This window comes from Blautia sp. AM28-27, assembly GCF_003480905.1.
Classification (GTDB): Bacteria; Bacillota; Clostridia; order Lachnospirales; family Lachnospiraceae; genus Fusicatenibacter; species Fusicatenibacter saccharivorans.
Genome location: NZ_QUJK01000015.1, coordinates 456 through 58,126, shown reverse-complemented (window position 1 = coordinate 58,126; position 57,671 = coordinate 456). Strand labels below are relative to the sequence as shown.

Sequence of the window (57,671 nt, the reverse complement as noted above, 5' to 3'; positions counted from 1 at the left end):
TGCTGGGTCATGGCGTTTGTCCCGGGATACGGCATGCGGGCTGCCGGGGATGTAAAATTCTCCATGATCACGTCCTGCTGTACGATGTGGCTGTGCCGTGTGAGTCTCTGTATTTACCTGTGCCGCGTATGGGGATTCGGCCCGATTGCGGTCTGGATCGGTATGGCGGCAGACTGGAGCCTGCGGTCCATTCTCTTTACCATCCGGTTCAAATCAGGAAAATGGCTGAATCATCATTTGATAGAAGAAAAGAAACAGGAGAGCTAAACATCTTCTTCCGGTAAAAAGGAAAGCGTATATGCAAGAGAGTCGTTGAGATGAGATTTTTGACCGCGGCTGGAAGCCGTACCGGATCAATCACCTGAGCTGGTGGAAAGAGGAGCTTGCATCCGAAGAAGAGATGGAAGAGGGACGGAACAATCTTGCAGCACACGACAATCGGAATGTAGATGAAAAGAAAATCCTTTTGTACGAACAGATCATTCGGGTTGTGTAGAAACAGGAAGAAAAAACTGGATTTTTCCAGTACCGGATGATAAGATAAAACTGTGTTTCGGGATGGCTTAAACATATGGAGGTGCAGGATGGAACCAATTTATTTGTCAATCCGGCAGAAAGAAACTGGCAGCCGCATCAAATCCCTTCTTCGTGAAAGCGGATACACCGTGAGAGACATTCAGAATGCCATGGGTTTTGAAAATCCACAGGCGGTCTATAAATGGATTTCCGGCAAGTGCCTGCCAAGTCTGGACAACTTTCTCATTTTAAGCAGATTATTAAACACAAGCATCGAAGATATCCTCGTCATTGACGGGGATATTCCTCGCTTCAGGATAATTTTAAACTACACACAACGGTGGCAGGAAAGTCTCCACCGGCTCCGTTGACTTTATATGTGCAAACTGATAAGATACTCATAAGTATGTTCTTAGGGGTATCTTATTTTTGTATTTCAAAAAGAAAAGGGGAAATTAAATAATGACAAAAAAGAAAATCATTGGCCTTTGCATCGGCGCTGTCGTTCTTGCTGCGGCTGCGGCCGGTGTGAAGGAAGGCAGCTGGCTGATGAAGCATCGCCGGATGCAGAATGAGTTTACGCATGAGATGAATGCATTCACGACCAAAACAAACGCTGAGCTGATCCAGCCGACGATTGTTGCGGAGGATGATATCTACGGCTGGTTTTTCCATGAGGAAGATGACGGGCTGTACATGAATCTCTATTACCGGATCAAAAACGAGTCCAATCAGCACGAAATTGCATCCAGTGAATTTCCTGTGAAGATCAAAAAGGAGTTTCTTGCGGATGATAAAGTGTGGAGCAGAACGACGGGGACCGCGAAAAATCAGGTTCACGCGGAATACCTGGAAGGAGAAGATGACATGACGGTTTCGTTTGACGTCTATTACCAGTGTGAGGGTTCCTGCGGGGAATATTTTGCGGATATTACCGTGACGGACAGTGAGACCGGAAAGTTCTACTACAGCAGTGAAGCAGAAAATGAAGCGGCAGAATAGGAGGAGCGATGGCCGAAAAACAAAGCAAAAATAAATGGCACACACCGGCGGAGCGGATTATGATGCTGGGATTTGCGGCGGTAATCCTGCTGGGAACGATTCTTCTTTGCCTGCCGGTTTCTGCGGCGGACGGAAAAAGCGTTTACTGGCTCGACGCCCTGTTTACCGCAACGACATCTGTCTGCGTGACGGGCCTTGTCACCGTTCCGACGGCGACGACATGGAGTACCTTTGGAAAAATTGTGATCCTCGGGTTGATTCAGTTCGGAGGTCTTGGCATCATGGCGTGCCTGACGATGGTGTTTCTGATCCTGCGCCGGAAAATCAGTCTGCAGAGCCGTAAACTGATCCAGGACACTTACAATCTGCCGGTTTTAAAGGGCAGCGTCGGTATTGTGCGGAAGCTGCTGATCGGCACGGCGGCGGTGGAGCTGGCGGGAGCCTTTTTCTACAGCTTCTGGTTTGTGCCGGAATACGGTTTCTGGAAGGGAATCGGCTACAGCCTGTTCCACTCCGTATCCGCCTTCTGCAACGCCGGAATTGACCTCGTCGGGGAATCCTCGTTCGCCCCGTTTGTGACGAACCCTCTCATCAACTTTACGACGATGGGCCTGATTTTCTTAAGCGGCCTTGGCTTTCCGGTCTGGTGGGAAGTGCTGGAGCGCGTGCAGGATCTTGTAAAAGGAAAACGGACCCGGAAAAACTTCGTGCGCGGCTTCACGCTCCACACCAAACTGGTTCTGACGACAACCGTCATTCTTCTGTTCGGCGGGGCGCTTCTGATCCTCGCGCTGGACTGGAACAACGCATCCTCGCTTGGCAGCTTAAAACCGGCGCAGAAGGCTATGGCGGCCTTCTTCCAGTCCGTGACGACGCGAACTGCCGGCTTTGAGACGATCCCGCAGGCAAACTTCTCGGACGGCTCCGCGATGGTAAGTATGATCCTCATGTTCATCGGCGGCTCTCCGATGGGAACGGCGGGCGGTGTCAAGACGACGACTGTTGCGATTCTGCTCGTGGTCGTCGCATCCTACATCCGCGGCGATTCCGACACCGTGGTCTGGGGACGGAAGGTCATGGAAGAAAACATCCGCACCGCGGTCGTTATTTTCTTCTTCGCACTGACGATGGCATTCACCGCGACGGTGCTTCTGATCTCTGTCACCGGAAGTCCTCTGCTGGACTGCCTGTATGAGATCGTTTCCGCTGTGGCAACCGTGGGACTGACGCGGTCGCTTACGCCGACACTTCCGGCGGCGGGAAAAATCATCGTAATTCTGGTCATGTTCATGGGACGTCTTGGACCGGTTACGCTGGCCATTGCACTGCGGCGGAGAAGCGGAAGAAAAGATGTGGATATCCAGCGCCCGGAACAGAGGGTGCTGATTGGATAAAAGAGGAGAAAAAACATGAGTAAACAATACGCAGTCATCGGACTTGGAAAATTCGGCTTCGCCGTGGCGACGACGCTGGCGCAGGCAGGAAAAGAAGTGCTCGCGGTCGATAAAGACCCGGAGCTGGTACAGGAGATCGCCGATCTCGTCACATATGCGGCGCGCGCGGACATCACCGACAGCCGTGTTTTTGCATCGCTTGGCATCAGCAACATGGATGTCGTGATCGTCGGCATCTCTGAAAATATGGAGTCGAGCATCCTCGCCACCCTGCAGGCAAAAGAGGCGGGCGTGCCGCTCGTCATCGCAAAGGGCATGAGCCAGATGCATGCCAATATTTTGAAAAAAGTCGGCGCGGACCGCGTCGTGATGGCGGAGAGTGAGACGGGCATCCGCCTCGGAAAAAGCCTGATTTCCGGCGGCTTCCAGGACTTCTTCATGCTGTCGGATTCGTTCTCCATGGTAGAGCTTCCCGTGCCGGAAGAGTGGACGGGGCATAACCTCGAGGAGCTGGATCTGCGGAAGAAATACAGTATCAACGTAATCGCCGTCAAGGACGGGGAAGACATCCGTGTCACGGTCAATCCGAAGACGCTGCTCCGCGCAGAGGAAGTGCTGATTCTGATCGGCGAAAACAAAGAACTTGCCAAATTGATGAAAAACAGGAAATGAGGGGACCATTCATGATTACAAGCAGCAGCAATGCACAGGTAAAAAACATTATTGCGCTGAACAAAAAAGCAAAAGAACGCCGGGAGCAGGACGTTTTCGTGGCGGAGGGCTGGAAAATGTTCCAGGAAGCGCCGCGGGAATGGCTGAAAAAAGTATATGTGTCTGAGAGCGGCAGCAAAATGCATGAAATACCGTCCGACGGGACAGAATACGAAGTAGTGGACGACCGCGTGTTCCAGTCCATGTGCGACACGAAGACGCCGCAGGGTGTTTTAAGTGTGATCCGTATGCCGCACTACACCGAAGAGGAGGTGATGGACAACGGAAAGACACCGCTTCTGATGGTACTTGAGGATCTGCAGGACCCTGGAAATGTCGGAACAATCATCCGCACCGCAGAGGGCGCAGGAGTCACCGGCATCATCATGAGCCGCGGTACCGCGGATATCTTCAATCCGAAAACGATCCGCTCGACGATGGGCTCGATCTACCGTATGCCGTTTCTGATCGTCGACGATGCGGTCGGATTTGTAAAAGGCTTAAAAGCGCGGAAGATCTGTACGTACGCGGCACATCTGCACGGCGTGCATTCCTACCGCGAGGAGGATTACACAAAAGGAACGGCATTCCTGATCGGAAATGAGGGAAACGGCCTGACTGATGCAATGGCAGAGGCCGCCGAGTGCCTGATCCGTATTCCGATGGAAGGAAAAGTGGAATCGTTAAACGCAGCGATTGCATCCGCCGTTCTCATGTATGAGGCACACGGCCAGCGCGCATAAAAGAAAGAGCGTTACCGGTTTTCTTACATTTCTCTTAACCTGCCGGAAACCTACTCGACAGAACCGGTATTTTGAGCTAAAATAGAAAGAGCAGAGTCCGGGCTGAATTTCTGTCAGTCCGGTAAAACTGTAATATTTGCCAGAAAAGCAAAAGCTGTTTTGGGAGGAAGGAAAAATGAGTGAGAAAAAAAACATCAGTAAAAAGGAGCTCCGAAGAAGAAAGCGGAAGCGTGCGCTGATGATCAAAACAGGAATTCTATGTGTTCTGCTTGTCATCTTCGGCATTGGAATCTGGGCTTTGGCCGGAGGAACAGAAAAAATCCAGCAGAAAGCACAGGAAAAAGAGGATCAGAAAACAGCAGAGGTGGACGGTTCCGTATCGTCGGACAGCACGGGAAGTGCTGAAGCGCCGACAACGAAAGCACAGATTATGGCGGAAGCCGATGCACTTGCGCAGACATACGATTACGATGGAGCCATTGAAAAGCTCCAGAGCGTAGAGGGCGCAGCGACCGACGCGGATATCATCACAAAAGTAGCAGAGTACACCAGCACGAGAGATGCCTGTGTGCGCGTCAACGTCAACGAAGTAACCCACATTTTCTATCATTCTCTTGTAGTCGATCCGCAGAAAGCTTTCTATCAGGACAACGCACAGACCGCAGGCTTCTGCCAGTGGATGACCACCGTGGATGAGTTCAACGCGATCACCCAGCAGATGTACGACAGAGGATATGTCATGGTTTCGATCAACGATCTCGTGAAAAAGACCGTAGATGATGACGGAACCGTTCATTACGAGGAAGGGGACATTTACCTGCCGGAGGGCAAGAAAGCATTCGTTCTTTCTCTGGATGACCTTTCCTATTACCACTCTTACGACGGACGCGGCATTGCCAGCAAGATGGTAGTCGGCGACGACGGAAAACCGACCTGCGAATACATTCAGGATGACGGAACTGTTGTGACCGGTGCTTACGACTGCATCCCGCTGATGGATCAGTTTATCGAAGCGCATCCGGATGCCGTATACCATAATGCGCGCGGAACCGTAGCACTGACCGGCTACGACGGAATCCTCGGATACCGCACCGACGGTGATTACAAGACAAGAGAAGATCTGACGGATGATCAGGTAGCATGGCTTGATGCACACCCGGATTTCGACTGGGATAAAGAGTGCGAGGAGGCGAAAAAAGTAGCCGATGCGATCAAAGCAGACGGCTGGACATTCGCAAGCCATACCTGGGGCCATATCCGTGTCGGCGACAAACCGATCGAGACGATCCAGGCGGATACCGAGAAATGGCTGACGTATGTTGCACCGCTCATCGGCGGAAGCGATATCATCATCTTTGCACATGGACAGGATCTTTCCGACTGGCACGATTACACGATGGACAATGAGAAGTTTGCTTACTTAAAGAGTCAGGGCTTCAACATCTACTGCAACGTAGATTCCTCCCAGTATTTCGTTCAGGTAAGAGACAATTACCTGCGTATGGGACGAAGAAACCTGGATGGATACCGTCTGTACCAGAACCTCTACGGAGGCGGCGAGGATAGAACAAGCGATCTGTTTGATTCTGCCTCTGTTATTGATCCGCAGCGGCCGACAGATCCATCTCTTTACAATTTAGGTTAAAGAATTTTGAAAATGAAAAAGATCTCACAGAACTTTCTATTATTTATAGAAGAAAGTCTGTGGGATCTTTTTTTCAGCAGGGCGAACCGTTTACAGATATTTTTCTACGAGCGGAAACGGCAGAGGCCCGAGACGGAGCAGTTTTTCATGGAAACCGATCAATGAGAATGAGTCACCTTCCTGTTTCTGCACTTCCGAGAGGAGCTGCGAAAACGAGAGCGATCCGACACAGTATTTCAGATAGTTCGCCGGTGTCTCGAGAATATACTGATATAAAGAGGCAGCGGCCGACGCATCCGTGATGCCGAACTGCGCCAGAAAGGCTGACGCATCCGCGAGGAGCCATCCCTGGCTGTGGATTCCGAGATCCAGCAGCGAGCAGAGGATAAGATGCACCGAGCGGTTCAGATACCAGAGACGGCAGAGCGCCTGCGTGTTTGCATCGAGATTACGTGCGGCGTAGCGGCAGGCATATGATTCAACGTAGGTTGCCCATCCTTCCACATAACCCGACGGCGCGTAGAGATGGCGGATCAGAAGCGGGTCGGAGCGCGAGAACGAGACGGTCTGGTACAGATGGCCGGGAAAGCCCTCGTGGGCAAGTGTGGAATACAGCTCGATGCCGGTCATTTCATCCGCGGGATTCAGGTAAATGGAGTTGGGTGAATTGACATCGGCGGGCGGTGTGAGATAAAAGGCGGGGCTTAAAAAATCCTTGAGGGAGTCATCCACGGTCTTTACTTCGTATGCGATACCCGAAAGAACGGGAAAATCTTCAGAAACGGCATTCTGCAGATCGGCAAGCATTTCCTCCGGCGTGGAGAACGGCAGCACGAGCGCCTGCTCGGAGAGGGAGAGCGACGGATTCTGATCGAGAATGATCTGCATTTCGGCACACTGGTCCGCAAGCTGCTGTGTTAAAAGGCGGGTCAGCTCCTCTGGTGAAGCGTCAACACCGACGCGGCTGCGGAGAAGATACGCATAGTAGGAAAGTCCGCCTTCCTGCCGGGAAAGACCGCCGGCGTTCTGTGTTCCTTTGCCGCGGAGTGAAGAAAGAGCATCGGAAAGAGAGCGGTAGGCGGGAAAAACACAGGAGATAAGGAGTTTTTCATGCGTCTGCAGACAGAGATTCCTTTCCGCCTCAGAAAACAGTGAAGACGCCTGCAGTTTATTCTGAAAAACGGTGTGGAGCAGATGGCTTTCCGGTGTATCCGCGTCGGCGAGAAAAGCACTGCACTGGCGGATAATGCCATCGACCGCAAGGTCATTCTGAAACACGCCCTGCCGGGATTTTTCCTGCTCGAGTGCGATGAGATCGGAGAAATAGCGCGGGAGATCCTGCAGAAGATGGAGGTAGTCGGCGATATCCTGCTGTGTGCGGAACGGGTACTCCGCGAGCAGAATGGGAAGCTGTGCCTGAATCCCGAGCGACGGACCGAGCGGTTCCGCAAGAAGGCTGGTGCTGCCCGGCATTTTCTCGCAGTTCAGCTCGTAGAGCAGAAGATCGAGCGTGATCTGATTTTCCGCGGAGAGGCGGTTTCGATGAAAGGATGTGAGCGTTGTTTCCACACTCTGCAGCAGGGCATCATACGAGGTGCGGTCAGGGATGGAAACCGTGCCGAACGAGGCAGTGCCGGGGGCAATTCCGCGGGAAGCCGGATCGGCGAGGGTATAGTGGAGCGTGATGGCAGAAGAGGTTACCTCGGAGTGGAACCGTTCCTCCACATACGCGGAAAACCGGCGGTTCTCACCAGGGGAAAAGAACGGGGAAAAATACCAGAACAGCAGGGCGAAAAGAAGTCCGCCGCACAGAAGCAGAGGGAACAGGATGCGGCGGTGCAGAGAAGCTGGTTTCATAGAATAGGCTCCGGTGCGGACAGTTATCATAAAGTATGTAAAAAATGCTGATTTTATGCGCTTTTTCCGTGGCCTTTCATTTGACTTTCCAAAACGGCTTTGCTATAATCAGTAACGAATGAAATAAGGGACTTTTCAGTGCGGAACGGATTTGAAAAAGAATCCGCGAAGGTAAAAGGGAATCAGGTGGAAATCCTGAGCGATCCGGTCACTGTAAGCAGGGAGTGTTAGCTGCAGAAATGCCATTGTGCGAAACGCATGAGAAGGCGCGGCTGCCGTGAAGATCTGCGAGTCAGGAAACCTGCTGGAAAGGTTAGTGAATCGCTTCCGATAAAAGCATATATATTCATGGAAAGATGTACGAAGTAAAATCGGACATCTGCTTTTTTGTCGCCATGCGTCCGAAAAAGAGCTCCGGTGGAGAAACTCTTTTGCAGAAAAAGCAGATGTCTGTTTGTCTTTTCGCAGAAAAAATGTGTCCTCAAAAACAAGATTACTTGCAGGGAGACATCATTGACGGGGACAGGCACCGCCCAGCTGCCTGAAAAAGTCAGACGGAATCCGGAGCAGATGCGCGAAGGAGATCCGAAGAAAAGGAGAAGTTATGAAAGGAAATTCAAGCAAATTTCTGGCACTGCTGCTGTCGGCGTCCATGATCATGAGCCCGACTGCCAGCGTATTAGCAGATACGCAGGAAAAAGCAGCACAGACAGAAAGCAGCGCAGCCGCAGAGGAAGCGCCGCAGAGCGAAGAAACAGCAGAGACGGCAGAACCGGAAACAACACCGGCAGAAACCGAGAGCAGTGAAAGCACTGCAGAGACTCCGGCAGAAGAGCCGACGGAAACACCGGCCGCGCCTGCAGAGGATCAGACACCGGCAGGATCTGACGAGACCGAGACACCATCCGCAGATGAGGATGCTTCGGAAGATACTGCAGAGGACACTGCAAAAGACGGTGAAGAGACTGCCGATACCACAGAAAAAGAGCCGGAAGCAGCAGATGAGACTTCCCAAGATGCTGGAAAAGAAACACCGGCAAAAGAAGAAACCAAAGATGCTGTAAAAGAGAATACCAGTCCGGCGGCAGAACAGCCGAAAACGGAAGTAAAAGAAACAACCCAAAATGAGGCATCCAATACAGCCGAGAAGAAAGAAACAAAAGCAGCGGAAGCAGCAAAACCGGCAGATGGTGAGTATGAGACTTCTGCAGAAGCAACCGGAAGCATGTTCCGTGTGATTTCTTCCAGACTCATCGTAAAAGATGGAAAACTGAAAGCATCCATTCTGCTGAGTGGAACCGGCTATGATTACCTGTATACGGGAACAGCAGCAGAAGCTGCCGCAGCAGATGAAAAGAGCTGGATTGCTCCGACAGGAAGCGAAACCTATACGGATACGAAGACCGGTGCAGAAAAGACCGGATATCGTTTTGAAATTCCGGTGGAAGAGCTTGACAAACAGATGGATGTTGCCGTTCGCTCAGCCAAGAAAAAAACATGGGCTGATAAAACCGTTACGATCCACAGCACCGATGCAATCCCGACGGTAACACCGGAACCAACCGAGACTCCAAGCGAAAATCCAGGTGAGGATTCCTCGAATAAGCCAGCCAGTGTAGAAGCACCGGTTACCAAAGAGGACGGCAGCGTATTCAAAATGTTCGTCATCTCCGAGGCAACAATGATCAACAAGGGTGATAAACTCGTTCTTACACTGAAAACAAACAACGTATCATTTGATAAACTGTATCTTGGAAAGAACGATGACCTTGCAAAAACACCGGCTATCCAGGGAATGCAGGAAGCAAACGGCGGTTATTCCTTTACATTTGAAGTAGATGCGGACAAAGCCGGCACAACCGTTCCGATCGTTCTTGGAAAGAAAGACGGAACCTGGTACACCAAACAGCAGCTTTATCTTGCAGTTCCGGGAAGTAAAACACCGGAAGTAACTCCGATACCGGAGCCGACCGAGACTCCGGTCCCGACTGCAACCCCGACTCCGAGTGAGACTCCGGTTCCAACCGCAACTCCAACTCCGGAACCGGCGAAAGTAGAAAACGGTATCTACAGCGGAACCGCGGAGACCGGCGCAGCTATGTTCAAAGTAGTCGGCGTAGAGCTGACCGTAAAAGACGGCGACATGAAAGCACGCATCACGTTAAGTGGTGTTGCCTACGATTATCTGTACATGGGAACACCGGAAGAGGCAGCTGCCGCAGACAAGAGTGCATGGATTGCAGGTGTCGGCACCGTTGATTACACAACAGCAGACGGCGAGACGAAAACAGGAATGCAGTATGATATTCCGGTAGCAGCACTCGATCAGGCACTTGTTGTTTCTTCCCATTCTGCAAAACGGGATAAATGGTATGCAAGAACCATTACTATTGCATCTTCCAGTCTGAAAAAGACCGCAGATCTTCCGGCAGATGAGACCAATAAAGTAGCAGATGGTATTTACAGTGCAGAGGCAACAACTAATGCAGCAATGTTCAAGGTAGTCGGCGTAAAACTGACCGCGAAAAACGGAAAAATGACAGCAGTTATCACCTTAAGCGGAAGCGGCTATGATTATCTGTATATGGGAACCGGAAAAGATGCGGCAGCAGAGAGCGGCGCATGGATCGCTTCCACCGGAAAAGTGGACTACACCTTAGACGGTGAAACCAAAACAGGAATGCAGTTTGAAATCCCGGTAGAAGCACTGGATCAGGAACTTGCTGTAGCAGCTCATGCAGTAAAGAGCGGCAAATGGTACGACAGAGCCATCACGATTGCATCTTCCAGCCTGAAAAAGACCGGAGACCTTCCGTCGGATGACAACAAGGGCGATACTCCGAAACCAACCCTCGTTCCGACCAATACCCCAACCGTATCTCCATCTGAGACACCGGTTGTAAAACCCACCAGCACCCCGACTCCGGCACCGACCCAGAAACCGGCCGATACCAAACCGGAGCAGGAATCCAAATATGAGTCTGACTTAAGCGGCGGCACATCCAAAGTAGACAGTGCAACCACACTGGCAGACGGCGTTTACACACCAGACGGATTCTCCTTCTCCGGCGGATCCGGAAAGGTAACCATCTCCTGCAGCAAGATTACTGTAACGAACGGACAGGCTTATGCAACGATCGCATTCAGCAGTCCGTACTACGGATATGTAAAAGCAAACGGAAATAAATACATGGCAAATGTCAGCGGCGGAAGCAGCATCTTCACCATTCCGGTTGAGCTGAACAAGAACAATACCATTATCGGTATGACCACCAGAATGTCCGTTGCCCATGAGATTTCCTACAACATCTTCATCTCCCTGGCAGCAGCAAAGAAGGGCGGCAGCACTTCTTTCAGCACAGGATTTGTAAAAGCAGACGGAACAACCTCCACGATCAGCACCGATAACTCCAAGCTGGATACCACCGCTCCAGAGATCATGGGACTGGAATACAAAGCAGAGACAAAACTTGCTTACGCAGAGTACTTCAAGATGTATCATTACGACGAAGGCATCACCCTGCTGGAGATCGATATGACAAAAGATACCGAGCGTGATCCGGAGAAACGGACCGAGGACGACAAGAAAGCAGAAGATACCGATACCGCAGCAGCAGAGAATACCGCAGCAGCAACCGACGAGGAAGAAGCGGCAGCAGCATCCGATTCCAAAAAAACCAGCACTGAGAAAGCGAAAGATCTGACCGAAAAGACAAAAGAGCTGTACGAAGGCAATGTTGTCAAATATCTGATCGTTCCGAAAGATGTTGAGATTCCGGCAGGACTGGACAAAGATATGATCGTGATCCAGCTTCCGGTTGAGAAAACATACGTAGCATCTGAGGATGCCCTGAAACTTCTCGATGAGCAGTTAGACGCAGCAGAGAGCATCAAAGCAGTCGGCATGGAGCAGAAAGACTGCCAGATCGAAAACATTGCAAAAGCAATGGAAAACAAAAAAATCTCCTTCGACGGAGCATTCGATGATCTGGACTACAAAGCTCTGGTAAAAGACGAAATCGATTTTGCAATTCTTCCGTCTGAGTTCCTTCCGGGAAATGCAAAAGATGAGGAAGATGCTGATGCAGCCGACGAGACCGCAGATACCAAAGCTGAGGATCAGAAGGACGATAAAGACGATAAGACAACGGATGAGAAAGCAGACGAAGACAAGACTCCGGAAGAACTTCTGAAAGAGGAAAATGAGCGTCTGTCCGACACCGCAGAGCGTCTGGCAACCCTGACCATTCCGATGCTGGTTGACCGTTCCGCAGACGAGAAGACCGATCTTGCGAAAGCAGAGTGGCTGAAAGTCTACGGCGTGATCTTCGGATGCGAGGATCAGGCAAACGAGCTGTTCCAGCAGATGGTAAAGGCAGAAGAGAATAAATAAGTACAATAATTTGCAGCAAAAAATGAGAAAGGGCTGCTGCCGTATGGCAGCGGCTTTTTCTTTAAGAAAGGAATATCAAATGACAGGAAAAAACGAAAGAAAGCTGAAAAAATGGGCTGCACTTTTTCTTGCAGCAGCGATGTCACTGACGGCCTGCGGCAGCACCGCATCAACGGGAAGCAGCACATCGTCCGCGTCGGGCACTTCGGCAGTTTCTGAGAGCAGCACATCCACAGCATCCGCAGCAGACGTTTCCGAAAGCCAGACGGAGAGCACATCCGTCTCGGAAAGTACGGCTGAAAGTGAAAGCACCTCCGAAGCCACTGCTGAGAGCAGCACCTCCGGGAGTGATACCGCATCCGCGGATGGTTTCGCAACGACAGACGATGTCAGCGACGCACCGGACATCACCGGAATCACCATCGAGAGCAAGATGGTCCTGAATTACGCGGAGTGCTTTAACGTATACTACTGCACAGACGGCTATAAACTGATCGATGTCAGAGACGGCGCGCAGTATCTGCTCGTCCCGGACGGAAAAGAGGCGCCGGATGACCTCGATTCCGACGTAATTGTAATCCATCAGCCGCTGGAACGCATCTACATGGCAGCAACCTCTCCGATGGCGCTGTTCGATGCCATCGACTCCCTCGATACGATTCGTCTCTCCGGTGAAACCGCAGACAACTGGTACGTACAGGATGCCGTTGACGCGATGAATGCCGGAACGATGATCTTCGCCGGAAAATACAGTGAGCCGGATTACGAACTTCTGGTCAGTGAGAACTGTGATCTGGCCATTGAATCCACGATGATCCTCCATTCCCCGAAGGTACAGGAGATGATCGAGATGCTCGATATTCCGGTCTTCATCGACCGTTCCAGCTACGAATCCCAGCCTCTTGGCAGAACCGAATGGATCAAACTCTACGGTGCCATGCTGGACAAAGAGGAGGAGGCAGCCGACTTCTTTGCAAATCAGGCAAGTGTTGTGGAAAATCTGAAGGATTTCCAGAATACCGAAAAAACGGTCGCTTTCTTCTATATTAATACGAGCGGAGCTGCCGTTGTGCGGAACCCGGAGGACTATATTTCCAACATGATCGAGCTTGGCGGTGCGCGCAACGCCTTCCGTGATCTCCAGGACGACAGCGGAAAAACATCCGTGCCGATCACGATGGAGCAGTTCTACGATACGGCCGAAGATGCGGACTACCTGATCTACAACGCAAGCATCGATTCCACCGTCAAAACCCTGGACGACCTGCTGGCAAAGGATTCCATGTTTGCCGATTACAAAGCAGTCAAAGAGGGCAATGTCTGGACAACCGAGAAATCGATGTATCAGGCAACCGATAAAATTGCACAGTTTACCAACGACATTAACCTTCTGGTAACGGGCGGCGATCCGGATCAGATGGTATTCTTAAGAAAATTATCCTGATGGAGGAACGTATGTCAGAGAAAAAAAATATGACAGGAAAAGAGAACAGTTTCCATATGGAAAACTTCCGGCGCCGTTCGCGGTATGCCGCTGTGTTTCTGGTGCTGATTCTGGCGTTCGCTGCCATCACCGTGCTGAATATCAATTCCGGAAACGTAAATATTTCGATTCCGGAAATTTTCCGGATTCTGCTGCGGCGGACCGGAGAGGGGAAAGAGTACAATATTATCTGGAAAATCCGCCTTCCGCGTATTCTGATGGCGGCAATCCTGGGCGGTGCTCTGTCCCTGTCGGGCTTCCTTTTACAGACTTTCTTTGAAAACCCGATTGCCGGTCCGTTTGTTCTTGGAATTTCCTCGGGAGCCAAAATGGTCGTGGCGCTGACCATGATCTTTTATCTGGAGTGGGCGCGCAATATCACATCTTACACGATGATTGTTGCAGCATTCTTAGGATCCCTTCTCTCCGTCGGCTTCATTCTGCTGATGTCCCGACGGATCAAAAATATGGCAGGACTTCTCGTCGGCGGTATTATGATCGGTTACATCTGCTCGGCGGTCACGGATTTTGTTGTCACCTTCGCGGAGGATTCCGATATCGTCAACCTCCACGGCTGGTCACAGGGAAGCTTCTCCGGCATGAGCTGGAGCAACGTAGCGATCTCTGCGGCTGTGATCGGCATCACCTTTGTCATCACGTTCCTGATGGCAAAACCGATCGGTGCATACCAGCTCGGTGAGGCGTATGCGCAGAGCATGGGTGTCAACATCAAAGTATTCCGCATCGCGCTGATTCTGCTTTCGAGTATTCTCTCCGCATGCGTCACCGCATTTGCCGGTCCGATTTCGTTTGTCGGCATTGCCGTCCCGTTCCTCGTCAAACAGAGCCTCGGCACATCGCGTCCGCTCGTCGTAATCCCGGGAACGTTCCTCGGCGGAGCCGTCTTCTGTATGATGTGCGACCTGATCGCGCGTATGGCGTTTGCACCGCTGGAGCTGTCCATCAGTACGGTCACATCGATCTTTGGTGCGCCGGTCGTCATTTTCATGATGCTGCGCCGGAAAAGGGGGTAAGAGAATATGAATGAATATTATTTTCATCTGGACCACCTGACGGTCGGCTATGATAAGAAGCCGCTGATCAAAGATATCTGCATCAGCATCGAAAAAGGCGAGATCGTTACGCTGATCGGACCGAACGGTTCCGGTAAATCAACGATTCTGAAAAGCATCACCCGCCAGTTAAAGCTGGTCGGCGGAAATGTGGAGTTTGACGGGAAAAACCTGCATGAGCTTTCGTTCCGCGAGTTGTCCACGAAGATGGCCGTTGTGCTGACGGAGCGCATGAAGCCGGAGCTGATGACCTGCCACGATATCGTGGCAACGGGCCGCTATCCGTACACCGGACGGCTCGGCATGCTGACCCGTGAGGATGAGGAAAAGGTCGAGAAGGCGATGCGCGCCGTTCATGCCGAAGAGCTCGGCGGCCGCGATTTCAACGCTATCAGCGACGGCCAGCGCCAGAGAGTGCTTCTTGCGCGTGCGATTTGTCAGGAGCCGGAGGTCATCATCCTCGACGAGCCGACTTCTTTCCTCGATATCCGCCACAAGCTGGAACTGCTCGCGATTCTGCGCCGCATGGCAAAGGAGAAGGGCATCACCGTCATCATGTCGCTGCATGAGATCGATCTGGCACAGAAAATTTCAGATAAGATCATCTGCGTCAAGGGCGATGCTATTTCCCATTTCGGCGCACCGGAGACAATTTTCCGCGAGGATATCATCCGCGAACTGTACGAGATTGACAATGGTTCGTTTGACCCGTGCTTCGGAAGCATCGAGCTGCCGCGGCCGGAGGGAACACCGCGCGTCTTTGTCCTCGCAGGCGGCGGAACGGGAATCCTGGTGTTCCGGAAACTGCAGAAGGAAAATGTCCCGTTTGCGGCAGGCGTCCTGTATACGAACGATATCGATTACCAGCTCGCCCGCATTCTGGCGATGGAGACGGTAACCGAAGCACCGTTCCAGGAGATCAGCGACGAGGCATTTGCCCGCGCCTGCGAGCTGATGAAGAGCTGTGAACGTGTCATCGACACCGGCGTCCCGGTGGGCATGTGCAACCGCCGGATCGAAGAGCTGAGGGCAGAAGCAAAGCGGCTTGGAAAGCTGGCAGAGTAAAACAAAGAAAAATCCAATCAAAATCTCCTGTCTGGGAACGAAACAATCGTTTTCCGAACAGGAGATTTTCTTTTTGCAGCCATTGTAAAAACAGCAAAAGAACACGAAAAATGTAATATTAAATTGTACGAAAAATTCACACAATTCAAGTCAAAAACCAACAGAGATTGACACTTAAAAAGTCAAGTGCTTTATAAAATCTTTTGGCGAAATAACGGTTTTCTCTGTTATGACCAAAACACGCGTTCTGATTTCGCAAGATTTAAACACATGCTTTCCACACCGTTTTTCGTGGATAATGTGGATAACTCGGTGTATAACTTGTTTTTAGGCATGTTTTCGGTGGTTAACTATGTGGATAACTTGTGGACGGGATGTTTATAAAATTGGCCCGTGTGGGAAAAAACCGGTTTCTTTGTGCAATTTCGACAAAAAGAGGTTTTAAAGTTTTACACGACTGACATGAAAGGTTTTTCAGATTTCAGAAACTACGGAAAAACAGAAAAAAGCAGGCAGTTCTCCGTACAATACGAAGAATGCCTGCTTTTGCCGTATTCTATTCGAAAGAAGCCATCAGTGGCTGATCAGATATTTCTCTACCGAAGTCACACAGTTCGCGCCGTCGGCGGCTGCCGTGATGATCTGACGGAGCTGCTTCGTGCGGACATCGCCTGCGGCGAACACGCCCGGCACGCTCGTCACACCGTCTTCGCCGGCTTTGATGTAGCCAGCCTCATCGGTTTCTACGATGCCTGCGATCAGTGCGGAGACCGGAACGATGCCGACGGCAATAAACACGCCGTCTACCGTGATCACACCGGCTTCCCCTGCCTTTTTGTTCGTTACCTTCACGCCGGACACCATCTCGTTTCCTTCGATGGAATCCACAACCGTATCCCACACCATTTCCACATTCGGCAGTGCCAGCAGTGCATCCTGGAGAACACCGGCTGCCCGCAGTTCATCGCGGCGGTGGATCACGTAAACCTTTTTGCACGTTCTGGCAAGGAAAATCGCATCCTCCACGGCGACATCGCCGCCGCCGATAACGGCAACGGTTTTGTCTTTGAAAAATGCGCCGTCACACGTTGCACAGTAAGAGACGCCCATGCCGGAGAGCTCCTTTTCACCAGGTACATTTAACGCGCGGTGCTCCGCACCGGTTGCAAGAATGACCGTTTTGGCATGATACTCATTTTTTCTCGTGCGGACAATCTTGATCTCTTCGTCAAGAACAAGCTCCTTCACACGCTCACGGGAAAATTCCGCGCCCATTTTTTCAGCGTGTGCGCGCAGCGTGCTTCCGAGATCCATGCCGCTGATGCCCGGAAGGCCGGGATAGTTGTCTACTTCATAGGTATTCAGCACCTGGCCGCCGCTTGCAAAGTTTGCCTCAATCGTAAGAGAGGAGAGCTTTGCGCGTTTCGCATAAATCGCGGCAGAAAGACCCGCCGGGCCGGAGCCGATGATGATAACGTCGTATAAGTTTTCCATAAAAATCCTCGTTTTCGTCTGTAGTAAGCTGCCATGCAGCCATTTTTCTGAAAGTATCGTTACGGAGCCGGTGTTTCGGACGGTTCCTGACTGTCGGAAACGGAAGATGAATCTTCCGCGGAAGTTTTTTTGGCTTCTTCTTCCGGCGCTTCCGGCTGGTTGTGAACCACCTTGATGCTGCGTACCAGCTTCAGATCGTTGTCGATGCCGATTTCAGTGTAGTCCAGCTTTTCGTCATCACTATAGAATGTGTAGAGTGTCAGGTTACTATCCTCTTTTTCCGTTTTTTCTGATTTGGCATCCCCTGCCTTCGCCAGAAAATCGCTCTCGGAAGTGCCGAGCGTGATGCCGTTTGTGATTGAAATCGGAATCTTTGTCGTATCGAGATCGCCGTACAGCGAAGTAACAAAACAGTTGCGCACTGTCGTCGCCTCCGCGCCGTAATTATGTACGGTGCAGTAAAGCTTCTGACCGCCCTTTTCCAGCGTGACGTAGCCGTATTTTCCGTTTAAAACGGCCGTATCGGACTCTTTCGTATTGACGGTCCAGTCGTGGTCCAGAAGTTCACTGACCGGAACGGGAAGATGATAGAGTACATCGTCAAAGCGGACGGTCCAGTCGTTGATTTCACTGCTGTCGGCTTCCGGTGCCTGGTAGGCCTCCACTTCCGGTGTTGTGGCATCGCTGACACCATCGAGCGCTTCTGCATCAGCCGTGGTCGTAAAGTTCTGCATATCGAGGGAATACAGAATTCCCGTTTTGTTATCGAAGCCGAGCGTGATCGTCTGGTACAGCCCGTACTCATACGTGAACTGCACAGAGGTATCGGTCTCATAACGGTCCTTTGGCGCACCGTAGATGCTTTCCGCATCCTCCATCAGCGACTGCTGCAGAGTGACGCCGTTCGGCAGGCCGACATAGATATTCTGGCCCTCAGCGGTCGAGGTATCGATGTGAATGCCTCCGATCAGACATTCCGCCACTGGCTTTACCGTGGTGTCCGGATTGGCAATATCGACGGTAATCTGGTTTCCGTCCTTTTCAAAGCTTTCGCCCTCTGAGAAGGATTCCGGCTGGATTTCCTTCGTGTCGTCGCCGCTGTAAACCCAGCCAAGCGCTGTAAAATCCGCGTAGGATTCCGGAATTTCGTATGTATCGCCCCAGATGGCAAGCTGAAAACTGTTCAGGTTCTTCGAGAGATCTACATCGTATTCCGGAATCTCATCGGAATCGCCGGAGGCCGCCAGATTGTCTTCGGGGTCGTCATCGTCGGTACTCTGACTGATGGTTGTGATCGGAATCGTTTCTGTTTTCTTTCCGCAGCCGCTCGTTCCCACGAGGAAAGCGGCAAATACTGCTGTTAAAACCCAACGGTATTTTTTCATCAAAACCTCCTCATAATAAATGGTTAAAAATATTTGAAAGTTACTTCATGTAAGTAACGATATCAGTTCCCCCTATTCTATCACATTCCGCTTCGTTTTCCAATGTCTGAAGCGGATTTGAGAAAAATGGTTTTTCAAAAGCGCGGTACGGAATACATATTTAGTAAGGAACTGGAAAGGGCAGAAGTCTGGGAGGAGGCTGTGTATGCGTTTTACAAAAATGCAGGGCTGCGGAAATGATTATATCTATGTAAATGCCATGGAGGAGCGGGTGGAGAGTCCGGGACGGCTGGCAAAAGCGGTAAGTGACCGCCATTTCGGCATCGGCGCGGACGGGCTGATTCTGATCGGGGCATCCAAAACAGCAGATTTTTCGATGGAAATGTACAACGCCGACGGCTCGAAGGGCGCGATGTGCGGCAACGGCATCCGCTGTGTGGGAAAATACGTGTACGAGCATGGGCTGACGAGAAAAACGACGCTGACTATCGAAACCGGCAGCGGAAACCGTGTGATTCATCTGCAGACGGGGGAGAATCCGAATGAGATCTGTCAGGTGACAGTGGAGATGGGAACGCCGGAATTCCGCGCCGCACAGATCCCCGTTGTTTCTCTGGGGGAATATGTGCTGGAGCATAAAATTACCGTGTGCGGGGAAAATTATACGATGACCTGCCTTTCGATGGGAAATCCGCATGCGGTGATTCCGGTGGAAGATGTGGAAAAAATATCCATTGCAAAGACCGGTTCCGCTTTTGAACACCTTTCCTGCTTCCCGGACCGTATCAATACAGAGTTTATCCAGACTTTAGATCAACACACAATAAAAATGAGAGTCTGGGAACGTGGGAGCGGTGAAACGCTGTCCTGCGGAACGGGAGCGTGTGCGGCAGCCGTCGCGGCGATGCTTTCCGGCTGTGTTTCGGAGGGAGAAACTGCCGTAGAACTGCGCGGCGGCAGGCTTTTCGTTACATGGGACCGGACGAAAAATAAGGTCCTTCTGACCGGCCCGGCCGAGACCGTTTTTGAAGGAACGCTTGCAGAACGAATTTGAAAAATGCAGATTTCTGTCTGCACGAAAGAGCAGTATGCAATATTCTGAAAATAAAAACTTACAGGAAATGCCTTTTCTTTTCAAAAGAAACATGCTACAATATGTGGTGCCCGCTACAAGAAAAGGGTGGGGGACACACAAGATATAGTGTTTGATTTGGAGGACACCACAATGGTTTATATTATCAAAAAGGACGGCACCAAAGAAGAATTCGACGCGCAGAAGATCGTCCGTGCCGTAAATAAATCCGCACAGAGAATCCTGTATACCTTCTCACAGCAGGAGATTGACTTTATCTGTAAGTTCGCAACCGAGCACGTATATTCCCTTGGAAAGACCGAAATTCCGATCAGCGATATGCACAATATCGTGGAGGGAGCACTCGAAAAAGTAAACCCGGCTGTGGCAAAAAGCTACCGCGATTACCGCAATTACAAAACTGATTTTATCCATATGATGGACGAGGTCTACACGAAGAGCCAGTCCATCCGCTACATCGGCGACAAGAGCAATGCCAACACCGACAGCGCCCTCGTTGCAACGAAGCGAAGCCTGATTTTCAACGAGCTGAACAAAGAGCTGTACCGCAAGTTCTTCATGAACCGCAACGAGCTGCAGGCCTGTAAGGACGGTTACATCTACATCCACGACCAGTCCGCACGTCTCGATACCATGAACTGCTGTCTGTTCGATGTCGGAAACGTTTTAAAAGGCGGTTTCGAGATGGGAAATGTCTGGTACAACGAGCCGAAGACACTCGACACCGCATTTGATGTCATGGGCGATATCGTCCTCAGCACCGCTGCACAGCAGTACGGCGGCTTTACCGTGCCGGAGGTGGACAAGATCCTTGCTCCGTACGCACAGAAGAGCTACGATTACTACGTAAAAGAGTTCCTGAAATATACCGACGCATCCTGGGAGGGTGCACAGGAGAAAGCCATCGAGTATGCGATCGACAAAGTAAGAAGAGAGTGCGATCAGGGATGGCAGGGAATTGAGTATAAACTGAACACTGTTGGATCTTCCCGCGGTGATTATCCGTTCGTTACCGTGACCCTCGGCCTTGGAACGAGCATGTTCGAGAAGATGATTTCCATCTCCCTTCTCGAGGTCCACAAAAACGGACAGGGCAAGAAAGGCCACAAAAAGCCGGTGCTCTTCCCGAAAATCGTCTTCTTATATGACAAGGCAATTCACGGAGAGGGCGGCATCGCAGAAGATGTCTTTGAGGCAGGACTTGACTGTTCCTCTAAAACCATGTATCCGGACTGGCTGTCGATGAGCGGCGAGGGCTACATCGCCGAGATGTACAAGAAATACAAGAGAGTCATCAGCCCGATGGGATGCCGTGCTTTCCTTAGCCCGTGGTACGAGCGCGGAGGCATGGAGCCGGCAGATGAGAACGACAAACCGGTCTTTGTCGGACGTTTCAACATCGGAGCCGTTTCCCTTCATCTTCCGATGATCCTGGCAAAATCCCGTTCCGAGAACCGCGATTTCCACGAAGTGCTTGATTTCTACCTCGAGATGATCCGCGATCTGCACAAACGGACCTACGATTACCTCGGCGAGATGCGTGCATCCACGAACCCGCTGGCTTACTGCGAGGGAGGTTTCTACGGCGGCCACTTAAAACCGTCCGACAAGATCCGCCCGCTGTTAAAGCCGATGACCGCATCGTTCGGTATCACGGCGCTGAACGAGCTGCAGGAGCTGTACAACGGAAAATCTCTTGTTGAGGACGGACAGTTCGCACTCGACACGCTGAAATATATCAACGACAAGGTTGCCGAGTTTAAGAAAGAGGACGGCATCCTCTATGCGATCTACGGCACACCGGCAGAATCCCTGTGCGGCCTGCAGATAGAGCAGTTCCGCAAACAGTACGGCATCGTCCGCAACGTTTCGGACCGCCCGTATGTGAGCAACAGTTTCCACTGCCACGTAACCGAGGACATCACCCCGATCCAGAAACAGGATCTCGAGGGACGTTTCTGGGAGCTCTGCAACGGCGGAAAAATCCAGTATGTGCGCTACCCGGTCGGCTACAACAAAGGTGCGATCAAGACCCTGATCGAGCGTGCAATGGAGCTCGGCTACTACGAGGGCGTCAACCTGTCCCTGGCTTACTGCGATGACTGCGGCCACCAGGAACTCGACATGGATGTCTGCCCGGTCTGCGGTTCCAAGAACCTGACAAAGATCGACCGTATGAACGGCTATCTTTCCTACAGCCGTGTCCATGGCGACACCCGTCTGAACGAGGCGAAGATGGCAGAAATTGCGGAAAGAAAATCGATGTAAAATCATTGCGATATTTGTAATACGATAAAAGAACGAAATCCCCTGCGGGAAATCCATTCGGTTTGGATTTTCCGCAGGGGATTTTATAGTTCGGTAATTATTCTTCGATATCGCGGGTGATGTTGCGTACCCAGACGTATTTTTTATAATGAAGATAAACCGCAGGCAGTTTCACGATCTCATCGAGGTTTACGATACAGTAGACAACCATGACCGGCAGCTTCAGCCAGAATGCGGCAAGAAAGCCAAGCGGTACAGAAAAGCACCACATAGCGCCGATGTTTCCCTGCATATCAAATTTCGCATCGCCTCCGGCACAGAAGATGCCGTCGAGAACGGTGGTGTTGACCGACTGTGCCATCAAGTTCAGACCGCAGAAGAGAAGCATGTACTGCAGATATTCTGCCGCGGTATCGGTAAGCGGAGCGAAGTGGACGATTGCAGGAGAGATCAACATCAGAAGACCGCCGGTCACAACGCCGATGGCAATTGCAAGATGCGTCAGGCGGCCGCCGTATTCGCGTGCTTTCTCGAGTTCATCTGCACCGAGCAGGTTTCCGATCAGAACACCGGCACCGCCGCTCACACCGCGGATCAGGCAGGAGAGGAGGCTCTTTGCAATCGAGGTAATCGAGTTTGCTGCAACAGCATCGCTTCCCATGTGGCCCATGATAACGGAGTACAGAACGTAGGCAATTCCCCAGACGAGGGAGGCCGCAAGCACGGGAAGCGTGTAGCGCCAGAAGTCTTCTGAAAGTATTTTCCCTGCGGAAGAGAAGAGGCGGTTCCAGAGAATCCGTACACGCTCCGGTTTCTTTGTCTCGAGATAAGCCCAGATCAGTTCCACAACGCGGGCAGCTACCGTTGCATAAGCTGCTCCGCGGATCCCAAGTGCCGGAGCACCGCAAAGACCGTAGATGAGGATGGCATTTAAAATGATGTTCAGTACAACCGCAGTGGAACTGATGCGGGAGCTGACTGCTGCATGACCGGTGTTTTTCAGCAGGATCAGATAGACCTGCGAAATACCGCAGAGTACGTAGGAGAGTGCAACAGCGCGTAAATACTGGCTTCCGCTTGCAACCAGGGCCGCATCATTTGTAAAGATGCGCATCAGTATTTCGGGACAGAAACCGGCAAGGATGGTAAACAGGCCGGAGAACAGCAGGTTGGTGCGAAGTGCGATCGGAATCACTTTTTCGATCGAAGCGGCATCCTGTTTCCCCCAGTACTGCGCTGCCATAATACCGGCGCCCGCCGCGATGCCTGAGATAAAAAGGCTCAAAACAAACTGCACCTGCCCGGCCAGCGAAACCGCCGACAGCGAGGTCTGGTCAATCCATCCCAGCATGATTGCGTCCGTCGCGCTGACGAGAGCCAGCATAAAGTTCTGAATCGCAATCGGGAGGACGAGGAGCTTTAATTTCTGGTAAAACTCATCCTTGAAATTCATTCGTGTTTTCATAAAATTCCCCCAAAATAGTAAGTGATATTAGATGGTATTCTGCTGTATTATAACGGAAAGAAAATGGGAAAACAATGGCTAAAACAAGCTATTTTCTGGTCATTTTTGACATTCCCTGTATAATATAGAAGAAAAAGAACTTTTCCGGTGCCCGTGTCCGGTACGCCGGAAAGCGGAGAAGAAGTTTGATCAGAAAATCAGGTTTCCTTCAGCAGAAACTCCAGGATTTCTGCTATCAGAATAAATATGCCGGCAGCGGCTGTCTTTATAAAATCCAGAAATCCATGCAGGAGCTGGAGAAGCTTTTGAAAAAGAAAGATAAGAAACGGAAGTAGGTTCGGCTGCCATTGGAGCCGTCATCGAAACAAACGGAAATATACGAAAAAATTGTGAAATTTAATAGAATTATAAGACCTGTTTTCGCTGTTTTTAACAAAAGTAAAGAAACAGTGAAAAAAAGGTTGCTTTTTTCGGCAGAATCCTTTATAATCTTATTTGTGTTCAGCGAGTGGATCATCCAATGAAACACAGAAAAACAAAAGTAAGCGCCTTTAGCTCAGTTGGTAGAGCAGTAGACTCTTAATCTATTTGTCCAGGGTTCGAGTCCCTGAAGGCGCATCGAAAGCACTGTTTTTGCAGACCTGAGAGCTGCGGGGACGGTGTTTTTCTTGTTTTACGCACAAAAAAACGACAGCGGAGAGATCTTAAAAAAATAGATCTTTTCACTGTCGGTTTTGCATTCCAAGTAAAAAATGTCAATAGTTCTTCAGCTCGCTCGCCGAATCAATAATAGTCTGGCAGCCCGGCTGAACATTTTTCAGAATCGTAATCATCTGGTCTTCCGGAACAGAAATGCATCCGCCGGGAAATTCCAGGCTTTCGGCGTTGTCTTCGTCGTGACGAACTGATTGTAGTATCTGGAATTTACATCATCGACCCAGTAATACGTATCATCCACCTGGGTATAGGAAAGTTCCGTTCCGGGATTCGGGAGAATGCCGAAGGCATACGTAAAGCTGAACTGTCCGCGCGGTGTTTTGCGGTTCCATTCGGTAGTTTCGCCTACACCGCCGTATCCGACATAGCTGCTTGTACAAAGATCCTCGTTCCAGGTGCCGTCCGCATCTTTCGTTACCATGGCCACTGTCGCACTGGTGCCGCCAGAACTTTTCTTTTCGTTTTCAAATCCCCCTTACATGCAGAAATGTTTTTTACAGAAACCGTGCCTCCATCTTACAGATCGGGTTTCCGATTGAGGAAAACTTCTCCTCATATTCCGTCATTACATTTCCTTCTGAGAGAACCACATCGTGGTGCAGATCGTATGTGAATGCAGTGAGTTCCCATCCCTCTGCATTTTTCATCTCTTCAAGAGAGTAGTCAAACAGATCTTTATTATCGGTTTTGAATTCCAGTGTTCCGTCCTTCTTTAAAATCTTCTCGTACCGTGCAAGAAACTCATGCGACGTCAGTCTCCGTTTCGCATGGCGGTCTTTCGGCCACGGATCGGAGAAGTTGAGGTAAATGCGGTCTACCTCGCCCTCAGCAAACACTTCCGGAAGCTGGCGTGCATCCATGCGGATAAAGAACAGGTTTTTGATTTCCGTCTCCAGTTTTTCCCGTTTCTGTACTGCGCGGAGCAGCACGCTGTCGTACATTTCAATGCCGACGTAGTTGATTTCCGGATGCAGAACCGCCATATCCATCAAAAAGCGGCCCTTTCCCATACCGACCTCAATATGAATCGGATTTTCATTTCCAAAAATTTCAGCCCACCGTCCCCGGCAGCTCTCCGGCTCCTGCACAACGAACGGACAGGAAGCAATCACATCTTTTGATCCTCTGATATTTCTAAGGCGCATATGCGTAAAATTCCTTTCTTAAGTGATAAATATTAGAATAAAAGCCAATCATATCCAGTATATCATAGCTCCCGAAAAAGCAAAACAGAAAAATCCCGTTTTCAAATTTTCAAAGTTTTCAAAATACTGTATACAATATCAACCTGCACATGGCATTTCTTATCAGCAATATGACAATCGGATTGGATCCATATCGAAATCATATGAGGGACCATCTTTTGGCTATTGAGATTGGAAGAAAAAATATGACCCATTGTCTATTTTTAATTAAAAAGTCGATCGAAATCCCACTTTTTTTTACGATTTCAATATGTCAACTTTGGAAAAAAAGGTGTAGAATACTAACAGCAAAGATGCGGGGAGTTTTCCTCGTCTTTGTTGTCTTTTAAATAAATAAGGAGGGAAAGCGATGCTATGGAATCTGTAATTAACAAACTTGCAGAGATCGAAACGGCTGCTACTAAGATTATGCAGGCTGCCGAGAATCAGAAGAAGCTCCAGGACGAGCAGCAGGAAGAGCGGATTGCAAAATTCGATGCAGATCTGGAAGCGGAAACGGCAAAGCGGATTGAAGAGATCACAACAAAACTTCATTCTACTACAGATGCGGATCAGAAAAAGCAGCGGGACTCTGCCGCCGAACTTCTATCTTCACTGGACGCTTATTACGAACAGAATCACGGAACACTGTCCACGCAGATTTACGAAAACATTATAAGGAAGTGAAACGATGAGCGGTCTATTATCCTACAGCGGCCTTACCACAAAGATAAGAGCCATGCAGAGCCATCTTTTAAACGACCAGAATTTTCGGGAAATCGTGGAACTGGAGAGTGTACCGCAGGCAGTTTCTTACCTCAAGCAGCATAAAGGCTATGAGGATCTGTTTGAGGGCTACAACGAAGCTGACCTTCACCGAGGTCAGATCGAGAAAATGCTGCGCCTGACGGTATACCGGGATTTTTCCAAGCTGTACCGTTTTGCAAATGTGGAGCAGAGAAAGTTCCTTGCGCTCTACTTTAAACGATACGAAGTGTCCGTTATCAAAGAATGCCTGAACACGGTATTTGATCACCGTGATGTGGTATTGAACCTGTCCATATTCGACGAGTTCTTTAACAAGCATTCCCAGCTGGACATCAATCTTCTGGCGTCCTCCAGGACGATCGAAGAACTGATTGCGAACCTGAAAGGGACAGAATATTATGCCCCGTTGTCGCAGCTCGCGGATATCGAGCGTCCGACCCTGTTCGACTATGAGATGACCCTGGATCTGTATTACTTTGCACAGATGTGGAAAGACAGATCAAAAGTAGTGACAAAGCGGGATCTGGAAGAGCTGACCGCTGCATGGGGAAGCAAGTTTGACATGCTGAACCTTCAGTGGATCTACCGTTCCAAACGCTATTATCACATGACCAGCGCACAAATCTACGCCCTGCTGATTCCGGTTCATCACCGGCTGAAAAAGGATGTGGTAAAGGCACTGGTAGAAGCCGAGAATATGAGTGCATTTTCCCAGCTGCTGGAACAAACCTATTATGCGAAACGGTATGATTCCTTCAAGGTCGATACGCTGGAATCCATGTATGCAGCCATTATGAAGCACATACTTTCCAGTGAATCCAGACAGGATCCTTATTCCGTTGCCACAATATACTCATACCTCTATCACAAAGAGCACGAGGTAAACCGGCTTATTATTGCACTCGAGTGCGTACGTTACCGTATCAGCGCTGACGAGGCAATGCAGCATATCGCAAAAACTTAATACACGGGGAGGTGTACTCATTGATTGTCAAGATGAAATTTTTGAGCATCACCGGGCCGAAAGCCGACATTGACCGTGTGGTCAACACTTATCTCTCAAAATATGAGATACATCTGGAAAACGCTCTGACGGAGCTGTCTACGATGCAGAATATCACACCGTATATCCAGATCAACCCATACAAAGAGACCTTAAAACAGGCGGAAGATTTTACAGCACTTCTGCCGGAAGAGAAGCGTACCACCACGAAAAGACTTTCCCTGGAAGATGCCATCAACTGTGTCCATGGTTTGGATCACACCCTTGGCCAGTTGAACCAGGAGCGTACAGAACTGGAAGCAAAAAAGAAAGACTTGATGGAAAAAGCACAGAAAATCGAGCCGTTCCAGGATCTGCACTGCAATCTTTCCTCCATTCTGGATTTCCACTTTATTAAATTCAGATTCGGAAAGATCACAAAAGAGTATTACAACAAATTTGAGAGCTACTGCTATGAGAACAGCGATACGGTATTCTACCGCTGCCATTCCGATGAGCAGTATGTATGGGGCATTTACTTCTGCCCAAGAGATCAGGTCACGAAAGTGGACGCCGTATTCTCATCCCTGCACTTCGAAAGAATCTACGTTCCGGACGAGTACAGCGGAACGCCGGAGGATGCTTACGCAGCACTTCAGGCAGAAATCAAAAAGACAGACGATGCACTCAGCGAGTGCTCACGGAAACTGGCAAAATGCCTTTCGGATTCCGCAGAGGATCTGGTTGCAGCAAAAGAGCAGCTAGAGCAGCTCTCCGGCAACTTTGATGTCCGTCGCCTGGCAGCCTGCACGAAATCCAAGAAGGAAACCTTCTATATTCTGTGCGGCTGGATGTCGGAAAAAGATGCCGCTTCCTTCCAGAAGGACATCGAAAATGACACAAATCTCTTCTGCTTCATCGAGGATGATGCAAACAACGTTCTGCGTCAGCCGCCGACAAAGCTGAAAAATCCGAAAATCTTCCGTCCGTTTGAGATGTACGTGAAGATGTACGGACTGCCAAATTACAATGAAATTGACCCTACGATTATCGTAGGACTCACCTATGCCTTTATTTTCGGAATCATGTTTGCCGATGTAGGACAGGGATTGTGTCTGCTGATTGGCGGCGCACTGCTGTACCACTACAAGAAGATGGATCTGGCAGCGATCATGAGTACCTGCGCGGTATTCTCTGTGATCTTCGGATTCTTGTTCGGCAGCTTCTTCGGATTTGAGAATGTCATACCGGCCCTCTGGCTGCATCCGAAGGAAGCGATGACAACGCTTCCGTTCATCGGTTCGATGAACACCGTATTTGTCGCAGCGGTTGCATTTGGTATGTTCATGATTCTGACAGGAATGGTTCTGCATATGATCAATGCAGCAAGAAACCATAAGCTCGGCGAGCTTCTGTTCAGCCAGAACTCCCTGGCAGGCTTCATTTTCTACGGAGCCCTTGCCGTTACACTCGTTCTCCTGTTCAGCGGCCATAAAGCTCCGGCTGTCGGCGTGATGGTAGTCATGTTCGGTATTCCGCTTCTTGCGATCTTCTTAAAAGAGCCACTGGAGCGTATGGTAGAGAAGAAGGGCAATGCATTTCCGGAGACCGGAAAGGGAATGTTCTTTGTACAGGCATTCTTCGAACTCTTCGATGTGCTTTTGAGCTACTTCTCCAACACAATTTCCTTTGTCCGTGTCGGCGCATATGCAGTCAGCCATGCGGCTATGATGGAGGTTGTCCTGATGCTCGGCGGAGCAACAGGCGGCGGCAGCATCAGCTGGCCGGTTATTGTTCTCGGAAATGTCTTCGTTGCCTGCCTTGAGGCACTGCTGGTAGCGATCCAGGTACTGCGTCTGGAGTATTACGAGATGTTCAGCCGGTTCTATGAAGGAGACGGAAAACCGTTTGTTCCGTTTTTGAAAAAAGGCGAGAAATAAAAGAGGATTCAGAGCCATGCAAAATGGAAGCGAATATGGCGGGAAGCTGTATCGGGAAAAAGTGAAAATGGCTCCGGATCGCAGCAAAGAGTAAATTTAATGAATTAACTTCAGGAGGAAAACTATTATGAACTCAGCATTTGTACAGGTACTTACTGCAATCGCAATGGTATTAACCATCGTTGTTCCTATGACTTATTACTTCAAAGGTGAGCACAACAAAAATCGTTACAAAAAATCTCTGGCAGCCAATGTAAGCGGCTTCTTCGGCCTTCTGCTGATCGCAACCGTTGTTTCCTTCGCAGGCGCAACAACTGCATCTGCTGCAACAGAAGCAGGCGCTGGTCTTGCAACCGGTCTTGGTTACATCGGTGCAGCTCTTGTTACAGGTCTTTCCGGTATTGGTTCCGGTATCGCCGTTGCATCTTCCGCAAGCGCAGCTCTTGGAGCAATCAGCGAAGACGGCAGCATCTTTGGTAAATCCATGATCTTCGTAGCTATGGCCGAAGGTATCGCTCTGTATGGTCTGATCATCTCCTTCATGATTCTTGGTAAACTTTGATTCCAAAACCGGAAGGTATTGATCTTCACCTTAAGTTGGAGGAATCATAAATGAAAATGTTCTTGATCAGTGATAACGTAGACACTCAGACGGGCATGCGCCTGGCCGGAGTGGAAGGCGTTGTCGTTCATGAGCGCGAGGAGCTTTATGATACACTGCAGAAAACACTGGCAGACAAAGAGATCGGAATTATTCTCCTTACAGAAAAGTTCGGGAAGGAATTCCCGGACATTCTGGAGGATGTCCGCCTCAACCATAAGCTTCCGCTGCTCATTGAAATTCCGGACCGTCACGGTACCGGAAGAGCGCCGGACTTTATCACTTCCTTTGTAAATGAATCTATTGGATTAAAACTGTAAGAATGCCCTGGAGGTGACACACATTGACTACTGAGGAGAAACTTCAGAATTTTTATAATCATTCCCTGGACAGTGCAAACCGTGAAGCAGAACGTGTGATCGGCGATCACCAGAAAGCTCTGGATAAGATCTTCGAGGAGCATAAAGCAACCGCAAGACGTCAGGCAGAAGAAGAAGTTGCTGCCGAGACCGAGAAAGCAAAACGTGATGTCAATAAGACACTGTCTGCGGATCAGCTTCATATCAGACGAAAGCTGTCCCGTAAAAATCTGGAATTAAAAGAAAAACTGTTTAAAGAAGTTCGTGAAAAACTTACCGCTTATAAAAAGGATCCATCCTATGAGGAGTATCTGGAGCGCAAAATCCGCGAAGCCGTTACATTTGCCGGAAACGACAAGCTGACCTTATATCTGGATCCGTCAGACGAAGCTCATAAGGCTTCCCTGGAGCAGAAACTCTCCGTAACCCTTACCATTTCGGCCATGCCGTTCCTTGGCGGCGTGCGCGCGGTCATTCCGGAGAAAAATATTCTGATCGATAATTCCTTCGAGACCCTTCTGAATGAAGAGCGGGAGAATTTCATCTTTCACGGAGGTGTAGAGCATGAATAAAACCGGAGTTATCTATGGAATCAACGGTCCGGTCGTATATCTGAAAGGAAACACCGGATTTAAAATGTCCGAGATGGTTTACGTTGGTAAAGAACGTCTGGTCGGCGAGGTTATTGCCCTGACAAAGGATACCACTACAGTACAGGTTTTCGAGGAAACCACAGGACTGAAACCAGGCGAAACAGTTACCGCATCCGGAGATGCCCTCTCTGTTACATTGGGACCTGGAATCCTGAACAACATTTTTGACGGTATTGAGCGTCCGCTGTCCGAGATTGCAAAGCAGTCCGGTAAATACATCAGCCGCGGCCTTACCGTAGATTCTCTGGATACAGAGAAAAAATGGGATGTCCATGTAACTGTTTCGGAAGGCGAAGAGCTGATGGGCGGCGCAATCATTGCAGAAACACAGGAAACCCGTTCCATCGTTCACAAATCGATGGTTCCGCCGGATGTCAACGGCACGGTTATCTGGGCTGCCAAAGACGGAAAGTATACCATTCTTGACCCGATTGTAAAACTGAAACTGGAAGACGGCACCGAAAAAGAGATCACACTGGCACAGAAATGGCCGATCCGTGTACCGCGTCCAACCCTGAAAAGATATCCGGCATCCGTTCCGCTGATCACAGGACAGCGTATCCTGGATACGATGTTCCCGATCGCAAAAGGCGGCACAGCAGCCATCCCTGGCGGATTCGGTACCGGAAAAACCATGACCCAGCACCAGATCGCAAAATGGTCTGATGCCGATATCATCATCTATATCGGATGTGGAGAGCGTGGAAACGAGATGACACAGGTTCTGGAGGAGTTCCAGGAACTGATCGACCCGAAGAGCGGCAACCCGCTGATGGATCGTACCACCCTGATCGCCAACACATCCAACATGCCTGTTGCAGCCCGTGAGGCATCTCTGTATTCCGGACTGACACTGGCTGAGTATTACCGCGATATGGGCTATGATGTAGCAATCATGGCAGACTCTACATCCCGTTGGGCAGAGGCACTCCGTGAGCTGTCCGGCCGTCTGGAGGAAATGCCTGCCGAGGAAGGTTTCCCGGCATACCTGGCATCCCGTCTGTCCGCTTTCTATGAGCGTGCCGGCATGATGCAGACCCTTTGCGGCGCAGAGGGAAGCGTATCCATCATCGGAGCCGTATCTCCGCAGGGTGGTGACTTCTCCGAGCCTGTTACCATGAACACCAAACGTTTCGTCCGCTGCTTCTGGGGACTGGACAAATCTCTGGCTTACGCCCGTCATTTCCCGGCGATCCACTGGCTGACCAGCTACAGTGAATACCTGCAGGATCTGTCGCCGTGGTACAAAGATCACGTAAACAAAAACTTTGTAGATATGCGGAACCAGTTAATGGGAATCCTGAACTCCGAGAGCTCCCTGATGGAAATTGTAAAACTGATCGGTAGCGATGTTCTTCCGGATGACCAGAAGCTGACCCTGGAAATCGCCAGAGTTATTCGACTGGGCTTCCTGCAGCAGAACGCATTCCATCCGGATGACACCTGCGTATCTCTGGAAAAACAGTACAAGATGATGGAAGTTATTCTTTATCTGTACAAGAAATCCAAAGCGCTCGTGACGATGGGCATGCCAATGTCCGTACTGAAAGAGGACAAGATCTTCGACCGCGTCGTTTCTATTAAATACGATGTACCGAATGACCGTCTGGATCTGTTTGACACATACAAAAAAGATATCGACACCTTCTACGATAAGGTACTCGAGAAGAATGGTTAAGGAGGGAATTCATCATGGCAATTGAATATTTAGGCCTTAGTGAGGTCAATGGCCCTCTGGTTGTTCTGGAAGGTGTAAAAAATGCTTCCTACGAGGAAATCGTAGAATTTACCGTAGACGGCAATGAGAAAAAACTGGGACGTATCGTTGCTGTATACGAAGACAAAGCCGTTATTCAGGTATTTGAGGGAACTTCGAGCATGTCTCTTACCAATACCCATACCCGTCTGACCGGACATCCGATGGAGATCGGACTTTCCGAAGAAATCCTTGGACGTACCTTCGACGGTATCGGAAAACCGATCGACCGCATGGGACCAATTGACGCAGAGGTAAGAAGAAACGTCAACGGCCTGCCGCTGAACCCGGTTACCCGTAAATACCCAAGAAACTATATCCATACCGGTATTTCTGCAATCGACGGTCTGACTACCCTGATTCGTGGCCAGAAGCTGCCAATCTTCTCCGGAAACGGACTTCCGCACGACCAGCTGGCAGCACAGATCGTACAGCAGGCATCCCTTGGAGATTCTGATGAGAAGTTTGCAATCGTATTTGCCGCTATGGGTGTTAAATACGACGTAGCAGAGTTCTTCCGCCGGACCTTTGAGGAAAGCGGTGTATCTGACCACGTTGTTATGTTCCTGAACCTGGCAAACGACCCGGTTGTAGAGCGTCTGATCACTCCGAAGGTAGCGCTGACAGCTGCCGAGTACCTTGCATTCGAGAAAGGCATGCATATCCTGGTTATCCTGACCGATATCACATCCTTCTGCGAGGCTATGCGTGAGGTTTCCTCCTCCCGTGGAGAGATTCCTTCCCGTAAAGGTTATCCTGGATACCTGTACAGTGAGCTGGCTACGCTGTATGAGCGCGCCGGAATCGTACAGGGTGTAGAGGGATCCGTAACACAGATTCCGATCCTGACCATGCCAAACGATGATATCACGCACCCGATCCCTGACCTGACCGGTTACATCACCGAGGGTCAGATCGTACTGGACCGTCAGCTTCACGGCCAGTCTATTTACCCGCCAATCAGCGTACTGCCGAGTCTTTCCCGTCTGATGAAGGATGGTATCGGTGAGGGCTACACAAGAGCCGATCATCAGGACGTAGCGAACCAGCTGTTCTCCTGCTATGCAAAGGTAGGAGATGCGCGTTCCCTGGCATCCGTTATCGGTGAGGATGAGCTTTCTCCGATCGATAAACAGTACCTGGTATTCGGTAATGAATTCGAGCATGAATTCATCGGCCAGGGAATGGATGAAAACCGTTCCATGGAAGATACGCTGAACAAGGCATGGGAGCTTCTTGGACTGCTTCCGAGAGAAGAGCTCGACCGTGTCAACACCAAGGTTCTGGATCAGTATTATCATCCGACCACCATTGATGCAGTAGCAAAAGCAAAGGCAGAAGCCGATGCCATGAATGAGTAAGCGAGAGGAGTGAGATCGGAATGGACCCGAATACCTTTCCTACCAAGGGAAACCTGATTCTTGCAAAGAACTCTCTGAAACTTGCCCACATGGGTTACGAGCTGATGGACAAGAAGCGGAATATTCTGATCCGCGAGCTCATGGGCCTGATCGATGAGGCAAAGGATATTCAGCGTCAGATTGATGTGACGTTCCGCGAAGCATATGCGGCGCTGCAGATTGCGAACATGGAGATCGGTATCACCAACGTACAGACCGTGTCCTATACCGTTCCGGTGGAGGAATCTATCCGGATCAAGACAAGGAGTATCATGGGCGTGGAAATTCCGCTGGTAGAGGCTGATCCGTCCGGACAGGCCCCGACTTATGCTTACTACAGCACGAAGGAGTCCCTGGATCAGGCAAGACAGGCCTTTGAAAAAGTAAAAGACCTGACCTTAAACCTTTCCATGATAGAGAACTCGGCGTACCGCCTTGCTGCGGCAATCAAGAAAACACAGAAGCGTGCCAACGCGCTGAAGAACATCACGATTCCGCATTACACCCAGCTGTCCAAGGATATCGCGGACGCACTGGAGGAGAAGGAGCGCGAGGAGTTCACACGACTGAAGGTCATCAAACAGAGAAAGAACAAGGCAAGCTGATAAGGCTTTCCCGGAATAGAGATGAAAAACCCGCTTGGGCCGCGAAGAGATTTGCGGTGCCGGGCGGGTTTTTATGTGTCATGCAAAAAATATGTTTTTGGCTGCACTTTTTGTGCAAAAATTTTATAAAAATTTTCTATCTTTTTAAAACGGTCTTTGCTATAATACGTAAGGCGATTGTAAAGAAAAGTTAAGATTTTGTAAGCTGTAATGCTTTTTGGAGGTAGGAAGATGAAACACAAGAAACAGAAAAAAACGAAAAAAGCAGGGCGCATTCTGCTGGCTGTGTTTGCAGTGTTGATCGGAACGCTTGGCGTGCTGCTGTTTACGTCCGAGCGCTGGATGCGGAAAACATGGCCGAATCTGAGCATGGAAGAGCTTGTTTACCAGTTAAAGGCCCCGATTGCCGGAACCAGCCATGATCTTCTGATGAGTTATGTCTGCTCAAGTGCGCTGATCGCAGCGGCAGCACTCATCCTTCTGATTCTGGTCAGCATTTTTCTTCGGGAAAAACGCAAAGCCCATGTGGCGTTCGGGATGATCTGTATCGCGGCAGGAGCCGCCAGCATCGTCTATTCCATCAATGACGTGTGGGCAGCACTGGACGTAAAAGAATATCTGAAAAATCAGAGCACGTACAATACCGTGGTAGAAGACAACTACGTAGATCCGGACCGCGTGAATATCACGTTCCCGGAACAGAAACGAAATCTGATCTATCTCTATCTGGAATCCATGGAGAGCACCTACGCAGACAAAGCTTCCGGCGGAGCATTCGATAAAAACTATATCCCGGAGCTGACCCAGCTTGCCACAGACAACATCAGTTTTTCCAATTCGGAGCTGCTCGGCGGCGGCCAGCCTACCGTAAACGCAACCTGGACCATTGCCGGAATTTTCGCACAGACCTCCGGTCTGCCTCTCAGCATCGGAATCCAGCGAAATGAGATGGCATATCAGGCCAGCTTCTTCCCGGAAATCAATACCCTGGGTGATGTCCTGGCGGATGAAGGCTACAAGCAGTATTTCTTCATCGGTTCAATCGGACAGTTCGGCGGCCGGGAAGAGTACTTTAAAGAGCACGGCGACTACGAAGTAGACGATTACAACTGGGCTATGGAAAAAGGCCTGATCCCGGAAGGATATTACGAATGGTGGGGCTATGAGGATGAAAAACTCTTTTCCTTTGCCAAAGACCGTCTGACCGAAATCGCAGCAGAGGGAGAGCCGTTCAACTTCACCATGCTGACCGCAGACACCCATTTTGAGGATGGATATCCGTGTGAGCTCTGCGATGAAGAAAACGACGGTGACAACCAGTACGGAATGGTTCTGCACTGCTCCAGCAAGCAGGTCACCGAGTTCGTTTCCTGGATTCAGCAGCAGGATTTCTACGAGAACACAACGATCGTAATTTCTGGCGACCATCTGACGATGGATTCCGATTTCTGTGAGAACATTGATCCGGACTACACCAGAACCGTATACAACGTGATCATCAACTCCCCGATCCAGCCGCAGCAGGAGAAAAACAGAAGTTTCACCACCATGGACATGTTCCCGACCACCATCGCAAGTCTCGGAGCTACCATTGAGGGTGACCGCCTCGGTCTTGGAACGAACCTGTTTTCAGGTGAACAGACGCTTGCAGAGAAGCTGACCTTCGACCAGCTCAATGATGATCTCTCCCAGAAATCCAAATTCTTCGAAAAAATGGAAGAGCAGGTAACCTCCATCTGGACCAAAACCGATGAGGGCTGGAAGTTCTACATCGAAGACGAAGACCGATGGGCCAAAAGCGAATGGGTTTCCCTGAACCCGCACCGCTATGCAAACGACACCGAGCAGAGATATTACATTGACGCAAACGGCTACGCCGTAAAAGGATGGAAACTGATCGACGGAAAATGGTATTACTTCTCCACACAGGGCAGCTACCGCCTCCTCGAAGGACCGTGCGACGAACCGTTTGAGGTGGATGAGTCGCAGTATTCTTAAAAAATAAAAAAGAGAAGGATTTTCGGCAGCAAAAAGCCGGGAATCCTTCTTTTTTTAATGCAGAATTGTGCCGCTCCGCCTTTTGGCGGAATTTTCTGCATTTTTTGGTACAAAACGTATAAAGATTGTGAAATAAATAATTATCAATTGAATCATCTTACAAAACATGGTAAAATATGGCTATCAATCGGCGGACAAAGCGGAAAAAAGAAAGGGGATTTGAAAACAATGGGTTACAAATCAGACATTGAAATTGCACAGGAATGTACCATGCAGCCGATCACAGCGATCGCAGAAAAAGCAGGTATTGATGACAAATATCTGGAGCAGTACGGAAAGTACAAAGCAAAAATTGATTACAACCTGTTAAAAGACACCGATGCGGAGGATGGAAAACTGATCCTTGTTACAGCGATCAACCCGACACCGGCAGGAGAAGGAAAAACAACAACATCCGTAGGACTGGTAGACGGACTTTCCAAAATCGGCAAAAAAGCAATGGTTGCACTTCGTGAGCCATCCCTTGGACCGGTATTCGGCGTAAAGGGCGGAGCAGCAGGCGGCGGATACGCACAGGTTGTTCCGATGGAGGATATCAACCTTCACTTCACCGGTGACTTCCATGCAATCGGCGCAGCAAACAACCTGCTGGCAGCTATGATCGACAACCACATTTTCCAGGGCAACGCTCTGAATATCGATCCGAGAAAGATCACCTGGAAACGATGCGTAGATATGAATGACCGTCAGCTTCGAAGCGTTGTAGACGGCCTTGGCGGAAAGACAAACGGAATGCCAAGAGAAGACGGCTACGATATCACCGTAGCATCTGAGATCATGGCAGTTCTGTGTCTGGCAAGCGACATCTCAGATCTGAAAGAAAGACTTTCCAGAATCATTATCGGATATACCTACGGAAAAGTAGCTGAGCAGAAACCGGTAACCGCAGGCGATCTGCACGCAGAAGGCGCTATGGCAGCACTCTTAAAAGACGCTCTGAAACCAAACCTGGTACAGACTCTGGAAGGAACACCGGCCATTGTTCACGGCGGACCATTCGCAAACATCGCACATGGCTGCAACTCTGTAACAGCAACCAAAATGTGCCTGAAATTAGCAGATTACACTATCACAGAGGCAGGCTTCGGTGCTGACCTTGGTGCTGAGAAATTCCTCGACATCAAATGCCGTATGGCAGGCCTGAAACCGAACGCAGTTGTAGTCGTAGCAACCGTTCGTGCCCTGAAATACAACGGCGGCGTTCCGAAAGCAGAACTGAACGGCGAGAACCTGGAAGCTCTGGAGAAAGGTATGCCGAACCTTCTGAAACACGTAAGCAACATCACAAACGTATACAAACTGCCATGTGTCGTTGCCATCAATGCATTCCCGACCGATACCGAAGCAGAGCTGAAGCTGGTTGAGGAGAAATGCAAAGAGCTCGGTGTTAACGTTGTTCTGTCCGAGGTATGGGCAAAAGGCGGCGAGGGCGGCGTAGCCCTGGCAGAAGAAGTTGTCCGTCTCTGCGAGCAGCCGAACGATTTCACCTATGCATACGATCTGGAAGGCTCCATCGAAGAGAAACTGAACGCCATCGTTCAGAAGATCTACGGCGGAAGCAGAGTGGTTCTGACCGCAAATGCACAGAAACAGGCAAAACAGTTAGAGGCTCTCGGATTTGGCAACTGCCCGATCTGTATGGCAAAAACCCAGTACAGCCTGACCGATGATCAGACCAAACTCGGCGCACCGACCGGATTCGAAGTTACCGTACGTAACCTGAAAATCTCCGCTGGTGCAGGCTTCATCGTAGCCCTGACCGGTGACATCATGACCATGCCAGGTCTGCCGAAAGTTCCGGCAGCAGAGCGTATCGATGTAGACGCTACTGGAAAGATTACAGGATTGTTCTAATAACACAGGATATTGTCTTGAAAAGACAGAATAAAGCGTGAAATAAAACACAGAAAAAAAGAGACATTCCTTCGTGAATGTCTCTTTTTTTGCTAAGCATATCAAAACTGGTCCAGTGGACCAATTTTGATTAGTTTTTATTGCAAAATATTACAAAAGATAATATAATTTCTAATGATAACATGGAGAGAAAAGCAGATATAATATAGTAAGGGAGTTACTTGCCAATGACATCGAAGAAAAAATTGAGAAGTCTTCTGGGCGGTACACTTTTTATGGTGCTGATGCTCAGCGTACATCCGACGACTGTTTCCGCGAGTGCTGTGGGGAGCAGCACGGTGATGGACCAGTCTGTGGAGACAGAGGATCAGCAGAGCGGGATACAGAGTGAAACGCAGACACAGGCTTCACAGGACAGCGGTGCTGCTGTGCGGGCCAGTCAGAATGGCTGGGTTAAGGCAGGCGACAGCGGCTGGTATTTTTATGAGAACGGACAGCTGAAAACAGGATGGCTTTACCGGAATGGAAACTGGTACTGGCTGGATCCGGACCGGAACGGCCGCATGGCAGAAAACAGCTGGTTCACATACGATAATAATCTTTATTATGCCAAGGGAGACGGAGCAATCTATAAAAATGGTTTTCAGGAAGTAGATGGAAACCTTTATTATTTCCAGAGCTGGGGCGGCATTCAGAGAAATGTGTATCTCAGCATCAGCGGAAAAATGTATTATGTACAGGAAAATGGTATCGTTGCCCGTGGAATAGTCAGAACAATGAATGGACATGGTGATCTCTGCGCATTTGATGATACTACGGGAGCGCAGATCACACAAAAAGGCTGGCTGAAAAAAGGCACATCATATTATTGGGTAAGAGAAGACGGCGTCCTGCAGACCGGCTGGCTGCTGTACGATGATAACTGGTACTGGTTTGATGATAATGGTGTCATGATGACATCCGGCTGGAAAGAAATCAACAACAATCTGTATTACTTCCGGAGCTGGGGCGGCATTTATAAAAACGGTTTCCAGAGCATCGGAGGAAACGAGTATTATTTCCAGAGCTGGGGTGGTGTATATCGAAACACCTTCTTTACCGTAAAAGGGAAAACCTACATAGCGCAGAATGACGGATCGATCTATCATGCCAGCCAGACCGGCTGGGTTCAGCTGGGAGATCAGACTTACTGGATTAATCAGGATGGTTCTGTTCAGACCGGCTGGCTGAAGCTGGAAGGCAAATGGTACTGGCTGAAAGCGGACGGCACACGTGCTGCATCTGAATGGATCACGTATGACAACAACCGATACTATTTTGATGGTGACGGTGTGATGTACACCGGAATGAAAGAGGTTGACGGAGCAAGATATTATTTCCACAGCTGGGGCGGCGTTTACCATAACGAATCTTTTACCTGGCAGGGAAAGAAATACTGGGCAAAGGATGACGGAACCTTCTATACAGGTGTCTGCGATATCAATGGAAAGAAATACTATTTTCTGGAAGACGGCGAGCAGATTACAAAAGAGGGCTGGTATCTGACCAATGGAACGTATTACTGGATCAACAAGGATACGTCGCTTCAGACCGGCTGGGTGAAATATGACAACAACTGGTACTGGATGAAAGAAGACGGTACGATGGCATCGTCTGAATGGATCACCTACGACAAAAACCGCTACTATTTCCGAAGCTGGGGCGGCATGTACACCGGAATTCATACCATCGGCGGAACAAAATACGCATTCCAGAGCTGGGGCGGTCTGTACCATGATCAGACATTTACCATCGGCGGTAAAACATACTATGCCAATTCAGATGGAACATTTGCCACCGGCTGGGTGCAGAACGGCGGAAAAACGTATTATTTCGATGAGGACGGCACAAGCCATACGGGCTGGCTGCTTCTGGACGGAACGCATTACTGGATCAACGCCAATGGAACCAGAAGAGATGACGAGCTGTTTCAGTACGACGGAAACTATTATTATGTAGACAAAAACGGCGTTATGGCGACAAGCGGCTGGGTATACTGGGATTATAACTATTATTATCCGAGAAGCTGGGGCGGCATGTACAAGAATGCGTTTATTACCTATGATAATAACCTCTATTACCTTGGATCTGACTCGAAAATGGCAATCGGCTGGCAGTCGATTGGCGGAAATACATACTATTTCCGAAACTGGGGCGGCATGATAACCGGAAAACAGGTGATCGACGGAAAAACGTATGTGTTCGATGAGGACGGCAAGCTGGTACAGAGTCCGGACGGATTTGAACCGTCCGCGCAGATCGGTGTCCGCACCGTACGGAACTTTCTGAAAAATGCACTGCTTCCGCTTGGAAACACCCTGTATATCTGGGGAGGCGGCCACACAGACGCAGAGGCAGAGAGTTACGGCGTCAATGCGCAGTGGAAACAATTCTTCAATACACAGAATTCCACCTACAACTATTCCGATCATCTGTATGAGTACGGAAAAGGTCTTGACTGTTCCGGCTATGTCGGATGGACCGCACATCAGGTGACGAAAGAGTATGCAACGACAACCTCCACTGGAATGCCGGCCTACTTTGCAAGAAAAGGCTGGGGAACCTGCGTGACAGGCGATACGTCCCAGAAATTTACGCCGGGTGATGTGGTCAGCAAGAGCGGTCATGTCTGGATTGTCATTGGCCAGTGCTCGGACGGCAGCGTGGTTGTCATTCATGCGACACCGCCGTATATTCAGCTTGGCGGAACCGTTTCTTCAACAGGAAGCATTAACAGTGAAGCTATTGAGCTGGCAAATGAATACATGAAAATGTATTATCCGGTTGCGTATGAGCGGTATGGTGTAAAAGTTCTTGACCGGTCCTATCTGACCGGTGTGAATCATTTCACCTGGAGCAACAGTATCTTAAGTGACAGTGAAGGCTACCGCAGGAAGAAACCGGCAGAAATCCTGAACGATCTGTTCCAGTAAAATATCTTCTATAAAAAATAAGAGAGAATACAAAAAAACTTTGTAGTTCGTGTATTCTCTCTTTCTTTTTGCGCTGGAATTGTCTATACTAGAAGGTGCGTGAAAGACGCAGATCAGAAATACAAAAGAAAAAATCTGGAAAATAAAAATACAAGGGGAGTAAACATGCGAAAGAGCTGGAAATGGGCGCTCTGTCTTGGCGCAGTGTCGTTGCTGCTGCTGGGCGGCTGCGGAAAAGAAAAGACGGAACCAGTGGATCTGGTGCTGGTAACCGACGGCAGTGAGGTAGCTTCCGATGCCGTGTATCAGTCAGCATGGAACGGTCTTGCGCAGTATGGAGACGAGAGCGGTCTGAAATATGAAGCAAGTGTTCCGGCAGGACGGACAACAGAGGACTATGAAAACACCATCAAAGAGGCGGCGCAGAAGGGAGCATCCGTTATCGTCTGTGCCGGAACGAGCATGAGCCGCGCCGTTTACGATGCACAGCGCGACTGGAAGGATGTCCGTTTTCTGCTGCTGGAGGCAGAACCGGTCAGTGAGAGCGGCCGCAGCCGTCTCCGCGGAAATACAGAAAGCCTGGAAATTGATGTATCAGAGGCCGGCTACCTGGCAGGATATGCGGCAGTACAGGCCGGCTACACGCACCTGGGCTATATCGGACAGAAAAACGAAGAGAACGGAACAAAGTACGGGACAGGTTATGCACTCGGTGCAGAGGCGGCCGCTGCGGATCTGGGACTTGGAGAAAACAGCATCACGCTGGATTATACGTATCGGAAAAGCAGCAGCGTATCACCGTCGTATTTGGAAAAAATCAAAAGCTGGTATGGTGAGGGCGGACAGATTCTCTTCTCGGACGGTGCATCGTATCAGAATGTACTTGGCGCAGCAGCATCTGCGGCAGGCGGAGCACTGATCGCAAACGGCGGCGTGGAGGAGTACGCCAATGCCGTGTTGAAAGTACGTCTGGATTATGGAACTGCAGTTTACAATGCGTTAAAAGAAATGAAACAAAAGGATTTTGAAGGCGGGAAAATTGTAACGCGCGGCGTGACCAATCAGGAAATCAGTCTGGAATGGAATCAGGATGCGGTGCCGTACTTTACAGAGGATCAGTACCGGGCACTCTGTGCGAAATTCTCCGCAGAGGACTTTTCAATCCCTGACGGCGATGCGCTTTCCTCGCCGGATCAATACAAATTGAGTTGTGTGAGTGTACAGAAGGTAAAATAACATGTATCGTTACTGTTCACGAATTGTTTACAAAAAGTCGGGATATTTTTCCTTGCATCCATTTGTGAATTGTGATATTATGTAAAAGAATTGGGAAAAATATTTCAAAATTGTTACAGAATAATTGAATTTCTAAGAAACAGGGAAACCTGAAACAAAGAAACCTACATACAACGAATCAATTTGGGAGTGAAAGAATGAGAAAAAAATTTCTTGCCTTAAGTTTAGCAGTGATCGTAAGTGCAGCTCAGGTAATGACAGTAAGCGCCTCGAAACAGGAGCAGTTACAGCAGCAGCAGGCAGCACAGGCAGAGACCAGCGCACAGCTTGACAACGCAAAAGCAGAAATCGACGATCTGGAAACCAAAAAGAATCAGATTACCGGCGAGATTGATGACCTGGACGCACAGCTTGTCGTAACCATGGCATCCGTGGAAAATCTGAAAAATGAAATTGCAGAGAAACAGACAGAAATTGAAACAACACAGGAAAAACTGGCACAGTCCCAGGCTGAAGAGGACGAGCAGTACGAGCTGATGAAAAAACGAATCCAGTTCCTCTATGAGAGCGGCGGAGACAACGGCTGGGCAGCACTTCTTCTGGAGGGAAAAGATTTAAGCAGCATTCTCAACCAGGCTGAGTACACCCAGAAATTATACAAATACGACAGAGAGTGCCTGCAGGAGTACATGGATCTTGTACAGCAGGTAACAGACTACAGCAATCAGCTTGCAGATGAAAAAGCAGATCTCGAAGCCAGTGAGGCAGAGCAGGAAGCACAGCAGCAGTCCCTTGAGGCAATGCTTGAGCAGAAAAAAGCCGTTTCCGATGACTACGAAAACCAGATCGCAGACCTGAACGACATGGCTGCACAGTACAACGCAGTACTGGCAGAGCAGAACGCAAAGATCCAGCAGATCCAGGAGGAGATTGCAGCCGAAGAGGCAGCAAGAAAAGCCGAAGAGGCCCGTCAGGCAGCAGAAGCAGCCGAGGCAGCCCGCCAGGCAGAAGCAGCAAGACAGGCAGCAGCAGAAGCAGCCGCAAGCAGTGCTGCAAATAATACAACAACGGCAGACAACACACCGTCCAGCACAGGAAGCTCCACCACGACAACAACACCGTCTAACGGAGGAAGCTCTTACGATGATTCTTCGTCCAGCGATACCAGCAGCTCGGATGATTCCAGCAGCTCCAGCAGCACCGGAAGCGCAACCGGAAGTGCCATCGTATCCTATGCAACCCAGTTTATTGGAAATCCATACGTATGGGGCGGCACAAGCCTTACCAACGGAGCTGACTGCTCTGGTTTTATCATGAGCGTTTACGCACACTTCGGATACGACCTTCCGCATTCCTCCAGTGCACTGCGTGGTGTAGGACGCGGTGTATCTTATGCAGAGGCTCAGCCGGGCGATATTATCTGCTACAGCGGCCACGTAGCCATCTACATCGGCGGCGGTGCAATCGTACACGCAAGCAATGAGCGCGACGGTATCAAGATCAGCAGCAACGCAGCGTATACCACGATTCTTGCGGTAAGACGTGTGGTTTAAAAAAGAATTACATAGTAAGAATTTTCAGATCCCGGGAGAGAAAAATCCCGGGATCTTTTGCGTTTTGCTTAAAATTGAGTGCATTCGCGTTAAAACTGTGATATACTAAAGCACATCGGAGATACAAGGGCGTATTGACCAACAGAAGGTCAGTATGCCCTTTTGCTTGTTAGGAAGAAGGGAGAATCGTTATGAAACTGGAAAATTATTTTCGTCGTTTCGGTATTCGGAACGGATCTGGTGCGGAAAGTAGCGTCAGTGCTGTCCATCTGCATTATTGCCGGTCTGCTGATCGTCTACGTCCCGAACATCATCGCCGGAGCCGGAAAGATCGGCGATACTGTAAACGCCATGAAAACCGCAGACCTCCCATTCGGCAAAGCCCTGTACGCCGCATTCCTCTACGGAACCTTCCAGCTTGCCAATGTCGCAGTCTTCGTCCAGCATGCCAAATCCTTCGAAAAACCGCAGGATGCCGGAAAGAGCATGGCAGTCGGTGCCGTATTAAATGCCCTTCTGATGATCATGGTCGTCCTCGGAATCATGACCGTATACCAGAACCCGGAAATGATCCAGCAGAGCGTCCCGACATTATTTATGGTTCAGCAGGGCGTCGGCAGTAAATTCATGACACCGCTGATTTCCGTACTGATCATCCTCGGTGCCGTATCCACAGCCGTCAACATGGTTGCCGCCATGGTCAAACGAATCCACGCCGGTCTCGCTGAACGAAGCAGCAGAACAGAAACCGCAGGCAAAATCAGCCGCACCCAGATCCTTGCCGCGCTTGTCTGCTGCATCGCGGACTTCCTTATCGCACAGTTTGGTCTGCTGACGCTGATCCAGAAGGTGTACAGCATCCTGGCATACCTGGCAATCCCGGTCATCTTGGTGCCGTACGTGGTGCACATGGCGGTGATGCGGTTTGATACGAAAAAATAGAAAAGAACAATAAAAAATTTGTAACAAAAATTTACACCGCAGAAAGAGAGATTTGCTTCTGGAGAATGGAAGTATTTCGCAGACAGCAGAAAAAAGAAGATTCATGCAGAGCAGATGTGAGTCATAAAGAAATGACATGCGTCTGCCTTTTTTCTGTGCGTCTGGCAGAGTATGTGTCGGTGACAAAGCAGAAAACAGGAACTCTTCTTTGGGACTCGATTGTGCCGTCAAAATATGGTATACTGCAAAAAGGATCAAAAAGCGGATATTGATATTTCACGGGAGGGGAAGAAGATGAAAAATGCACCGGCTTATGTGAAGGTTTACAGCAGACTGAAAAACGAGATCAATAAGGGAACATATCCTGTCGGGGGATTTCTGCCGAAGGAGTGTGAACTGGAGAAAATCTATCAGGTCAGCCGTACTACGGTACGGAATGCAGTAAAGATGCTGGTGCAGGAGGGACTGGTTGAGGTTCGCCAGGGTTCTGGAACGAGGGTGCTGAATCATAAGGCAATTCAGAATTATAACAAGGTCACATCGGTCACGGAATCCCTGATGAAAAAAGGATATCGGGTAACGACGTCAGATATGATGATCGACATCATTTCGGCGGACAAACAGCTCGCCGATGAACTGGAAATTCCGGAGGGAACCAGCGTGGCGAGGATTCAGCGGCTGCAGCTTGCGGATGAAGAGCCTGTTACGCTGATGGAAAATTATATCGAATATGCGAAAGTCCCTGGCATCGAGGCGTATGAGAATCAGTTTGTAGCGCTGTATCAGTTTCTGGAGGAGAAATTCGGCTTGCAGATTGATGAGACACGAGACAGAATTTCAGCGAAATCCGCGACCTTTATGGAAGCCCAGGTTCTGAAAACGGAGCCGAAGGATGCGCTTCTTGTGGTGCACAGAGTCACCTACTGGCAGAACCGGCCGGTGAGCATTGACCACGTGCGGATCATCGGAAGCAAGTACGAGGTGGAGATTTCGGGAAAAGGACGGAGTAAATGAGCGATGAGACAGAAGAACAGAAGAAACTGATGCGGCAGATTGATATCAGCTGTGTACAGGCATTTCATACAATGGATGAAATTGATGCGATGGTGGAGCTGGCAAAGAAATATCGTCTGGCTGCTGTGTTTACCTTGCCGGCGTTCAGCGCCCATGTGGCAGAACGGCTGCAGGACACCAGAGAAATCCATGCGGGAGGCGTGGTAAGCTTTCCGGGCGGCGGAGATACGACCGGACAGAAGAAGCGGCAGGCAAAAGAACTGTGGGAGGCTGGCTGCCGGGAAATCGACATGGTGATGAATCTTACGGCATTCAGAAGCCACGAATTTTCTTATGTAAAAGAAGAACTTCTGGCCATCCGGGAGCAGGTGCCTTCGGCGATTTTTAAGGTGATCATCGAGGCACCGCAGCTGACGGAGCAGGAAATCTGCCAGGCAGTGGATCTGTGTGTGGAAGGCCGTGCGGATTATGTAAAGACGAGCACCGGATGGTATCCCGGCTGTCCTTCCACCGTGGAGCAGGTTCGAATCATGAGCCGTGAAGCCGCCGGTCGCATTCAGATCAAGGCCGCCGGTGGAATCCGCAGTCTGGAAACTATACAGGAAATGCAGAAAGCCGGCTGTAGCCGTTTCGGTATGGGAATGCGGTCGGTACAGAATTTGATAAAAAGTATCTATAAGTAATCTATTGTGCAAAAGCTATAAAAAAGTCACGGAATATTCTACGATATTCCGTGACTTTTCTGTTGAATTAGTAACCTATTAGTGATATATTCGAATCATAGGAATCGATAAATCATTAACAATCTGAAAGGAGAGCAAAAGATATGAAAGGTTATGCAATGCTGAAAATCGGTGAATCCGGATGGATCGAGAAAGAACGCCCGAAATGCGGGCCGATGGATGCCATTTGCCGTCCACTGGCAGTTGCCATCTGCACATCAGATGTCCACACTTTATGGGAAGGGGCCATCGGTGACCGTCATAACATGATTCTGGGCCATGAGTGCTGTGCAGAGGTTGTGGAAGTCGGAGAGCTCGTAAAAGATTTCAAACCGGGAGACCGGGTTCTTGTGCCGGCCATCACTCCGGACTGGAATTCTCTGGAAGCACAGGCTGGTTATTCCATGCACTCCGGCGGAATGCTGGCAGGCTGGAAATTCTCCAACTTCAAAGATGGTGTCTTTTCTGAATTCTTTCATGTAAATGATGCCGATGGAAACCTTGCGCTGCTTCCGAAAAACATCAATGTTGTCGACGCGTGCATGCTTTCCGATATGGTGCCGACCGGATTCCACGGCGTAGAGCTTGCCGATGTACAGTTTGGTGATACAGTTCTTGTCATCGGAATCGGACCAGTTGGTCTGATGTCGGTAGCCGGAACGAATATGCGCGGCGCATCGAGAATCATTGCTGTCGGAACGAGACCGGTCTGCGTAGAAGCGGCAAAAAAATACGGCGCAACGGATTTTGTCAGCTACAAGAACGGACCGATTTTCCAGCAGGTACTTGATATGACAGATGGAAAAGGTGTTGATAAAGTAGTCATCGCCGGCGGTGGTGTAGAAACCTTTGCAGAAGCAGTAAAATGCCTGAAACCGGGCGGAAAGATCGGAAATGTAAACTATCTTGGATCCGGTGACAACATTGATATTCCGCGTGTAGAGTGGGGCGTTGGAATGGGTCACAAACAGATTAACGGAGGCCTGATGCCTGGCGGAAGACTCCGCATGGAAAAACTGGGAGCTCTTGTTTCGGCAGGCAAGCTGGATGTCAGCCCGCTGTCCACACATGTGTTTGATGGATGGGATCATCTGGAAGAAGCACTGTTCCTCATGAGAGATAAACCGAAGGATTTAATCAAACCAGTCGTTAAATTGGCTGACTGATGATTTGAAAATTTGACTGAAAAAGGAAACGTATGAAAATATTGATCGTATCCGGCTTTTTGGGCGCGGGAAAAACAACATTTATCAAACGGCTGGCCAGGAACGTCGATCAGCGGTTTGCCATACTGGAAAATGAATATGGAGCCGCAGGAATCGACGGCGCACGTCTTGGCCAGAACCGGCAAGGAACGCAGAAAAATGTATGGGAAATGACAGAGCAGTGCATCTGCTGCATCGGGAAAAAGGATTTTGCAGCATCCGTGCTGACCATTGCCAATGTGGTAGGCCCGGAATACCTGATCGTAGAACCGACAGGCGTCGGAAGTCTCGCCCGGATTATAGAAAATCTGCGTCAGATCGAGTACGAGAGAATTCAGCTTCTCTCGCCGGTCACTATTGTGGATGTTTACAGTTACCGCCGCTATATGGCGGAATATCCCGAGCTGTATCAGGATCAGATCCGAAGCGCGGATACGATCATTGTTTCCAAAACAGAAGCATGCCAGGCGGAAGAAAAACAGCGCATCCAGAAATTTCTGCAGGAAATTAACCCGCAGGCAAAAATCATCACGGATTATGCATCCACGATGACACGGGAAGATTACCAGAGCCTGCTGCTGGGCGGCCGATATGAGAAAGAAGTACAGGATACGCAGAGCGGCGAAAAGATGCCGGAGACCTTCTCCTTCGAAAATATCCGAATGGAGGCACCGGAAACCCTGTGGTGTTTTCTGGAACAGATCATTCGCGGAGCGTTTGGAAATATCATCCGTGCAAAAGGACAGTTCGCAGCCGGAGACCAGTTTCTCCAATTTGATGTCGCCGATCACCGCTACAGCATCACCGGCACAGAACAGAAAAACGCCGGCCAGGCTGTGTTTATCGGAAACGATATGAACGAAGATGCGATCCGGCAGTATTTTAAGAAATGCGCCGGAAACCAGAAAATGAAATATGCTGCCCGTCATGTATCATAAAGTAAATAGGAAAAAGAGATTGCGGAGTCCTGCCAAAACAGGGTTTCGCAATTTTGGTTTTTACAGAAAGATTCAACTGAAAAACGAAGGATAGGCAAAAACGAAAAATTACGCTAAAATAAACATACAAGTATTTCAAATAAAACAAAAGAAAAATCAGGGGGATCTGATATGGAGGAACAGAAAAGAAGACGGGAAAGAAAATCAGCGGCATACTGGTTGAGCAAAAGCTCGATTTTATATCCGATCTGTATCTTGTATGTGATGTATGTGAAACAGGTTGAGGTATATATTACAGAATGTTCCGTCCATATTTCGTCGGGGACAATGCTTTTTGCCTATGCGCTGTGCCTGATTTTGTGGCTGGCCTCACCCATTCGAAGCTACTGCGCAGATGGAACTGCAAATGAAGTTTTATTCTATACATTTCCGCCGAGCATACTGATGCTGTTTTTATTTGCCCAATATTCACTGAAAATTGTGTTGTTTCTTGCAGTGCTGGATGGGATATTTCTTGTTACGGTTTTAAGAGATTTACATAGAAAAAAACGAAAATATTCTCCGAAAAAATTCTGGAGATTAAAAAGAAGTGACTTAAACGCATTTCTGTTTGTTTCAGTATGCGTGAGTATGGTACCGACTTGTATGATGATATATTGGAAGCTTGAGTCTCCGTCCGGAGTGGCAGAACTTTACGAACGAAAAAAGGACTATAATCTCGTCCAGAATCAGGAGAACATTTTTCAGGAAAATAAAGAATTTCTGCTGAGCTTAAAGGAGAGCGAATGGAGGCAAAAAACACTGGAAGAAAGAACAATTGCAGCGCAGAAGATGGTACGGCTTGAAACAGAACGACTTGGAATTCCCGAAATTCCGCTGTATGTGAAAGAGACAGGATCATCGAATTGCGTTGCATTATATAATAATGAAGAGAACGAAATATGGTATGCTCCAGAGCATTTAACATCTCAGACAGCAGAAGAATTTTTTACGGGAATTTGCGAAGAATGTTATCATGGAATGGAGTATTATCTGCTGGAACGAATGGACTGGAATTCGGAAATGGCGAATACTGCTTATTTTGAAGAAATGAGGAAGTGGAAACTAAATGATAATCGCTACATATCTGGACGCGACGAGGGCGATTCGTTTGAAGCATATCAATCACAGCCGCTGGAAGCATCTGCCAAAAAGTATGCCAGTTCCGAAACAGAGGCACTGATTCATTTTATTGCTGTGTACGGCGATGAATAAAAATCTTTTAGGGGGGGAGGGAGAAAAGGAGCGTCGGGAAAAATAAAAAAAATTAGCACTCACCTCTTGACAGTGCTAATAACTAGTGTTATAGTACGACTAGAACAAAGAAAGAAAAGAAAATTCACATCAACGCTCTTTTTGTTCGGAGCGAATGTTAGCACCCAAATAGATAAGGAGGAAGCCGATTATGAATATTAGTAAATTCACACAAAAATCGCTGCAGGCTGTACAGGACCTGGAAAAGACCGCATACGATTTCGGCAACCAGGAAATAGAGCAGGAGCATCTGTTGTATAACCTCCTGCATCAGGACGACAGCCTGATTCTGAAAATGATCGAAAAGATGGAAATCAACAAAGATCATTTTCTGAACCGTGTCGAGACGGCACTGAACGACCGCGTCAAAGTATCCGGCGGTCAGCCGTATATCGGTCAGTATCTGAATAAAGCACTGGTAAATGCTGAGGATGAGGCGAAAGCCATGGGAGACGAGTATGTTTCCGTAGAACACCTCTTCCTGGCAATGCTGAAAAACCCAAGCCCGTCCATGAAAAAACTGTTTCAGGAGTACGGCATCACAAGAGAACGTTTCCTGCAGGCATTAAGCACCGTGCGCGGAAACCAGAGAGTTACCACCGACAACCCGGAGGCGACATACGACACCCTGGAAAAATATGGCCAGGATATCGTAGAAAAAGCCAGAAACCAGAAAATGGACCCGGTTATCGGCCGTGATACCGAAATTCGGAACGTTGTCCGTATCCTGTCCCGTAAGACAAAAAACAATCCGGTTCTGATCGGTGAGCCTGGTGTTGGTAAAACCGCAGTCGTAGAAGGCCTGGCCCAGCGAATCGCCAACGGCGATGTACCGGAGAGCCTGAAAGATAAAACCATTTTCTCCCTCGATATGGGAGCCTTGGTAGCCGGTGCAAAATACCGCGGCGAATTCGAGGAGCGTCTGAAAGCCGTTCTGGAGGAAGTCAGAAAGAGCGACGGAAAAATCATTCTGTTCATCGATGAGCTGCACCTGATCGTCGGCGCCGGAAAGACCGACGGCGCGATGGATGCCGGAAACATGCTGAAACCTATGCTGGCACGAGGCGAACTGCACTGCATCGGTGCCACAACGCTGGATGAGTACCGCCAGTACATCGAAAAAGATGCCGCCCTGGAGCGCCGTTTCCAGCCGGTTCAGGTTGATGAGCCGACCGTAGAGGATACGATTTCCATCCTGCGTGGCTTAAAAGAGCGCTACGAAGTTTACCACGGCGTAAAAATCACCGACGGTGCCCTCGTTGCAGCCGCAACCCTTTCGAACCGTTACATCAGCGACCGTTTCCTGCCAGATAAAGCAATCGACCTGGTCGACGAGGCATGCGCTCTGATCAAGACAGAACTGGATTCCATGCCGGCCGAGCTGGATGAGCAGCGCCGTAAGATTCTGCAGATGCAGATCGAGGAAGCTGCACTGAAAAAAGAGACCGACAATCTGAGCCGCGAGCGTTTGGAAACACTGCAGAAAGAGCTGGCTGAGTTAAAGGATACCTTCAATTCTGCAAAGGCACAGTGGGAAAATGAAAAGAGTTCCGTTGAGAAACTGTCCAAACTGCGTGAGCAGATCGAGGACATGAACCGCCAGATCCAGAAAGCAAAGAATGATTACGATCTGAACCGCGCCGCTGAACTGCAGTACGGTGAACTCCCGAAATTACAGCAGATGCTGGAAGCAGAAGAGAAAAAAGTTAAAAATGAAGATCTCTCCCTGGTACACGAGAGTGTAACGGATGAAGAGATTGCCAGAATTGTCTCCCGCTGGACCGGAATCCCGGTTGCAAAACTGACCGAAGGCGAGAGAACTAAGATCCTCGGCCTGGAAGATGAACTTCACACGAGAGTTATCGGCCAGAATGAGGCAGTCACCAAGGTTTCGGATGCAATCATCCGTTCCAAAGCCGGAATCAAGGATCCGACAAAACCGATCGGTTCGTTCCTGTTCCTTGGACCTACCGGTGTCGGTAAAACAGAGCTTGCGAAAACGTTGGCAGAAAAGCTGTTTGATGATGAGAACAACATGGTTCGAATCGATATGAGTGAATACATGGAGAAATACTCCGTCTCCCGTCTGATCGGAGCGCCTCCGGGATATGTAGGCTACGAGGAGGGCGGCCAGCTGACCGAGGCAGTGCGCAGAAAACCATATTCTGTTGTTCTGTTCGATGAGATCGAGAAAGCGCATCCGGACGTCTTCAACGTTCTGCTGCAGGTACTCGATGACGGCCGTATCACCGACTCCCAGGGCCGTACCGTAGACTTTAAAAATACGATCCTGATCATGACCTCCAATATCGGATCCCAGTATCTGCTGGACGGCATTCAGGACGACGGCAGCATCTCCGAAGAGGCGAGAAACCTGGTCATGCAGGATCTGCGTGCACACTTCCGTCCGGAGTTCCTGAACCGTCTGGATGAAACAATTATGTTCAAACCATTGACAAAAGACAACATTGGTCATATCGTAGATCTGTTGCTGAAAGGACTGAACAAACGTCTGGCAGACCAGGAGCTTACCGTCGAACTGAGCCCGGCTGCAAAACAGTTTGTCATCGAGGGCGGCTACGACCCTGTTTACGGCGCCCGTCCATTGAAACGTTTCGTACAGAAAGAGGTAGAAACCAGCACCGCAAAACTGATCCTTGGCGGTCAGGTCAGCGAGGGCGATACGATCCTTCTGGATGTGGAAAACGGCGGCCTGAAAGCAATGATCAAACCAGGTGTGGAGGTAGTAGACGAATGATGCCGAAAGATCCCGTAATGCTGCTGAGCTATGTCAATACGCAATTAAGAGATTTTTACCCGTCGCTCGCAGAATTCTGCGCGGCCATGCAGACAGAGGAATCCGATCTGCGGGAAAAACTGGCGCTCATCGACTATGAGTACGATGAGAAAACGAACCAGTTTGTATAAGAATAACCAGGCCCTGAAAAAAATGGCGGAAAAAGGCGTTCCGTATGTGGAAAAAACACATACGGGGCGCCTTTTTTACGCAAAGCGTGTTTCTTATAACTGACAGGAAAAATCATATCTATAATAGAAGAAATGTGGTAAAATGGAGGAAAAGAAAATCCGCTGAAAATGGGGAAACAGCGGATCTGGAGAAGGAGGAAACCAATATGTATTTTGGTGTACAGATGTATGGGGTATCCAAAGAATGGAAACAGGATCCCGAAGGATTTTTAAAGAAAATCTATGAGGCAGGCTACCGCCAGATCGAGCCGTGTCTCGGATTCCGTGTTGATGCCAGGGACTACGGTTTCTGGATCCCGGAGGATCTGGAGCAGGCAATGCCGCTGCTTGCAAAATACCACATTGAGGTTCATGCGGTCCACATTTTCCTGGATGAATACCACTATGAAAGAGAATTTGCCATTCTTACAGAACTGGCGCAGAAATACCACATTTCCTGGTTTGTCGTAAAGAGCCCGGCACGCCTGACAAAAGATGTTCTGGACGAAACCGCTGCAAGATACCGCGAACTGGCAGAAGAACTGGAAAAAGCCGGAGCAGGTCTTCTGATCCACAACGAAAAAGAAGATATCTGTATCCGCGTGAATGGAAAAACAGCGTACGAATATCTCCTGGAAGCCTGCGGTGAAAAAGTCGGAGCAGAAGTAGATGCCGGCTGGATGTACTGCGGCGGCGTCGACCCGGAAGAGTTCCTCTGGGCGCATGCGGACCGAGTCAAAGCCGTTCATTATAAAGATATGAAAATCACCGGCCAGGAAGCGCCGCTTGGAAAAGGCATGGTTGATCTGAAAGCCTGCTTCCAGTTCGCCCGTGCAAACGGTGCACTGCAGATTGTGGATATGGATGCGGCAACACTGGAGGATACCTGCCGCGCCGGAAAAATGCTCTCCGGATGGACAGGAGACAGAGACAACACCGACAGCATTCTCTGCACGATGGATGTGGAGACCGGAGAAGAAACCGTGCTGCATGAGTTTCCGGGAATCATCGAGGCACCGAACTGGCTGAACGATGGAAACACCCTGCTTTATAATGCGGATGGAAAAATCTACCGCTATGAGATCGACAAAGACCATGTGGAGCAGGTTGATACCGGTTTCTGCGTGCAGTGCAACAATGACCACGTTCCGTCACCGGACAACCAGCTGCTGGCGGTAAGCTGCATGCCGCCGGAACTCACAGATGGAACGTATGAATCCCACATCTACGTGCTCCCGATGACAGGCGGTGAACCAAAAGACCTCACCGGACCGGGTCTCAGCTATCTGCACGGCTGGTCGCCGGACGGAAAAGAGCTTGCGTACTGTGCCTTCCGCAAAAAGCCGGAGGAGGAGACCATGCGCATTGAGATCTGTACGATTCCATCAGACGGCGGCGAGGAAACCTGCCTGACGGACGGCAAAGGCTACAACGACGGTCCGGAGTATTCACCGGACGGAAAGCACATCTGGTTCAACAGCACCAGAAGCGGTCTGATGCAGGTATGGCGGATGAACCGTGACGGCAGCGGTCTCACCCAGATGACCGATTCCGATGCCAACAACTGGTTCGGCCACGTTTCGCCGGATGGAAAACACGTCATTTACCTGACCTTCGCTAAAGGTGAGCTGGAACCGAATGAGCATCTGCCGAACATGTATGTATCGCTTGGAATGATGGATTATGACGGACAGAATAAGAAAAAACTGCTGGATCTTTTCGGCGGCCAGGGCAGTATCAACGTCAACTCCTGGGCACCGGACAGCCGCAGAATTGCGTATGTGAAATATGTGCTTCATCACAAATAAAGGAATATCTTAAGAAAATCTGACGGGCCGTAAAAATTCATGGAAGTATTGTGAAAAAACGTTGAAAGTATTTTAGCGGAAATGCACAAGAATTCTTACGAATTTTTACGGCCCGTTGACTCTTTTTCTGACACACGTATAATGAAAGTAACAAGAGAAACTGCGGCCCCTGGCGGCTGCAAAACAATCAAAAGGAAAGGAGGATTTGTGTTATGAAGAAAACGAAAAAAATGCTTTCGTTTGTACTGTCCATGCTTCTGATCGTGACGATGTTCCCAACCATGGCATTCGCAAAAGAGGAAGCCAAAACGTGGAAGTTCGGAGAGCTTTCGCTGAAAGCAGGCGACGTTCTCGGCAAAGATACGGAGATTAAAAATGATGCAGAGAACAGAGAAATCCGAATACTTTCAGAAAAAACAAATCCGGATGAAAAGAAAGATCAGAAAGATGACAAAGAAAGAATAAAAACAGAAAAAGAGGCTGTGATCGCAGCGGCGGCTTCCTGGAATCTGAAGGATCTTACGGAAAAGGCCAAAAAGGCTCCGGCAGATTATCTGCTTAAAAAGGCAGACAGCTGGAACGGAAGCTGGATTGTAACAAAGATCGCAGAAACGGAAACAAAAGATGCCATTGAAATCCAGATAAGAACCTATGAGTACGCAGCTGTAACAGAAATCCAGGGCATACCGAAAGAAATCCCGGGAACCACCGCACTGACGGGCAAAGCAGTTCCAGAAAATGCAGATCAGAAACAGATCACATGGGAAATCACGGATGCCGGAATGACAGGTGCTGTTTTAGACGGCACAAACCTGAAAGTAACGAATGCCGGAACCGTAAAACTTCTGGCGACAATCAAAGACGGAAAGAAAACCGGCGTTGACTTCACACAGGAATTCACTGTGATTGTAAAAGCCGCAGATTACACCAAAGTAACAGAAGCGCTGGCGCTGATACCGGAGGACATGGGCCGGTATACAGAAGAAAGCGCGGCAGCTGTTCAGAAAGCAAAAGATGCGGTAAAAGAGAACCTGCCATCAGCTGAACAGGAAACCGTAAATGGTTATGCGGCAGCCATTCAGACAGCAGTAAACACACTGACGCTTCTTGGCGCAGATTACACAGAAGTTGATGCAGTACTTGCCAAAGTTCCGGGAGATCTTTCTATCTATACGGAAGAGAGCGTGGAAGCACTGAATGCAGTCATCGCATCCATCGACCGCACCAAAACGATAGAAGAGCAGCAGGCAGTTGATGCTTATGCGGAAGCACTGGAGAATGCAATTGCAGCACTGGTACGCAAACCGGTTCCGGCAGATTATCAGGGAGTGGAAGAACTCCTGGGAAAGATTCCGAAAGACTTATCCATTTATACCGAAAAGAGTGTAAAAGCACTGAATGCGGCAAAAGAAGCCATTGTATGGGATCTGGATGACAGCAGGCAGGAGGAAGTCGATCAGTTTGCAGAGAACCTGAAAGCAGCTCTTGACGGACTGACCCTGAAACCGGCGGACTACAGCGCCGTAGACGCGGCTCTTGCCAAAGTTTCGAATGATCTGAGTATTTATACGGAAGAAAGCATTCAGCCGCTTCAGACAGCGATCAACAGCGTAGAAAGTGGAAAAACCATTCTGGATCAGGCAGAAGTAGACGGCTGGGCAGCAGCAATTGAAAATGCACTGGCAGGACTGCAGGTTCGGAAAGCAGATTATTCCAAAGTAGAGGAAGCCATCAAAAAGATTCCGGCGGACCTCCGTCTGTATACCGATGCGTCTGTAAAAGCACTGGAAGATGCAAAGAACAGCGTCGTAACCGAGCGGCCGGTCACAGAGCAGGAGAGCGTAGACGGTTACGCAAAAAAGATCGAGGCAGCGATTGCCGGCCTTACGTATAAAGATGCGGACTACAGCAAAGTAGATGCCGCAGTGAAGAAGATTCCAAACGATCTGAAGAAATACACGGACGAGAGCGTAAAAGCAGTCAATGATGCAAAAGCAGCGATTGTACGCGGAAAGAATATCACGGAGCAGAAGACGGTGGATGGTTATGCGGCAGCGCTGGAAAAAGCGATTGCCGGCCTGAAACAGAAACCGATGACTGCGCAGAATCTTCCGAAGATTACCAAAGGAGTCAATCAGTCAGGTATGCAGGGCAAGGAGCTTTCCTTCACCGCAGATTTTGAAGCAAAGGATCTCAAAAAGGTTCTCATCGACCAGAAAGAGATTGATGCGAAGAATTATGTGACGGCTGGAAAAGAGAATACGCAGGTTACGCTGAAGGCCGAGTATACAAAGAGTCTGGCAGAAGGCAAGCATACGATTTCGATCGTTTCAAGCAAGGGCCAGGCGGATACCGTATTCTATCTGAAGAAAGCAACAAAGAGTCCGGACACGGGAGACCGCACACAGGTGATGCTGTGGGTGATCCTGCTCGGCGTTTCTGCAGCAGCAGTGGTCGGAGCAGTTGTTTATCGTAAACGTGAGAAATAAGAGTTGAAAGGGAAAGGGCGCCGGAAGGCGCCTTTTCTTTTGGACGGTTTCGGATAGATTGTAAATAG

Annotated in this window: 44 protein-coding genes, 1 tRNA gene and 1 riboswitch (1 of these 46 only partly in view); of the genes, 39 read left to right on the top strand and 6 right to left on the bottom strand. The window is 49.4% G+C overall.

The window, feature by feature from the left end; genetic code table 11:
• The 7 genes from DW743_RS14620 to DW743_RS14590 all read left to right on the top strand — a co-directional run.
• Positions 1 to 267: the 3' portion of an MATE family efflux transporter gene (locus DW743_RS14620; RefSeq protein ID WP_117761992.1), read on the top strand. 1,107 nt of this gene lie to the left of the window's left edge; 267 of the gene's 1,374 nt are visible here — the last part of the coding sequence; its start codon lies off the left edge, out of view; the stop codon is at positions 265 to 267.
• Between the two features lie 317 nt (positions 268 to 584).
• Entirely contained in the window at positions 585 to 887 is a 303-nt protein-coding gene (locus DW743_RS14615; protein ID WP_117761991.1) for a helix-turn-helix domain-containing protein, read from the top strand.
• Positions 888 to 978: 91 nt separating this feature from the next.
• The gene (locus DW743_RS14610) at positions 979 to 1,518 is read left to right on the top strand and encodes a hypothetical protein (protein ID WP_117761990.1); all 540 of its coding nucleotides are present in this window, start codon (positions 979 to 981) and stop codon (positions 1,516 to 1,518) included.
• Positions 1,519 to 1,526: 8 nt separating this feature from the next.
• Entirely contained in the window at positions 1,527 to 2,912 is a 1,386-nt protein-coding gene (locus DW743_RS14605; RefSeq protein ID WP_055267718.1) for a TrkH family potassium uptake protein, read from the top strand.
• 15 nt (positions 2,913 to 2,927) lie between these two features.
• Positions 2,928 to 3,584: a potassium channel family protein gene (locus DW743_RS14600; protein WP_055267716.1), complete on the top strand. Its 657-nt coding sequence runs from the start codon at positions 2,928 to 2,930 to the stop codon at positions 3,582 to 3,584.
• Between the two features lie 11 nt (positions 3,585 to 3,595).
• Complete coding sequence (locus DW743_RS14595) at positions 3,596 to 4,366, top strand: TrmH family RNA methyltransferase (RefSeq protein WP_022461705.1); 771 nt, start codon at positions 3,596 to 3,598, stop codon at positions 4,364 to 4,366.
• A 175-nt stretch (positions 4,367 to 4,541) separates the two neighbouring features.
• On the top strand, positions 4,542 to 6,011 hold the full coding sequence (locus tag DW743_RS14590; RefSeq protein ID WP_022461704.1) for a hypothetical protein: 1,470 nt from the start codon (positions 4,542 to 4,544) through the stop codon (positions 6,009 to 6,011).
• A gap of 90 nt (positions 6,012 to 6,101) precedes the next feature.
• Here DW743_RS14590 and DW743_RS14585 read toward each other — a convergent pair whose 3' ends face one another.
• Entirely contained in the window at positions 6,102 to 7,868 is a 1,767-nt protein-coding gene (locus DW743_RS14585) for a DUF885 domain-containing protein (RefSeq protein ID WP_158568582.1), read from the bottom strand.
• Positions 7,869 to 7,987: 119 nt separating this feature from the next.
• Positions 7,988 to 8,191, top strand: a riboswitch (cobalamin riboswitch).
• Between the two features lie 281 nt (positions 8,192 to 8,472).
• Here DW743_RS14585 and DW743_RS14575 point away from each other — a divergent pair.
• From DW743_RS14575 to DW743_RS14560, 4 genes are all read left to right on the top strand, one after another.
• Positions 8,473 to 12,261, top strand: coding sequence for a hypothetical protein (locus DW743_RS14575; protein ID WP_117761988.1), 3,789 nt, complete (start codon positions 8,473 to 8,475; stop codon positions 12,259 to 12,261).
• A gap of 79 nt (positions 12,262 to 12,340) precedes the next feature.
• The gene (locus DW743_RS14570; protein WP_243004590.1) at positions 12,341 to 13,705 is read left to right on the top strand and encodes an ABC transporter substrate-binding protein; all 1,365 of its coding nucleotides are present in this window, start codon (positions 12,341 to 12,343) and stop codon (positions 13,703 to 13,705) included.
• Between the two features lie 11 nt (positions 13,706 to 13,716).
• On the top strand, positions 13,717 to 14,778 hold the full coding sequence (locus tag DW743_RS14565; RefSeq protein WP_226906339.1) for a FecCD family ABC transporter permease: 1,062 nt from the start codon (positions 13,717 to 13,719) through the stop codon (positions 14,776 to 14,778).
• Positions 14,779 to 14,784: 6 nt separating this feature from the next.
• The gene (locus DW743_RS14560; protein WP_117761987.1) at positions 14,785 to 15,882 is read left to right on the top strand and encodes an ABC transporter ATP-binding protein; all 1,098 of its coding nucleotides are present in this window, start codon (positions 14,785 to 14,787) and stop codon (positions 15,880 to 15,882) included.
• A 573-nt stretch (positions 15,883 to 16,455) separates the two neighbouring features.
• On the opposite strand, the gene trxB is transcribed toward DW743_RS14560, so the two are convergent.
• Complete coding sequence (trxB, locus tag DW743_RS14555; RefSeq protein ID WP_117510103.1) at positions 16,456 to 17,376, bottom strand: thioredoxin-disulfide reductase; 921 nt, start codon at positions 17,374 to 17,376, stop codon at positions 16,456 to 16,458.
• Between the two features lie 59 nt (positions 17,377 to 17,435).
• Positions 17,436 to 18,761, bottom strand: coding sequence for a hypothetical protein (locus DW743_RS14550; protein WP_117761986.1), 1,326 nt, complete (start codon positions 18,759 to 18,761; stop codon positions 17,436 to 17,438).
• Positions 18,762 to 18,966: 205 nt separating this feature from the next.
• On the opposite strand from DW743_RS14550, the gene dapF reads away from it, so the two are divergent.
• Both dapF and nrdD read left to right on the top strand, forming a co-directional pair.
• Positions 18,967 to 19,815, top strand: a complete 849-nt coding sequence (gene dapF, locus DW743_RS14545; protein ID WP_117510101.1) for a diaminopimelate epimerase — start codon at positions 18,967 to 18,969, stop codon at positions 19,813 to 19,815.
• Between the two features lie 171 nt (positions 19,816 to 19,986).
• On the top strand, positions 19,987 to 22,122 hold the full coding sequence (gene nrdD / locus DW743_RS14540) for an anaerobic ribonucleoside-triphosphate reductase (protein WP_022461695.1): 2,136 nt from the start codon (positions 19,987 to 19,989) through the stop codon (positions 22,120 to 22,122).
• Positions 22,123 to 22,219: 97 nt separating this feature from the next.
• Here the strand turns inward: nrdD and DW743_RS14535 are convergent, their stop codons facing one another.
• Complete coding sequence (locus DW743_RS14535; protein WP_117761985.1) at positions 22,220 to 23,587, bottom strand: MATE family efflux transporter; 1,368 nt, start codon at positions 23,585 to 23,587, stop codon at positions 22,220 to 22,222.
• Between the two features lie 185 nt (positions 23,588 to 23,772).
• Between DW743_RS14535 and DW743_RS18005 the strand changes: the two genes are divergently transcribed.
• Together DW743_RS18005 and DW743_RS14530 are read left to right on the top strand one after the other, a co-directional pair.
• The gene (locus tag DW743_RS18005) at positions 23,773 to 23,922 is read left to right on the top strand and encodes a hypothetical protein (RefSeq protein WP_156327623.1); all 150 of its coding nucleotides are present in this window, start codon (positions 23,773 to 23,775) and stop codon (positions 23,920 to 23,922) included.
• A gap of 210 nt (positions 23,923 to 24,132) precedes the next feature.
• Positions 24,133 to 24,205: transfer RNA gene (locus DW743_RS14530), tRNA-Lys, on the top strand.
• Positions 24,206 to 24,416: 211 nt separating this feature from the next.
• Here the strand turns inward: DW743_RS14530 and DW743_RS14525 are convergent.
• Positions 24,417 to 24,725 (bottom strand): hypothetical protein, encoded by a 309-nt coding sequence (locus DW743_RS14525; protein ID WP_117761984.1) that lies wholly within the window; start codon positions 24,723 to 24,725, stop codon positions 24,417 to 24,419.
• Positions 24,726 to 24,798: 73 nt separating this feature from the next.
• Positions 24,799 to 25,449: a tRNA (guanosine(46)-N7)-methyltransferase TrmB gene (gene trmB / locus DW743_RS14520; protein ID WP_117761983.1), complete on the bottom strand. Its 651-nt coding sequence runs from the start codon at positions 25,447 to 25,449 to the stop codon at positions 24,799 to 24,801.
• A gap of 414 nt (positions 25,450 to 25,863) precedes the next feature.
• On the opposite strand from trmB, the gene DW743_RS14515 reads away from it, so the two are divergent.
• The 24 genes from DW743_RS14515 to DW743_RS14395 all read left to right on the top strand — a co-directional run bounded on the left by DW743_RS14515 (position 25,864) and on the right by DW743_RS14395 (position 57,603).
• Positions 25,864 to 26,175 carry a hypothetical protein gene (locus DW743_RS14515; RefSeq protein WP_022461691.1) on the top strand — a complete coding sequence of 104 codons (312 nt, stop codon included), beginning with the start codon at positions 25,864 to 25,866 and terminating at the stop codon, positions 26,173 to 26,175.
• Between the two features lie 4 nt (positions 26,176 to 26,179).
• Complete coding sequence (locus DW743_RS14510) at positions 26,180 to 27,220, top strand: V0D/AC39 family V-type ATPase subunit (RefSeq protein WP_022461690.1); 1,041 nt, start codon at positions 26,180 to 26,182, stop codon at positions 27,218 to 27,220.
• An 11-nt stretch (positions 27,221 to 27,231) separates the two neighbouring features.
• On the top strand, positions 27,232 to 29,178 hold the full coding sequence (locus DW743_RS14505) for a V-type ATP synthase subunit I (RefSeq protein WP_373142148.1): 1,947 nt from the start codon (positions 27,232 to 27,234) through the stop codon (positions 29,176 to 29,178).
• Between the two features lie 127 nt (positions 29,179 to 29,305).
• Positions 29,306 to 29,740 carry an ATP synthase subunit C gene (locus tag DW743_RS14500; RefSeq protein WP_022461688.1) on the top strand — a complete coding sequence of 145 codons (435 nt, stop codon included), beginning with the start codon at positions 29,306 to 29,308 and terminating at the stop codon, positions 29,738 to 29,740.
• A 50-nt stretch (positions 29,741 to 29,790) separates the two neighbouring features.
• On the top strand, positions 29,791 to 30,099 hold the full coding sequence (locus DW743_RS14495) for a V-type ATP synthase subunit F (RefSeq protein WP_055220228.1): 309 nt from the start codon (positions 29,791 to 29,793) through the stop codon (positions 30,097 to 30,099).
• Positions 30,100 to 30,122: 23 nt separating this feature from the next.
• The gene (locus DW743_RS14490) at positions 30,123 to 30,710 is read left to right on the top strand and encodes a V-type ATP synthase subunit E (RefSeq protein WP_055220230.1); all 588 of its coding nucleotides are present in this window, start codon (positions 30,123 to 30,125) and stop codon (positions 30,708 to 30,710) included.
• Positions 30,703 to 32,469 carry a V-type ATP synthase subunit A gene (locus tag DW743_RS14485; protein WP_022461685.1) on the top strand — a complete coding sequence of 589 codons (1,767 nt, stop codon included), beginning with the start codon at positions 30,703 to 30,705 and terminating at the stop codon, positions 32,467 to 32,469. Before DW743_RS14490 ends, DW743_RS14485 begins: the two co-directional genes overlap by 8 nt.
• A gap of 14 nt (positions 32,470 to 32,483) precedes the next feature.
• Entirely contained in the window at positions 32,484 to 33,908 is a 1,425-nt protein-coding gene (locus DW743_RS14480; protein ID WP_022461684.1) for a V-type ATP synthase subunit B, read from the top strand.
• 20 nt (positions 33,909 to 33,928) lie between these two features.
• Positions 33,929 to 34,552, top strand: a complete 624-nt coding sequence (locus DW743_RS14475; protein ID WP_022461683.1) for a V-type ATP synthase subunit D — start codon at positions 33,929 to 33,931, stop codon at positions 34,550 to 34,552.
• 231 nt (positions 34,553 to 34,783) lie between these two features.
• Positions 34,784 to 36,550 (top strand): sulfatase-like hydrolase/transferase, encoded by a 1,767-nt coding sequence (locus DW743_RS14470; protein WP_117761981.1) that lies wholly within the window; start codon positions 34,784 to 34,786, stop codon positions 36,548 to 36,550.
• A gap of 228 nt (positions 36,551 to 36,778) precedes the next feature.
• On the top strand, positions 36,779 to 38,464 hold the full coding sequence (locus DW743_RS14465) for a formate--tetrahydrofolate ligase (protein ID WP_055267749.1): 1,686 nt from the start codon (positions 36,779 to 36,781) through the stop codon (positions 38,462 to 38,464).
• 227 nt (positions 38,465 to 38,691) lie between these two features.
• Positions 38,692 to 41,436: a hypothetical protein gene (locus DW743_RS14460; protein WP_117761980.1), complete on the top strand. Its 2,745-nt coding sequence runs from the start codon at positions 38,692 to 38,694 to the stop codon at positions 41,434 to 41,436.
• A gap of 165 nt (positions 41,437 to 41,601) precedes the next feature.
• Positions 41,602 to 42,672 carry a BMP family ABC transporter substrate-binding protein gene (locus DW743_RS14455; RefSeq protein ID WP_147345114.1) on the top strand — a complete coding sequence of 357 codons (1,071 nt, stop codon included), beginning with the start codon at positions 41,602 to 41,604 and terminating at the stop codon, positions 42,670 to 42,672.
• A gap of 197 nt (positions 42,673 to 42,869) precedes the next feature.
• Positions 42,870 to 44,225 (top strand): C40 family peptidase, encoded by a 1,356-nt coding sequence (locus tag DW743_RS14450; RefSeq protein ID WP_117510092.1) that lies wholly within the window; start codon positions 42,870 to 42,872, stop codon positions 44,223 to 44,225.
• A 240-nt stretch (positions 44,226 to 44,465) separates the two neighbouring features.
• Positions 44,466 to 45,167, top strand: a complete 702-nt coding sequence (locus tag DW743_RS14445; protein ID WP_173816457.1) for a hypothetical protein — start codon at positions 44,466 to 44,468, stop codon at positions 45,165 to 45,167.
• A gap of 294 nt (positions 45,168 to 45,461) precedes the next feature.
• Entirely contained in the window at positions 45,462 to 46,181 is a 720-nt protein-coding gene (locus tag DW743_RS14435) for a GntR family transcriptional regulator (protein WP_055220242.1), read from the top strand.
• Entirely contained in the window at positions 46,178 to 46,864 is a 687-nt protein-coding gene (deoC, locus tag DW743_RS14430; RefSeq protein ID WP_055220244.1) for a deoxyribose-phosphate aldolase, read from the top strand. The genes DW743_RS14435 and deoC overlap by 4 nt, the downstream gene beginning before the upstream one ends.
• 143 nt (positions 46,865 to 47,007) lie before the next feature.
• Positions 47,008 to 48,069 carry an NAD(P)-dependent alcohol dehydrogenase gene (locus tag DW743_RS14425; protein WP_022461674.1) on the top strand — a complete coding sequence of 354 codons (1,062 nt, stop codon included), beginning with the start codon at positions 47,008 to 47,010 and terminating at the stop codon, positions 48,067 to 48,069.
• 32 nt (positions 48,070 to 48,101) lie between these two features.
• Entirely contained in the window at positions 48,102 to 49,046 is a 945-nt protein-coding gene (locus DW743_RS14420; RefSeq protein WP_117510091.1) for a CobW family GTP-binding protein, read from the top strand.
• A 171-nt stretch (positions 49,047 to 49,217) separates the two neighbouring features.
• Positions 49,218 to 50,300, top strand: coding sequence for a hypothetical protein (locus DW743_RS14415; RefSeq protein WP_117510090.1), 1,083 nt, complete (start codon positions 49,218 to 49,220; stop codon positions 50,298 to 50,300).
• 190 nt (positions 50,301 to 50,490) lie between these two features.
• Complete coding sequence (gene clpB / locus DW743_RS14410) at positions 50,491 to 53,097, top strand: ATP-dependent chaperone ClpB (RefSeq protein ID WP_117761978.1); 2,607 nt, start codon at positions 50,491 to 50,493, stop codon at positions 53,095 to 53,097.
• Positions 53,094 to 53,267 (top strand): DUF4250 domain-containing protein, encoded by a 174-nt coding sequence (locus DW743_RS14405; RefSeq protein ID WP_022461670.1) that lies wholly within the window; start codon positions 53,094 to 53,096, stop codon positions 53,265 to 53,267. The genes clpB and DW743_RS14405 overlap by 4 nt, the downstream gene beginning before the upstream one ends.
• Positions 53,268 to 53,473: 206 nt before the next feature.
• Positions 53,474 to 55,114, top strand: coding sequence for a TIM barrel protein (locus tag DW743_RS14400; protein ID WP_158568581.1), 1,641 nt, complete (start codon positions 53,474 to 53,476; stop codon positions 55,112 to 55,114).
• Positions 55,115 to 55,326: 212 nt separating this feature from the next.
• The gene (locus DW743_RS14395) at positions 55,327 to 57,603 is read left to right on the top strand and encodes a hypothetical protein (protein ID WP_117761976.1); all 2,277 of its coding nucleotides are present in this window, start codon (positions 55,327 to 55,329) and stop codon (positions 57,601 to 57,603) included.
• Positions 57,604 to 57,671 lie beyond the last annotated feature (68 nt).

Excerpts from the sequence above, each read along its gene's own strand:
- DW743_RS14615 (WP_117761991.1), top strand. The coding sequence starts at position 585 with ATGGAACCAATTTATTTGTCAATCCGGCAGAAAGAAACTGGCAGCCGC.
- DW743_RS14610 (WP_117761990.1), top strand. The coding sequence starts at position 979 with ATGACAAAAAAGAAAATCATTGGCCTTTGCATCGGCGCTGTCGTTCTT.
- DW743_RS14605 (WP_055267718.1), top strand. The coding sequence starts at position 1,527 with ATGGCCGAAAAACAAAGCAAAAATAAATGGCACACACCGGCGGAGCGG.
- DW743_RS14600 (WP_055267716.1), top strand. The coding sequence starts at position 2,928 with ATGAGTAAACAATACGCAGTCATCGGACTTGGAAAATTCGGCTTCGCC.
- DW743_RS14595 (WP_022461705.1), top strand. The coding sequence starts at position 3,596 with ATGATTACAAGCAGCAGCAATGCACAGGTAAAAAACATTATTGCGCTG.
- DW743_RS14590 (WP_022461704.1), top strand. The coding sequence starts at position 4,542 with ATGAGTGAGAAAAAAAACATCAGTAAAAAGGAGCTCCGAAGAAGAAAG.
- DW743_RS14585 (WP_158568582.1), bottom strand. The coding sequence starts at position 7,868 with ATGAAACCAGCTTCTCTGCACCGCCGCATCCTGTTCCCTCTGCTTCTG.
- DW743_RS14575 (WP_117761988.1), top strand. The coding sequence starts at position 8,473 with ATGAAAGGAAATTCAAGCAAATTTCTGGCACTGCTGCTGTCGGCGTCC.
- DW743_RS14570 (WP_243004590.1), top strand. The coding sequence starts at position 12,341 with ATGACAGGAAAAAACGAAAGAAAGCTGAAAAAATGGGCTGCACTTTTT.
- DW743_RS14565 (WP_226906339.1), top strand. The coding sequence starts at position 13,717 with ATGTCAGAGAAAAAAAATATGACAGGAAAAGAGAACAGTTTCCATATG.
- DW743_RS14560 (WP_117761987.1), top strand. The coding sequence starts at position 14,785 with ATGAATGAATATTATTTTCATCTGGACCACCTGACGGTCGGCTATGAT.
- trxB (WP_117510103.1), bottom strand. The coding sequence starts at position 17,376 with ATGGAAAACTTATACGACGTTATCATCATCGGCTCCGGCCCGGCGGGT.
- DW743_RS14550 (WP_117761986.1), bottom strand. The coding sequence starts at position 18,761 with ATGAAAAAATACCGTTGGGTTTTAACAGCAGTATTTGCCGCTTTCCTC.
- dapF (WP_117510101.1), top strand. The coding sequence starts at position 18,967 with ATGCGTTTTACAAAAATGCAGGGCTGCGGAAATGATTATATCTATGTA.
- nrdD (WP_022461695.1), top strand. The coding sequence starts at position 19,987 with ATGGTTTATATTATCAAAAAGGACGGCACCAAAGAAGAATTCGACGCG.
- DW743_RS14535 (WP_117761985.1), bottom strand. The coding sequence starts at position 23,587 with ATGAAAACACGAATGAATTTCAAGGATGAGTTTTACCAGAAATTAAAG.
- DW743_RS14525 (WP_117761984.1), bottom strand. The coding sequence starts at position 24,725 with ATGGTAACGAAAGATGCGGACGGCACCTGGAACGAGGATCTTTGTACA.
- trmB (WP_117761983.1), bottom strand. The coding sequence starts at position 25,449 with ATGCGCCTTAGAAATATCAGAGGATCAAAAGATGTGATTGCTTCCTGT.
- DW743_RS14515 (WP_022461691.1), top strand. The coding sequence starts at position 25,864 with ATGGAATCTGTAATTAACAAACTTGCAGAGATCGAAACGGCTGCTACT.
- DW743_RS14510 (WP_022461690.1), top strand. The coding sequence starts at position 26,180 with ATGAGCGGTCTATTATCCTACAGCGGCCTTACCACAAAGATAAGAGCC.
- DW743_RS14500 (WP_022461688.1), top strand. The coding sequence starts at position 29,306 with ATGAACTCAGCATTTGTACAGGTACTTACTGCAATCGCAATGGTATTA.
- DW743_RS14495 (WP_055220228.1), top strand. The coding sequence starts at position 29,791 with ATGAAAATGTTCTTGATCAGTGATAACGTAGACACTCAGACGGGCATG.
- DW743_RS14485 (WP_022461685.1), top strand. The coding sequence starts at position 30,703 with ATGAATAAAACCGGAGTTATCTATGGAATCAACGGTCCGGTCGTATAT.
- DW743_RS14480 (WP_022461684.1), top strand. The coding sequence starts at position 32,484 with ATGGCAATTGAATATTTAGGCCTTAGTGAGGTCAATGGCCCTCTGGTT.
- DW743_RS14475 (WP_022461683.1), top strand. The coding sequence starts at position 33,929 with ATGGACCCGAATACCTTTCCTACCAAGGGAAACCTGATTCTTGCAAAG.
- DW743_RS14470 (WP_117761981.1), top strand. The coding sequence starts at position 34,784 with ATGAAACACAAGAAACAGAAAAAAACGAAAAAAGCAGGGCGCATTCTG.
- DW743_RS14465 (WP_055267749.1), top strand. The coding sequence starts at position 36,779 with ATGGGTTACAAATCAGACATTGAAATTGCACAGGAATGTACCATGCAG.
- DW743_RS14460 (WP_117761980.1), top strand. The coding sequence starts at position 38,692 with ATGACATCGAAGAAAAAATTGAGAAGTCTTCTGGGCGGTACACTTTTT.
- DW743_RS14455 (WP_147345114.1), top strand. The coding sequence starts at position 41,602 with ATGCGAAAGAGCTGGAAATGGGCGCTCTGTCTTGGCGCAGTGTCGTTG.
- DW743_RS14450 (WP_117510092.1), top strand. The coding sequence starts at position 42,870 with ATGAGAAAAAAATTTCTTGCCTTAAGTTTAGCAGTGATCGTAAGTGCA.
- DW743_RS14435 (WP_055220242.1), top strand. The coding sequence starts at position 45,462 with ATGAAAAATGCACCGGCTTATGTGAAGGTTTACAGCAGACTGAAAAAC.
- deoC (WP_055220244.1), top strand. The coding sequence starts at position 46,178 with ATGAGCGATGAGACAGAAGAACAGAAGAAACTGATGCGGCAGATTGAT.
- DW743_RS14425 (WP_022461674.1), top strand. The coding sequence starts at position 47,008 with ATGAAAGGTTATGCAATGCTGAAAATCGGTGAATCCGGATGGATCGAG.
- DW743_RS14420 (WP_117510091.1), top strand. The coding sequence starts at position 48,102 with ATGAAAATATTGATCGTATCCGGCTTTTTGGGCGCGGGAAAAACAACA.
- DW743_RS14415 (WP_117510090.1), top strand. The coding sequence starts at position 49,218 with ATGGAGGAACAGAAAAGAAGACGGGAAAGAAAATCAGCGGCATACTGG.
- clpB (WP_117761978.1), top strand. The coding sequence starts at position 50,491 with ATGAATATTAGTAAATTCACACAAAAATCGCTGCAGGCTGTACAGGAC.
- DW743_RS14405 (WP_022461670.1), top strand. The coding sequence starts at position 53,094 with ATGATGCCGAAAGATCCCGTAATGCTGCTGAGCTATGTCAATACGCAA.
- DW743_RS14400 (WP_158568581.1), top strand. The coding sequence starts at position 53,474 with ATGTATTTTGGTGTACAGATGTATGGGGTATCCAAAGAATGGAAACAG.
- DW743_RS14395 (WP_117761976.1), top strand. The coding sequence starts at position 55,327 with ATGAAGAAAACGAAAAAAATGCTTTCGTTTGTACTGTCCATGCTTCTG.